This is a genomic window from Apilactobacillus nanyangensis (genome assembly GCF_016861915.1).
Taxonomy (GTDB): Bacteria; Bacillota; Bacilli; order Lactobacillales; family Lactobacillaceae; genus Apilactobacillus; species Apilactobacillus nanyangensis.
Genome location: NZ_BOLX01000011.1, coordinates 1 through 57,671, shown reverse-complemented (window position 1 = coordinate 57,671; position 57,671 = coordinate 1). Strand labels below are relative to the sequence as shown.

Here is a 57,671-nt window from a genome sequence, read left to right as displayed (position 1 = left end):
CCAGTTGATCCATGTATTTTTCGTTATAAATAACAAAATTATGGACGCTTTGATAATCATCAAAATCGACTTTAACATTCTCAAATATCTGATTTTTAACTAACTCCTTAGCTAAATTAACGTCATTAACTGACATCTTTGCCACAAATGGTGAGTCTTCATAAATCTCATCCCAAGAATTAGATAGCAATGCCTTTGCTCTTTTAACATTAATGCTATTATTAATCGCCATTTTTAATATATCCGGTTTTAACATTTTATCACATCCTAATTTGATCTAAATATAATACGTTAGCTTTTTGATTGTGTACTGATAGCTTATTTTCGTAATCCAATAATACCCAAGCTATATGCAAGTTTGGGTGGTTCAGATATTCTTCTCCCTTACCATCAGTGAAGACTATACATCCCTGCTTAGATAATTTATGCTCATTAACATAGTCAACAATGCTTTGGTACTTAGTACCACCCTGTAATAATCGCTGATTGGATAAAAAAATATTGCTAATCGGATGAACATCAGCATCAAACGTATAGCAATTAACTTCGATATTTGGCATTGATTGAATTGATTCAACAACACTAACCATGTTGGCATATTGATTATCGCTGATTGAACCCGAACTATCTATAAAAACATTCACATGTTCGCTTTGATGTCTGATTCTTCCAGCAATATCCATGCGATATGGCTGTCTGCGATTAAACCGATTATAGGTCTTCGTTGGTCGATTACTCTTATTTCCAGTTATCCTTCTAACAATTTGCTGTAAATTGATTCTAGGCATAACAACGGACTTGATCTGCTTATCAACTGACATTGAAAGCTCACCACGATATTGGCTATAAGCATCCCTTAACAGCTTATCGATTGATTTTTTTCTTTGTTCGTAGTCTTGATTACTGATATTACCCTCGTCGTCAAAGTATCGATGATCATCGACAATTCGTAGGTTATCGTTATCTAATTTACCAACGCTGTCTTGTTTATCATGACTAAACAAATCATAAAGCTGCTTAGCGTATTGACTCGAATCCAGATTTGGTTTCATATCAAGATTATACTGGTAGTTAATCTTGTCTAGAGTCCATCCTTTGGAATAAACATCAGAAACGTATTGGTTAACCGCCACATCGGAAGCCACATAGTTCAATAGACTGCGATTGACGTATCTGAGGGGATGCAACCACACGATATGCATTGATAGATGCTCTAGAATCGCAATCAGATCATTAGCATCTGCCACATCGTCTTTTAAATGACTGGGATTATATACCAGTTCCAATTGATTATTCGACCACTTCAATGCTAAAAAAGAATCAATCGTGTTATCTGTATTTCTGTTTAAATGGAGCAAAATTTCGCCATATAAGCTCTTATTACGAATTAAGAATAAAATACCTTTGGCAATAATTCCATCTACTTCAGTTGGATTATTTTGATTTGAATCCTTATGAATTAGATCGTAAACATCACTATTGAGTGTCATATTAATCACCTGTATGCATTAAAACTAATTTCGGTTAACTTATCATATAAATTTTTAGCAGATAAACTTGTTTCTGCCATGTTGTAGATGTCGTCAATTAAGCCACTATCGTTAATCAATGTTCGAGCAATCGCGTATTGACCATCTGAACTTAATAAATCGATAAACGTTGTTAAACGGTGGCAAACGTCATCGCTTAATGTTGATACAGATTTTACATATTCACTTACCAATGATTGCTTAGTAATCTCATCTTTAGATGCTACTTTATCAATGACATCTTGTAAATCACCATTTAAATCAATCTTGTCATTGCCAGATAGATTCATGAATTTAATAAAAGATTCTGCAATGGATGGACCTACATTTCCTGAGATAGCCTCTCTTAAAATATCTTCATCATAATCATCGTTGTATTGATTGACGATATTTGAAACACGGTGCCAAGATCTAGGCGTTGGTTTAATCTCATCGTTTCCATGGTCTAAAAACTCTGAATTGTCGCTAATAAAATTAATGACTTGTTGGTTGACTTGGTTATCTTTTGCCCACTTTAGCCAATCATTTACATCTGTTTGCATGTTCACGCGCACCGTTCTGTCAGTAATGGCATCATCACTAGCATAAACATCATAATTAGCATTCATATCATCTGGATTTTCAGCAATGATAATGTGAACCTGTTTTGGTAATACCACCGAATTAATGCGGCGTTGTAACACTAAATTCATTAGCTCACTTTGCACATCAGAGGTTCCACGGTTAAATTCATCTAGGAACCAATAGATTGGTGTATCCGGATTGGCTTCAGCATATTTGATAATTTCAATAATGGTATGTGAGTAACCGAATTTAACATCGGCCAGTGTTCCATACTCATCAGTCTCAATAAATGACTTGTCTGTTAGAGGTGGCACCGGAATCGACAAGTCGCCTTTCTCAGATAGACTGACGACTGTGGTAAATAATTTGGCGTGATTTTGTTCGGCTAATCGATTTACTAATGCCGACTTACCAATTCCAGCAAGACCAACAATATTTGCAACTGCGCCACTTTTTTCAATTAAGTCTACTGCTTGCATTGTTTTGTTAAAACCTAATGCCATTCAAATCCCTCCTAAAAAAGACACAACTACCCAGGGTAATTATGCCTTTTTCCATTATTTACGCTTCTTGTTACGTTTGCGTTTGTTTTTATTCATTTTCTTGCTAATTTTTCTGCTCATGCGTTTCATTGCCATTTGTGAGATCTTGCCACCTAGGCCGCCACCCATTCCTGGCATTGAAGGCATTCCGTCCATGCCCATATTACCCATCATTTGTTCCATACCAGACATGTTACCGTTAGACATCTTATTCATCATGTCCTTCATTTGATTAAATTGCTTAATCATACGGTTAACTTCTTGAATTGGACGTCCACATCCACGTGAGATACGACGTCTTCTTGATGGATTTAATAAATCAGGGTTATTACGTTCTTCATAGGTCATAGAATAGATAATTGCCTTAATGTGTTCTAAATCCTTAGGATCCATATTAACGTTCTTCAAGGCAGGATTATTAGCCATCCCTGGAATCATCTTCATGATTTCATCCAAAGGACCCATCTTTTGAATTTGTTCTAGTTGGTCTAGGAAGTCTTCAAATCCAAAAGTGTTATTTTGCATCTTTTCGGCTAATTCTTTGGCTTGTTTTTCATCATAATCATTTTGAGTCTTTTCGATTAATGATAGAATGTCACCCATTCCAAGAATACGAGAAGCCATACGGTCTGGATGGAAGACATCAAGCGCTTCCATCTTTTCACCTTGTCCCACAAACTTAATTGGTTTTTGGGTTACTTCACGAATTGAAAGGGCAGCTCCGCCACGAGTGTCACCATCTAACTTAGTTAAAACAACACCGGTAATATCTAGCGCATCGTTAAAACCTTCTGCGGTATTAACGGCATTTTGACCGGTCATTGCATCAACAACCAATAGAATTTCGTCGGGATGAGTCAATTCCTTAATGTTCTTTAATTCATCCATTAAGGCCTCATCGATTTGAAGACGACCAGCAGTATCGATTAATACGTAGTCATTATGGTCTTCTTTGGCCTTAGCCATCCCATTTCTAACAATTTCAACTGGATCAACGTCAGTTCCTTGTTGGAAAACAGGAACATCAATTTGTTTACCAACTGTTTCCAATTGGTCGATGGCAGCTGGACGGTAAACGTCAGCTGCTATTAGTAATGGACGAGCATTTTCTTCTTTTTTAAGTTTTAAAGCTAATTTACCAACAGTGGTAGTTTTACCTGCCCCTTGTAAACCAGCCATCATAATAACAGTTGGAATCTTTTCAGATTTGTTCAATGGGACTGCTTCTTCACCCATTGTCTTTGTTAATTCTTCATTAACAATCTTTACGATTTGTTGAGCTGGATTCAATCCTTCCAATACTTCCGCTCCACGAGAACGTTCTTGGACACGCTTAACAAAATTTCTTACAACTGTGAAGTTAACATCGGCTTCAAGTAAAGCAAGTCTAATTTCACGCATTGTTTCTCTTAAGTCAGCTTCAGAAACTTTACCTTTACCACGTAAATTACGCATTGCTTTTTGAAGACGTTCTGTTAATCCTTCAAATGCCATTTATTTCACCACTTTCATTTTTCTTCAGTTATTTCTAAATCATCAACTAATTGATTTAGTTTATCGTCATTTGGATAGTTATCCTTAACGTAATTTCTAATTGCATCAGTTTGATCATTTCGTTTCACAAAATCTGCATACAAGTGAAGTTGTTCTTCATATTTTTCCAGAATTACTTCTGTTCTTCTTATGTTATCATACACAGCCTGTCTACTGACATTAAACTCTTCAGAAATTTCTCCCAATGAGTAATCATCAGCATAATAAAGTTGAATATAACTATCTTGTTTATTTGTTAATAATGGACGATAAAATTCGAATAAAGAATTAATTCGATAATTTTTTTCCATTTCCAATTAAATCAAGTCCTTTCAGTTGAGACTATTTAATTAGACCCTTAAATAATCCATATACAAAATCATTTGCGTTAAATTCTCTTAAATCTTCTACCTTTTCACCTAAACCAACGTACTTAACTGGAACGTGAAGTTCATTTCTAATTGCTAAAACAATTCCACCCTTGGCAGTACCGTCTAGCTTAGTTAATACGATACCAGAAACATTAGTAGTTTCCTTGAATAGCTTAGCTTGGTTTAAGGCGTTTTGACCTGTAGTTGAATCTAGAACTAATAAAACTTCATGAGGAGCGTCTGGAATTTCTCTAGTTAAGACCTTCTTCATCTTAGCAAGTTCGTTCATCAAGTTAACCTTGTTTTGAAGTCTACCAGCAGTATCTACAAATAAAATATCATAGTTTTCATCCTTAGCCTTATGAACTGCTTCATAAACAACTGCAGATGGGTCACTTTGTTCAGGCTTCTTGACGATGTCAACACCATCACGTTTTGCCCATTCGTCTAATTGTTGAATAGCACCGGCTCTAAATGTATCTGCGGCAGCTAATAATACTTTCTTGCCTTGTTGCTTGTACATATTAGCCATCTTACCGATGGTAGTAGTCTTACCAACACCATTAACCCCAACAAATAAAATAACAGTTGGTCCTTGGTCAGCAAAATGAATTTCGGTGTTTTCATCATTACCATTTTGATCGTAGATATCAATCATCTTTTGAATGATAACGTTTTGCACATCGTCTTTACTCTTGGCATTTTGCAACTTAACTTCATCCCTTAATTGGTCTGTTAAGTTAACGGCCATATCAAAACCAACGTCTGATTCAATTAGAGTATCTTCTAGGTCTTCGAAGAATTCCTCATCAACACTTCTGAAGTTAGCAAACAAACGGTTTAGTCGTTCACCAAAGGTACTTCTTGATTTTTCTAGTCCTTCAGTAAACTTAGTTTGATCATCCTCAACTGGCTTTTCAGCAGCGGATTGTTCATCATCAGTTTGTTCTTCAACTTTTTCTTCGTCAGCTTTGTCATTAACGTCTGATTCTTTTACATCTTCTTGGTCAGATGGTTGTTGTTCTTCTTCACTAGTTACAGTTTCTTGTTCACTATCTTGTTCTACCTTATCATCTGTTTTTTGTTCATCATCAACAGCAGCATCAGTTTCATCGTTTTTTACTTCTTCAACTTTACTATTGTTGTTTTCTTCTTCGTTATTACGCTTTTTAAAAATATCAAATAATCCCATAGCTTATTCCTCCGCGGCATTAAATTTGTTTAGGTTAGCTGTAACCACTTTAGAAACTCCGGAATTTTGCATGGTAACTCCATACAGTGTATCGGCATAAACCATTGTTTCTTTTCTATGCGTGATAACGATGAATTGAGTTCCATCGTCTAGTTTGGTCATGTATCGAGCATATCTATCGACGTTTTCTGCATCCAATGCGGATTCAGCTTCATCCAAGATACTAAACGGTACCGGCTTAACTTTTAACACGGCGAAAAGTAATGCAATGGCTGTTAATGCTTTTTCTCCCCCTGATAATAGCGACATATGACGGTACTTCTTACCAGGTGGTTGTGCCATAATTTCAATTCCAGTAGTTAACAAATCATTTGGATCTGTAAGTAATAACTTCGCTTTTCCACCACCAAAAATTTCGTTATAAACTTTTGAGAATTGAGTAGCGATTGCATCGAAAGTATCCTTGAATTTCTTTTCAACAGTAACATCAATCTTGTTCATAGTATCAGTTAGTTGTTGACTAGAATTCTTCAAATCATCTGATTGTTGTACTAGGAATTCATATCGTTTCGATACTTCCTTGTACTCATCAATTGCGGATACATTGACAACTCCTAGATGGTCGATTGAACGACGTAAGTCGTCGATATGAGCCTTAATATTATCGATGGTATCGTCAACGACGATGTCATCAATTTCATTTAGGTTAACCTCATACTTACCAATTAGTTGTTGCTTTAGACTAGCAAGTTGCTTTTCCAATTGATCAAACTTATTAGTTTGTTTATTTAGATAATTTTGTTGGTTAACAGAGTCCATTGTTTGCTTATCAATTTGGTCTTCGACTTTCTTGATTTCAGCTTGGTGTTTATCAATGGATTCTTTGCATTCTTGTAGATTACTTTGGATTGATTGGATTTGTTGGTTAACTAACTTAATTTCGTCATCTTGGTTTACTGAAATCATATTATTACTAATTGCTTCGTTTAACTCATCAATGTTGTCTTTTTCGTCATCAATGTCAGCATCTAATCGATCAAAGTCTTCAATTAGGTTTGCCTTTTGATCACGGAAATTGGATAGTTTTTCCTTCAATACAATCAACTTTTCACGAGTTGACTGTACCTTTGAAGAGTTATTATCCTTCATTGATTCCAAAGTTTCAATCTTTTCTTGAATATCTTTTGATTTAGTTTGATTATTGACCAAATCAATATTCAATTGTTCTTTTAGTTTCTTGTTTTGACGTTGTTTTTCATCAATATCATCGTCAAACAATCCACCATTAGACATTCTGATTGCCTTTAGTTCACGTTGCTTTCTAACTAGGGATTCCTTAGCAAAGGTCAATTTGTTATTGATTGAGTCAAGTTGACCATCGTATTGACGCTTATTGTCATAGAAAGAGTCTGATTTAGCATTTAACTCTTTTAGTTGATCCTGTAATTCAACCAACTTAGCCTCAGTTTGTTTGGCAACCTCTTGGCTTTCCTTAAATTGCTTTTCTAACTCTTCTAACTTATTCTTTTGGGTCAAAACACCATCATATTGACGTTTGTTAGAACCACCGGTGATTGAACCACCAGCATTAACAATTTCACCACTTAGAGTCACAATTCGGTTAGAATGTCTAATTTTGTTACTAATATCGGTAGCAGTATGTAAATCTTTAACGATTAAAACATTCCCTAACAAATGACTAGTAACTGATTTAAGTTTGTCATTAATTTGAATCAATTCATTGGCTACGCCAATAAATCCATCACTATTTTGACAAGTACTTAAAACATTATTGTTAACGCTGCGTTGTGAAATTTCATTAACGGGTAGGAAGGTTGCTCTTCCTAAACGATTATCATTTAAGAACTTAACCGCTTGTCTAGCAGAAGCATTGTTAGTGACCACAATTTGTTGTAATTGATTACCTAAGGCAGTTTCAATTGCTGTGGTATATTCGGCAGGTACTTTGATAAAGTCCGATACTGAACCCAATACGCCATTAAGGTTGTCTTTATTGTTTAATACACTTTGGGCACCACGATAGAAGTTACTGTGGTCGTTTTGCAAATTATTCAAACTATTGTATTTAATTTTTAAATTTTGCGTATCTTCTAATTGCTTGTACCAAACGGCTTGTTGATCATCTACTTGTTTCTTTAGACCGTTCACCTGAGCTTGATAGTCGTTAAAATCGCTTTGCACCTTTTGAACTTCTTCGTTCTTCTTGTTGTAGGCTTGATTTAACTCTTCAACTGATTGTTCCAATTGATTGATTTCATCGTTTACTCCAGAAATCTTTTGACGATTGGAATCATTTTGAACATCAGCTTGTTTTTGGGTCTTTTCTAGATAAGTAGATTCATTGTTAACATTAGCAATCTTTTGCATAATTGCTAGATATTCACCACGAACATCCTCATACTCTGCTTTTTTATCAGCAATCATTTTGTCAATCTTATCTTCATCGATTTCTTCAAGATATTGTTTATGCTTATCAATTTCTTGATTTAAATTGTCGATTTCAGAGTTGATTTCCTTTTCTTTTGCTTGTAAATCAGTAACTTGTGAATTTAGCTTTTCTAGGTTGGCCTTATGTTCCTTCAAACTAGTCTTTTTAAATTCAACTTCTTGCTTAGAAAGATTTTGTTGACCGGATAACTGTTCAATCTTCTTAGAGTAGTTCAAAAGATTGTCTTGTTGTTCTTCCTTCTGGGTTAGAAGCTCTTCAAGTTGTTCGTTCAATGACTTCTTTTGACCGGTAAGCTCATTTAAGTGTTTGTTAATATCCTCGGCATTTTGCTTTTCTTCAGCAATAATCGCCTTGGTATTATTCCAATCAGCCCCAACTTGATTTAGTTCAAGCGCAATTCTTGAAACATCGTATTTTTTCAATTCCTTTTTCAAATCTAAATACTTAATTGCTGTTTCACTTTGCTCTTTTAATTGATCATTTCGATCTTTAAGCTCGAAAATAATATCTTCAACTCTATCAAGATTTTCATGGGTTTGTTGAAGTTTTAAGTTGGCATCGTGTTTTTGTTGTTTGTACTTGTAAACACCGGCTGCTGTTTCAATAATAGAACGACGATCTTCAGGCTTACTGTTAAAGATATCTTCAACACTACCTTGAGAAATGATTGAAAATGAACCAATTCCCATCCCTGTGTCCATAAATAAGTTATTAATATCCTTCAATCGACATTCAGAATTATTAATTAAGTATTGGCTTTCACCGCTACGATACAAACGTCTTGTAATGATAATTTCTGAATATGAACTATTAATGTATTGGTCGGTGTTGTCCAAGGTTAACTTAACTTCGGCACGATTGACCGGTTTATGAGTACTGGAACCAGAAAAAATAACGTCGGACATTTTTGAACCACGTAAAGTCTTAGAGGATTGTTCCCCAAGTACCCATCTGATAGCTTCGATAACATTACTTTTACCGCTACCATTAGGACCAACAATCGCAGTTAAACCATCTGTAAAGTTAATGGTTGTTTTGTTTGCAAAGGATTTAAATCCAGCAATCTCTAATGATTTTAACTTCAAAGTGATTTCCCCATCCTGTTTTTATTCTGTAAGGTTTTTAATTGCCTTCTTAGCAGCACCTTGTTCTGCATTTTTCTTGGAGTGACCTAAGCCAACACCTTTTTCAACGCCATCGATGGTAACGGATACCTTAAAGCGACGATCGTTTTCCGGACCGTTTTCGTCCAATAAGTGATACTCAATATCAACTGGTCCATTTGATTGTGCTAATTCTTGTAATTCAGTTTTGTGATCAAAGAATTCGTCAAACCATCCCTCATCTAATTTAGGGAAAATTACTTGATGACAAAACTTAACTACAGGTTCCATTCCTTGGTCAAGGTATACCGCACCAATGAATGATTCAAAAATATCACATAGTAGTGAATCTCTAGTTCTAGCTTGAGCTTTTTCTTCACCCTTACCTAAACGAATGTATTTATCAAATTCACATTCTCTAGCGAAACTACTAAAGCTGTGTTCATTTACCATTGCGGCTCTTAGTCTAGTCAAACGGCCTTGTGGTAAATTTGGATAACGCTTATAAATGTATTCTGATACTACTAGTTCGTATACAGCATCACCCAAAAATTCAATTCGTTCATAAAATTTCAAATTCTTACCTGGATGTTCATTAACGTATGAAGCTTGAGTAAAGGCTTCATCTAATAATGATTCATCCTTGAACTTAATGTTAAATCGTTTTTCTAATAAATCATCAAATTCTTTTTCCAAGTCTTTCCCTCCAGTGAATAATACAACAAAAGACGATTACTATTGAGTAATCGCCTTTTTAATTATTTGTTATCAGCGTTAGACATAACGTAGTCTACAGCTTCATCAATAGTCTTAATGTTTTCTGCATCTTCATCTGAGATATCAGTACCAAAAGTACTTTCTAGAGATAATACAAACTCAACAAAATCAATTGAATCAGCGTCTAAATCGTTTTGAAAGTTTAAATCACCTTTAATGGTATCTCTATCAATACTGAATTGATCAGCAACCATATCAGCAATTTTGTTAAATACTTCTTCTTTAGTCATAATCTATCTCCTTAAAATCGTAATTGATAATTCTAATTATAACAGATTTTTAGTTATTTTTGGCGTTTTGTTTGATTTGTTGCATATCATCAGCATGCTTATCAAAATATTCAACAACGTCATCAATAGTCTTGTTATCAATCATTGTCTTAATTTGGAAAATAGTGTTCTTGATTGTAACAGCTTCACTACTACCGTGAGCCTTAACAACAGGAGCCTTAGTACCCATTAATACGGCACCACCATATTGTGAGTAATCCATTTCCTTAGCAATCTTCTTGAATGTTGGCTTAAGCATTAAAGCACCAACTTTTGACTTAACGCCACCAGACATGATTTCACCCTTGATTAGAGTAAGTAATGAAAGTGCAGTTCCTTCGATTGCCTTCAATGCAGCGTTACCAGTAAAACCATCAGTAACAACAACATCGGCAGCACCATTTAATAATTCACGTGATTCAACGTTACCAATGAAGTTTAGGTTTTCATCCTTAGATAGCATTTCGTTAGCTGCCTTATGTAATGAATCACCTTTATCTGCTTCAGTACCGTTGTTTAATAGACCGATACGTGGGTTTTCAATATGTCTAACAGTTTCAGCATAGTACTTACCCATGAATGCATATTGGTATAGGTTGAATAGTTTTGATTCAGCGTTAGCACCAACATCTAGCATAACGAAGTTATCATGATCCTCATCATTTACGATTGGTAAAGTAGTGGCAAGACCTGGACGATCAATTCCCTTAATTCTACCAATAATGAATAGACCAGCAGCTAGAATAGCACCAGTGTTACCAGCTGAGAAGAATGCATCTGCTTCCTTATCTTTAACAGCTTGAGCAGCCATGTCTAGACTTGAGTTTTTCTTCTTCATAACGGCCTTAACAGGTTCTTCACCCATTTCAATAACTTCGTCAGATTGAACTAGTTCAATTCTTTCTTCGTTTTGAATTAATGGTTTAACTTTATCGATTTGACCGAATAACTTGAATTCAATATCAGGATATTGGTCTCTTGCCATTTCTACCCCTTTAACAACTTCTAATGGGGCGTTGTCTCCACCCATGGCATCAATTGAGATTTTCATTTATAAAACTCCTTTAATCAAACATTTTCTTATTATTTTTTTGGTGAACGTAACTATATAATTTACTATACATTGGATTGTTTTTCCAATCATTTGTACTTACAATCTGAATTGCCTCTTGCTGAGCAACGCTTAGCATCGTTAAATCTGCAACCGGATCTCCTACCTTAAAATCAGGAAGACCAGATTGTGCTTTACCCATGATATCACCAGGTCCTCTTAGTTCTAGGTCCTTTTGCGATATAACGAAACCATCGTTACTTTCGACCATGACATTCATTCGTTTAACACCTGTCTCAGTTTTGGGATCAGATACTAATAAACAGTATGACTGACTACTTCCTCTTCCAACTCGACCTCGTAATTGATGTAACTGAGCCAATCCAAAATGATCAGCATTAAATACTATCATCATAGTGGCATTACTAACGTCCACACCTACTTCAATAACTGTCGTAGAGACCAAAATTTGAAACTCATTGTTTTTAAATTCTGTCATCACCAAATTTTTATCTTCATCTTTCATTCTACCATGAAGTAGACCAACTTTGAATTCTGGTTCAAACATATTCTTAAAATTCTCATAGATGTTGATGGCATTCTTCATGTCGACAGCTTCTGATTCTTCAACCAGTGGTGTTACCACGTAAATTTGTTCTCCGGCATTCAATCTTTCTTTGATAAACCCAACAGAATTCTTGAATTGCCCTTCCTTAATCCATGCGGTTTTTACCGGTTGGCGACCATTAGGTAGTTCATCAATAATTGAAACATCCATTTCCCCGTATGATGTAATGGCTAAGGTCCTAGGAATTGGGGTTGCCGTCATTGCTAAAACATTAGTTCCATCGTTTTTCTGTCTTAACTTGGCACGTTGATTTACACCAAAACGATGTTGTTCATCGATAATGGCTAAACCTAAATTCTTGTATTCAACGCTATCTTGAATCAAAGCATGGGTTCCAATAACCAAGTTAATTTCACCAGACTTAATTCTTGGTAAAAGTTCTTTTCTAGCGGCTGGTTTAGTATCACCAGTTAGCAACGCTACATTCACTTTTGTATCTTTAAAGAGTGTTGCTAGTTTATTAGCATGTTGTTCAGCCAATATTTCAGTCGGTGCCATTAACGCCGCTTGATATCCGCCATCAATACATGCCAGGATTGCTAAAGCAGCTACAATTGTTTTACCAGAACCTACATCCCCTTGAAGCAAACGATTCATCTGACGAGTCGATGATAAATCATTTTGGATTTCATTTACCACACGCTGTTGTGCATTTGTTAATGAAAATGGAAGTTGGTTGATAAAGGCATCCATATCATCTTGATTAAACTTAATGGCTAAACCAGCATCCTTTTGTTCTTCGCTCTTTAATGCTTGCAAACGCATTTGAAATAAGAAGAACTCATTAAATTTCGCAGTTCTTCTGGCTAGGTACGCATCCTTAGTGTCATTGGGAAAATGCATATCCTGAATGACTTGTCTTTGTGATTCCAACTTATATTTTTCAATAATATCTTCTGGAATGACATCATCAATTACATCCTTGTATTCATTAAACGCCAACTTCACCAAGTCACTGATTGTTTTTTGACGAATATGCTTGTTAGCGGGATAAATTGGATTCATTTCATTACCATCAACCGAAGATAAAATCTTGATTCCTGATAATGATGCCTTAGATTTATCAAAACGACCATATATAAGAACTTCCTTTCCAACCGGAAGCTGTTTCTTTAACCATGGCTGATTAAAAAATGTCACTTTTACGACGTCGTTATCAACCAATAGTCTTATGTTTAATAGATTTCTTTTCCGACCGAAGTGTGCAACCACTGGATCAGCTGCAATCTTACCCTTAATCGTAACCTTTTCTTGGTCTTCAATTTGCGATAAGTCTTTGACTTGAAAATCATCGTATCTAAATGGGTAATATGTCAATAAATCATATATAGTATCAATACCCAATTCATCCAAAGCTTCGACCTTTTTAGGACCAACACCCTTTAAAACGGACACACTATCGTTTAAATCCTTCAACATATCACCTCATTTTACTTATGTAATAAAAAAATCGGAGAAACCTCCGACATTTTATTCAACAGAAATTAAGTATGGGTAGACTGGTTGTCCTCCCGGATGAACTTCAACTTCTAAGTCATCATCAATTGATTCAACCTGTTCAGCTAATTCATCAGCTTGATCTTGTGTCATGCCTTCACCATAAATAATGGTTACGACTTCACTATCTTCATCAAGCATTTCCTTAATCATATCGATAGTAGTTTCATTTAAGTCGTCTTTAACAACCTTAATCTTACCATCGATAATTCCCATGTAATCGTCTTTCTTGATTTTCACACCATCAATTTCGGTGTCTCTAACAGCGTTAGTAACATCTCCACTAACTACTGTGTCTAACATATCTTCCATTTCAGATACGTTATCATCTAGACTAGCATCAGGATTGAAAGAAAGCATTGTTGTTAAACCTTGTTGAATTGTCTTAGCATGAACAATTTCAACAGGAATTTCGGCAACATCAGCAGCTTGTTGAGCAGCCATGAAGATATTACCGTTGTTTGGAAGAATAATTGCTTTCTTAGCATTACTATTGTTAATAGCATCTAGAATGTCTTGAGTACTTGGGTTCATGGTTTGACCACCCTTGATAACATCAGTAACACCTAGACTGGTAAATAGTTCACCAATTCCGTCACCAGAAGCAACTGCAATAATTGCTGTTTCTTTTGGTTCAGACTTGGTTTCTTTCTTAGTTTCATCGTCTTTTTCAATAATTGTTTCTTGTTGTAGACGCATATTATCAATCTTAACGTTGGCTAAGTCACCGAACTTTTGTCCCCATGAAATAACTTCACCAGGTTGTTCAGTATGAACGTGGACCTTAACAATTTCATCATCATTAACAACTAATAATGAATCACCTAAACCGGCTAAATAATCATAGAACTTATCGTAGTCAAAGTCGTATTCAACTTCCTTACCGCGACCAATTCTAACCATGATTTGGGTACAGTATCCAAACTTAATGTCGTCTGGGTTTAACTTACCTTGTGCACTTTCATGACTTTGTTCATGACTTGCATCAATCATTTGATCCATTTCACCAGTATTTGGTTGATGACTCGCTTCAATTTCTCGTCCATTTAAAACATCACTAAATGCTTTAACAACGAAAACTAAACCTTGTCCACCTGAATCAACAACACCAACTTGTTTCAATACTGGTAACAAATCAGGTGTTGATTGAAGAGCTTGTTCAGCAGCATCAGCTAAAATATCAAATAATTCAGCTAGGTCGTTTGTGGTTGCACTTTGACCTGCTTCAGAAATCCCTCTAATAACTGTTAGAATTGTTCCTTCAGTTGGTTTCATAACTGAACCATACGCTGTTTTTTCACTGCTTTTAAAAGCCTCTACAATGTCTTGAGCAGAAAGGTTATCCTTTTCAGCAACAGACTTTGAGAAACCTCTAAAGATTTGTGACAAGATAACTCCAGAGTTACCTCTTGCTCCCATCAATAGTCCTTTAGCTAATGATTGAGATAATTCTCCAACAGATTCGCTAGTATCACGACTAACGTAATCAGCCCCACTTTGGAAAGACATACTCATATTAGTACCAGTATCACCATCTGGAACTGGGAAAACATTAAGTGAGTTTATAAATTCTGCATTATTATTAAGGGTAGTAGCAGCGGCTTGCACCATTTGATCAAATTTTGATCTATCTATATTTGAAATAGACACAAAAATGAACCTCCTTTTAGTCTAGAACTCTTACACCTTGAACAACGACATTAACAGAACTTGCACTAATGCCAAGCATAGATTCCAAATTGTACTTAACCTTGCTTTGAACATTTTTACATACTTCTGAAATTTTAGTACCGTAGCTAACGATGATATTTACTTCAATAGCAACATCATTATCTTGTTGTGTTACCACAACTCCACGGGAATAGTTATCTTTTTTCAAAATATCGTTTACATTGTCTCGAATTTGATTTTTACTTGCCATACCAACAACTCCGTAGTTATCGGTAGCAGCTCCACCAACTACGGTGGCAATTACATTGTTATCAATATCAATTAATCCATAATCAGTTCTCATTTTTACGGCCATCACAATAGCCTCCTTAAAAGATAGATTTCTTAATATATTCGTAATATAATATTACCACATGTTTAAAAAAAGCTAAAGTATTGATATAATGAATAGCGAAGGCTGTCAAGTATATTCACTTGAAAGAAAAGCATTGCAAAACAGGCTTCAATATGCTAAATTATTAGAGTGAGATGTAATAAAAGCAACGCTTTTGACTAGAAATCAATTAAAGGAGGAATTTACCAATGGCTAAAGATTTTATTAATGGTAAAAGAACTCATTATGGTAACAAACGTTCCCATGCTTTGAATTCTTCACGTCGTAGCTGGAAGCCAAATCTACAAAAGGTTCGTATCCTTGTAGATGGAAAGCCTAAGAAAGTTTGGGTTAGTGCCCGTACTCTAAAATCAGGTAAAGTTACTCGTGCCTAACAATATTTAAGTCTGACTCTTAATGTCAGACTTTTTTTATACCCTAAATAACAAAAAAGAGAACTGATACAATCAGTTCTCTTTTTTCTATGCATCTTTACTTTGGATCACACATAATACCCCATCATCAAAATCGAAGTGACATTTATCACCATCGAATTGATTACTAGAATAAGCAAACGGTCTTTCAACATAGTAGTTATCGAGTTTATATACCGCATCATGAATTGATAAGTGCATCGCATTCATTGGAATAAACGCTAAGTAATGCATCATATCAATCTTTGTAATTTCATGTTGTCCCGGAGTAAAGTATTGAATTACATTTTGTTTATCAATAATTCTAATTTTTCCAACGATATCCCTAAATTTAGGTTCAGTCGCCAATAAGTAGTTAGAAATAAAGTGATCAATTCTACCACCAGTGGCACCAAAGATATTTATGACATCCGCCTTTAATTCATCGGATGCAATCTTTAATGCTAGTTGGGTATCAGTATAGTCTTTATCAGGATTATAGGTTCGAATGTCAGAAACGTTGTTTGAAATAATTTCAAATTCAGATTGATCCATTGAATCAAAATCACCAATTGAAATTAATGGTTTAATTCCCATTTGAACTAACCACACATTCCCTCGATCGACTCCAATCCAATCGCCATCGATTTTGCCTTGTCTTAAACTATCAGGCCATAAATCAGTTGGCCCACCGACTAATAAATTGATCGTTTTCATAATTATTTAGTAGCGTCCTTAATTGCTTGAATTCTTTCAGCAGGATTTTTAGCACCGAATACGTATGAACCAGCAACTGCAACAGTTGCACCAGCTTTGGCAGCAGCTTGAACAGTTTCGTTGTTAACTCCACCATCAATTTCGATGTCAAAGTCGTATCCTTCTGCCTTCTTGATGTCGTCTAATTGCTTGATCTTCTTAACAGTTTCGTCTAAGAACTTTTGACCACCAAAGCCAGGGTTAACAGTCATTACTAGAACTTGGTCAACCATGTATAGTACTGGTTTGATAGCTTCTACAGGGGTACCTGGGTTGATTACTACTTCAGCCTTAACGCCCTTGTTCTTAATCATTTGTAAAGCACGGTGGATATGTGGAGTTGCTTCAACATGAACACCAATGATGTCGGCACCCTTGTCTGCAAATTCATCAACGAATCTTTCAGGGTTAACTACCATCAAATGAACATCTAATACTAAGTTAGAAATCTTTCTGATTTGTGGAACCCAGTTTGGACCGTATGAAATTGCAGGAACAAATGAACCGTCCATTACATCAATATGTAATAGTTCTGCGTCCTTTTCAACTTTTTCAATATCTCTTTGTAGGTTTAAGTAATCTGCACTTAAGATTGATGGTGCTACTTTGATCATTATTAATTCCTCATTTCTTTTTATTGTAAATTGGTTTTTTATTCTTTAATAAATCATATAACTGAACATAATCATGATAGCGTTCATGTGATAGTTCATCTTCATCTAACATTGCCTTGATTGCACAACCAGGTTCATTGATGTGAACACATCCCCTGAATTTACATCTATCAGCATTTGCTCTGAATTCAGGGAAGTAATCCCTTAGTTCTTCAGGTCTGATATCAAAAGCTTCGTAAGATGAAAAACCAGGTGTATCAGCTACTAATCCATTATTAATTTGGATAAAGCTGACTTTTCTAGTTGTATGTTTACCACGGTTTAATGCCATGGAAATTTCACCAGTTGCTAAGTTTAAATCTGGAGAGATTTGATTCAACAATGTTGATTTACCTGCCCCAGTTTGACCCATAAAGACAGTTTCTTTATTTTCAAACAATGATTTAATTTCATTAACTGATTCAGCTTTATCATCACTATTGCTAGGAAGGATAACCTTATATCCAGCTTGTTCATAAACCTTCTTAACACCTTTAAAGTACTCAAACTGTTTATCATCTAATAAATCAGTCTTAGTAAAGTAAATGATTGGTGTAATTTTGTTAATTTCAACAGCAACTAATTGACGGTCTAACAAGTTATATGAAAAATCTGGCTGAACAGCGGAAGTAACAACTACGGCTTGATCAATGTTCGCAATTGGAGGTCTCACCAATGAATTTTTACGATCAAAAATCTTTAGTAAGTATCCTTCTTTTTGTGAACTGGATTCAAACTCGACGTCATCACCAACTAAAGGAGTTATTTTTCTTTTTCTAAAGTTACCTCTAGCTCTTGTTCGGTATATCTTTCCGTCACTAATAATATCATAGAATCCACTTAGGGATTGGAAAATTTTTCCTTCAGCCAATGTATCACCTCGTTAATTTATTTACTACTTTTATTATACCTTGCATTACTTCATTATCAAATCACCATTTCGATAAATTCGATATTGCGGTTTTTGATTTTTCTTCAAACTGTAAGGAATGCTAATGGTTGTATCTTTATTTATATAGATGGTTCGATAGAATTTTTCATTGCCGCCATCTTTATTGGAATAAATCGTAATCTTATTTAAACCACTATTATCAACCTTTTTATAAGGTAATTTTACAGAGACGTTAACGCTTCTTCTCAAATTTTTGTTATCAGAATTTCCCTTAGATACCCAAAGTTCCACTTCGTCACCGTAGCTCAACAACAAACCAGTTGATGGACTTTGTTGGTATACTTTTCCAGCAGGTTGGCTTTTAGAATTTTCGTAGAATACTTTAACGTTTAAATGATTTTCCTTCGCATAGTTTCTTGCCTGTTCTTCAGTCTTACCAATTAAATTAAGCATCTTAAAATTCCTAGTGTTAACAGCAACTACCAAGTTAATTGTTGTGTTATGTGGTTCAACCAAGGTTCCCGGACGAATACTTTGACTGAGGATGGTATCCGACTTAAATGAAGTGTCATAACTGTATGACTTCTTAACTGTGAATCCCATTGTTGTCAATGAATGCTCAGCCGAATCAACTGAATCACCAAGGTAATTATCCATCTTGACCTTCTTATAACCACCGGAAACTTTCAAAACAATTCCAGAATGATTAATCATTTTAGTTCCCTTAGCTGGATTAGTACCAATTACCTTATTAACTGCAACATCAGTGTTATAAGTGTATTTAATCTTGCTGACAATTAAATGGGATTTCTTTAAAACTTTCGTAGCTTTACTAATCGACATGTTGGAAACATTTGGTACCGTTACTCGTGTGAAGAAAGTAAAGTTAAAGAATAAAAATATTCCCGAAATAAAGGCAAATAGTATCACAATTAACGTGAGTAATTTAAAGATTCGGTATTTATCCTTATATTCATGATCTTCTTCTACATGATTATCATGGTATTTGTTTAGATCCTTTAGGTCCAAAACCTTTGTTTCTCCATCATCGATTTCAGTTTTAGGAATCATGAAATGTAATTTAGCTTCATCCATTCTTTCTTTACTCATTGAAGTAAGAAGGTCTTCCTTCATGTCCAACACAGAACTGTATCGATCGGTCAACTTTTTAGCAGTTGCCTTGATCACAACATTTTCTAGTGCTTGAGTAACTAAACTATTTTGTTCAATTATAGAAGGTAAGTTTTCCTTGGTATGCTTCATTGCAATATTTACTGGGGAATCGCCATCAAAAGGAACCTTACCTGTAAGTAATTCGTATAAGATAATTCCCAATGAATAAACATCTGATTGGGTAGTAACCTTCTTGCCCAATGCTTGTTCGGGTGAAATATAGTGAATTGAACCAACAACCGCATTGGTTTGAGTTAATGCATTTTGACTTTCAATCAATGCAATCCCAAAGTCTGTGACTTTAACGACACCCTTCTTATCAATTAACACGTTTTGAGGTTTTAAATCACGATGAATAATTCCGTGACTATGAGCTTCATAAACCGCATCAATTAGTTGTGCCATAATCGCAATAACTTTATCAATACTGATTGGATAGTGCTTTTGAATGTAATTCTTTAAGTCCTGTCCATCAACGTATTCGGTTACTAAATATTGTAAGTCTCCTGATTGATTCAAGTCGTAAACTTGGGCAATGTGTTTGCTCTTTAGCTTATTAATAGCTAGCTTTTCATATTTAAAATGACGTTTAGCCTTTTGACTACCTTGAAAATCAATTCGAATAATCTTAATTGTGACAAGACGATTTTCTTTCATATCATATGAAAGATAAACATTAACCATCCCACCTTCACCAATCTTATCGATGATTTTGTAGCGGTCATTTAAAACGTATCCTTTTTCCATAAACGATCACTCCTAACCTAAATCATCGATTAAGATAGCAGAAATATTATCTTTTCCACCATTATCATTGGCAGTATCGATTAGACGATTAATCTTTTCCTGTCCACTTAATCGCATATTTAAAATTTTTGAGATTGTCTCATCACTAACCATCTTAGTCAAACCATCACTACACAATAGTAGTTGATCACCTGGTCTAAACTGAATGTTTGAGATGTCGACATCTGCATCTGAAGAAACACCTAGACCCTTTACAATTACATTTTGTAAATTTGAATCGACGTTTTCTCCATCTTTAACCTCGCCTTTTTCAATTAAAAAATTGATGTATGAATGATCGACGGTAAGTTGCTTAAGCTGACTACTTCTTAATAAATAACAACGACTATCTCCCAGATGGGTTAGTAGATATTGATTTCCAAAGAACAATGCAACAACAACAGTGGTTGCCATTTTACTTAAGCTTTCATCTTTAATTCCCATTTCAACAATCTTATTATTTACATCGCTAATTGTTTTAGATAGCCATGCTTTAGTATCGATAATTGAACTAATATGATGATTTTGAAAAGCTTGTCCAATAAAATCAACAGCTGTTGAAGCAGCAATTTCACCACCATTGCTTCCCCCAACTCCATCGGCCAGGATTGCAATTAGCGCGCCTTGTTGATTTTTAAAATAGCCAACATAATCTTCATTACTAATTCTTTGTTTACCAATAACAGAATTAGCAGCAACTTCCATTTCTATTCACCACCGTTTTTTATTAAATTACAAACGAAGAATCCATCAGAATCATAATCGTCTGGATAGATTCGAATGTAACCATCATTTAGCGGGATACCCATTTTTGAAACTGGATCAACACGTTTAAAATCAGGATTTTGTTTTAAGAATTCATCAATTACGTCTGAATTTTCTTGATTCAAAATGGTACAAGTACTATAAACAAGCTTACCACCTTTTTTAAGTTTTTTGGCAGCAGAAGTTAGAATGTCCAATTGAATAGATGCTAATTTTTTAACATCTTCCATCTTCTTTTCGTATCTAATTTCTGGTTTTCTTCTAATCAAACCAATTCCTGAACATGGTGCATCAATTAAAATTTGGTTGAATGTTTCATCATCATATAAATCATCAAGCTTTCTTGCATCACAAGCTTGAGTAGATAACACGTCACTAACACCTAGTCGTTCAGCATTCTTTTGCACTTGCTTCAAACGATTATTGTGCAAATCCAACGCTTCAACATGACCACCAGCTTCTTTGGATAGGTGTTCTGCAATTTGAGTGGTTTTTCCACCAGGTGCTGAACAAGCATCTAGGATTACATCGGACTCTTTAATGTCCATGGATTCAACTGGTAACATTGCACTTTCGTCTTGAATTGTCATTTGACCATTCTTAAAAGTATCACTGTAACTAGCAGACTTCTTGGTTAAGATTAGTCCAGATTCAACCAGCTTACTGTTTTGCACGCCATACCCATCAGCTTTTAATTTATCTGACAATGATTGCTTACTAATTAACTTAGAATTAAAACGCACTGATTGCTTTGATGGTTGATTAATACTCTTTAGGATGGAAAGTGTCTTTTCTTCACCCACTTGTTTGTTCAACTCTTCAATCATCCATTCAGAAATACTGTATTCAATTGAAAGTTTCTTAATTGGGTCGTCAATATCAGAAAAGTCAGGTAATCCTTTTCTTTGAATTTGATGAAGAACACCAGTAACTAATCTCCTAATTCCGTCATGACCCATTTTCTTCGCAATCTTGATGGTTTCATTAAAGACGGCTCTGGTAGGAATTTTATCCAAGTATTCCATTTGATAAATCGCAGAATACAACAATTCCTTAACCCAGTCATCCACCTTATTGGCATTTTTTAGGAAGTGATTTAATTGGTACTCCAATGTTAAACGATGTTGAATAACACCGTAAACAATGTTGGTAAGCAATGCAATATCACGACTGCTTAAGTCACTATTTTCAATGACTTGGTTTAGTTGTAGGTTGGAGTAAGCTCCGTTTGAAATTTTACTAAGCGTCTTTACAGCCAGTAATCTAGGGTTACTTGACATCTTCTATCACCATATCTCCTTGTTGAATTGATTGACCTGCACCATTTAAGAATGCGTTGATTGGTTGTTTTGGTTTACCTGAAGGTTGGATTTCCAAAAGTTGTAGAACCGTTCCATCTCCACAGGCAATCTTCAAAGCTTTCTTTGTCTTTTCGACAACTTGACCAGGCTTTAAGTCAGTGGTTTCATCTAAAGGTTTAGCACTCCAAAACTTAGTACGTTTTCCTAACATTATGGCAAATGCATTTGGTGATGGACGTAGTGCTCTAATCTTGCGATTGACTAGAAAAGCAGACTTACTAAAGTCTAATTCTTCTTGTTCTCTTGTAATGTTTGGTGAAAATACGACCTTGTCTTCATCTTGTGGAGTTGGGTTAACATACCCAGAAGCCACCTTTGGTAATGTTTCAAGAAGTAAATCTCGACCAATGATGCTTAACTTATCAAATAATGATTGGGTATCATCATCTGGTTGAATATCCAATGCCTGTTGAGATAAGACATCCCCAGCATCCATCTTCTTAACCATGTACATGATTGAAATTCCCGTTTGCTTGTCACCATTAATCAATGAATATTGAACAGGTGCACCACCACGGTATTTTGGTAACAATGAACCGTGAACGTTAACCGCAGCAATCTTGGCAGCATTCAATAGTTTTTCCGGTAAGAATTGACCGAAAGCAGCGGTGATAATGAAATCAGGATTAATTTCTATAATTTTTTCCATTTCATCACTACCACTAATTTTTTCAGGCTGAAGCACTGGAATTGATAATTCTTGTGCCGCTTCCTTTACTGGTGATGGTTTTAATACTCTTTTTCTTCCAAAAGGTCGATCTGGTTGGGTCACGACTGCTTGTACATCATAGTCGTCACTTTCCACTAACCCTTTTAATACAGGAACTGCAAATGATGGAGTTCCCATAAATACAACTTTTTTCATTTTATCTACATCCTTACATAAAGTTCAAAGGATCAGGGTCTATGTTTACGTATAGTCCCTTTTGAGCGTCCTTTTGATAATGATTCAATATATATTCCAAACATGGTTTCATATTTGGTTCATTTTTATACTTAATAATAATTTGATAGTAGTACTTATTCTTTAATTTTAAGATTGAACTAGGTGATGGCCCTAACATAATTGCTTGGTCACTTAGCTTCGCCTTTAAAATCTTAGCAATTTCGTACATCTTAGCAGCTGCCTTAGCTTCGTTGACATCAGATGCTGATATCTTAACAGTGAAATAATAAGGTGGATAGTTAGTTTGATGTCTAACATTCATTTCCTTACGATAGAACAATTCATAGTCCTGTCTTTGCGCTAGTCTAATCGCATAGTGATCAGGATTAAAGGTTTGAATGTAAACCAATCCTTTTTTCTCTGCTCGACCAGCACGTCCACTAACCTGAGTTAATAGGTTAAATGTTCTTTCACTAGAACGGAAATCAGGTAAATCAAGGGAGGTATCAGCATTCAAAACACCAACAAGTGTAACGTTAGGAAAGTCCAATCCCTTCGCAATCATTTGAGTTCCAAGTAAGATATCGGCTTCACCGTTACCAAACTTTTGTAAAATTCGTTCGTGTGAACCTTTTCTTCTCGTGGTATCAACGTCCATTCTTAAGATGCGAGCGTTTGGTACCAATGACTGAAGCTTTTCTTGGACCTTTTGAGTTCCAGTACCGTAATATCTGATTTTTTTACTACCACAATTTTTACACTTGTTAGGAATTGGTTCTTCGTGACCACAGTAGTGACACTTCATCGTTCTAGAATCCATGTGCAAAGTAAGTGAGATATCACAGTTTGGACAGTGCAATACGAAACCACAACTACGACACATGACAAACGAGGAATATCCTCTGCGGTTTAACATCAACACAATCTGTTCGTGTTTTTGTAAACGATTGTTAATTGCAGATAGTAATTCAGATGAAAAATCTTCCTGACCACTATTCTTAACTTCTTCCTTCATATCGATAACCCTAACCTCTGGTAAGGCTTGGTTATTGATTCTGTGTGGAAGTTTGATGAGTTGGTAAACACCCTTAGTAGCTCTTGCTCTTGATTCCAACGAAGGAGTAGCACTACCTAAAACTAACGGACAGTTGTGAAAACTTGCTCGCCACTTCGCAACATCTCTTGTATGGTAGCGAGGAGAATCATCTTGCTTATAACTAGCTTCGTGTTCTTCATCCATGATGATGATACCGATATTATCTAATGGAGCAAAGATAGCAGAACGCGCTCCAACGACCACATCAGCTTCACCATTATTAACTCTGCGCCATTCATCATATTTTTCACCATTCGATAAACCACTATGTAACATTGCTACTCGATTACCAAATCGACCCTTAACCCTTTTTACCATCTGTGGGGTTAACGATATTTCAGGGACTAGCATTAAAGCGGTCTTGCCTAATTCAAGCGCTTTTTGGATTGATTGAAGGTATACTTCAGTCTTTCCAGAACCGGTAACACCCTCTAGTAAGAAGACAGTATCCTGGTCACGCTTAGTTGCCGTACTAATTCTATCAACGGCACTTTTTTGATTGTCGTTTAACTGTAATGGTTTGTTTGTGCCAACTTGACCTTGGTATGGATTACGGTATTCCTCTTGTAAGAACCTAGTAAACCATCCCTTGTCCACCGCACTTTTAATAGCAGCTTCAGGAATATCAAAATCATGAACTAATTTGCGTTGCGCAATCTCTTTATCATTATGATTAACGATAAAATCTAGAATTTTAATTAGGTTCTTTGAGTTTTTACGGACCTTAGTTAATTCTTCTTTTGCTTGCTCATTTGTTAAGTTCGGTTTGATCGCATATATCTTTTTAGCCTTGGCACCATCAGAAACCTTGTATTCAACAGAAAGTTTATTTTCTTTACGATATTGAATAATCTTCTTTAAGACACTAGCTGGGTATTCATCCACGTCAAAATCAACGACATTATCATCACCAAAAATGGCTAAAATATCGTCGTCGATTTCACTTGAATCATTTAATACTAATTGTTTTTGATACTTCGCTCTCATTACACTTGGAAGCATTGTTAAAATACAACTAATTTGAAAGGAATAGGTCTTTTCTGCCATCCATTTGGACATGTCTAGTAATTCATTATTCAAAACAGGATCCAAATCCAATAGTCCTGAAATTTCCTTTAATTCACCGTCAAAGGTTCCATTATCATCGATATCCCAAACGATTCCCTGAATTTTACGGCCACCATTTCCAAACGGAACAATGACACGCATCCCTTTTTGAAGTTTATCTGTTAACTCATATGGTACTAAGTAAGTATATGGTTCGTTAGTTTGCATTGTTGGCACATCAACAATTACTTTTGCTAAATTCAATCTAACTCCCCCTTTAATTTAATCGATTCTTTCGCTAATGATATCAATTAATTCATTAGCAATTTTATCCTTACTTTCTACATCGCTTTTCTTAAATACTCCGGTCTCATCAATAAATGAAACTTGGTTATTATCGCTGTTAAATCCAATTGCCTTGTCACTAACGTCATTAGCTAACAATAAATCTAACTTTTTCTTGGTTAATTTTTGCTTAGCGTTATCCAATAGGTTTTGGGTTTCTGCAGCAAAACCGACGACAAATTGATCATCCTTTATCTTTGATAATTCCTTTAAAATATCAGGTGTTTTTACCAAATGGATGTCTAATTCATCACCATTTTTCTTGATTTTTTGCTCTGAATATTTTGCCGGTGTGTAGTCAGAAACAGCAGCAGCCATTACTAAAACATCAGCATCCTCAAAGTTGTCTTCAATCGCACTCTTCATTTCACTAGCTGAACTAACATTAATAACATTAACGTTGCCGTTGATATGTTGAGTTTCTGAAGATGAAATTAAAGTCACGGCAGCTCCGGCATTCATGGCAGCTCTAGCAATTGCATATCCCATCTTACCTGATGAATTATTACTAATGTATCTAACCGGATCAATGGCTTCTCTAGTTCCACCAGCTGTGACAATCATCTTCTTGCCCGCTAATCGAGTATTTTGTTCAACCATCAATTCTAATCTTTCAATAATCTCTTCAGGTTCAATCATTCTACCCTTAGCTTCGTATCCTTCGGCTAAGAATCCTGAAGTTGGATAGATGATTTTACAACCATCCGCCTCGATTTGTTGAATATTTCTTTGTGTTGCAGGATTATCCCACATGTTGTTGTTCATGGCTGGAACAATCACTTTTGTAGAAGGTGTTGCAAGCAGTGTCGTAGTAACTGCTTCGTCACCAATCCCATTAGCCAACTTGGCAATTGTGTTTGCTGTAGCTGGTGCAACGATTGAAATATCAGCCCATGTTGCAATATCTATATGGGTGATTTCATTAGCATCCTTTTCGTCAAAAGTATCAGTGAAAACAAAGTTTTTAGTCAATGTTTGAAAAGCTAATGGTGTAACGAATTGTTGTGCACCACCGCTCATAACGACTCTGACATCGTTTCCATTTTTAACTAATAATCGCGCTAAGGTTAATGACTTATATGCGGCAATACTACCGGTAACATATAGTGCTATTTTTTTATTATTCACTAATCAAACCTCCCATATCTTAAGAACTTATTACCTATATTGTATCAAAAAATCAAAATAAAAACCCTTGCATTGCTGCAAAGGGTTAATTTATTTATTATTTGTTATCTCTAGTTAGTTCAACCTTGCCGGCAACGATTTCTTCGAAAGCCTTACCAACAGATTTTCTAGATTTGTATGAGTCTAATAATAATGGTGATCCAGCATCAATATCATGAGCTCTCTTACTTGCTAGCATGATTAATGAGTATCTTGAATCAACTCTTTCAAGTAGTTTGTCAACAGATGGATATAATAGCATTAGTCTTCTTCTCCTAACATTGATAGATAATCCGGCATTACGCGGTTAACTTTTAGTCTTTCGCTGTTAACGATAGTCTTAATTCTATCTACAGCATTTTCAACTTTGTCGTTTAATACAGCATAGTCATAGTTTCTCATCATCTTGATTTCAGAAACGGCTGTCTTGATACGCTTATCGATAACGTCCATGTCATCAGTTCCACGACCAATTAAACGATTCTTTAGTACAACTAAATCAGGTGGGGTTAGAAATACAAATACTGCTTCTGGGCAATTAGCTCTAACCTGCATTGCACCATTAACTTCGATTTCTAAGAATACGTCATGACCTTCATCCAAAGTCTTATTAACATAGTTCAATGGAGTTCCATAGTAATTGTCAACGTACTTTGCATATTCTAGCATTTCACCATTTTTGATATGGTCTTCGAATTCTTCTTTACTAACAAAGAAATAGTCTTTACCGTTTACTTCACCTTCACGAGGACTTCTAGTAGTCATTGAAATTGAGTACTTGAAATCAACGTCTGGTTCGTTAAACAATGCTTTTCTAACAGTACCTTTACCAACACCAGAAGGTCCTGAAAGAACAATTAGCATTCCTCTTTTTGCCATTTTAAAACCCCTCAAAATTTTATAATACTACCATTATGGCCTATTTTACTGATTTTTTCAAATTTATTTTTTGGTTTCATCAGCTAACTTTAATAATTCGTTAGCGTGTTGAAGTGTTAAATCAGTGACCGTTGTACCAGATAACATTCTAGCAAGTTCATCAACACGTTTTTGAACTGATAACTTGATGATACTTGTCTTGGTACGATTCTTATCAATCTTCTTTTCAATAAAGTAATGATGATCAGACATTGCAGCAACCTGTGGTAAATGCGTAATACATAGAACCTGAGATTTTTGCGCAATCTTACTGATTTTTTCGGCGATTGCTTGAGCAACTCTACCGGAAACACCAGTATCTACTTCATCGAAGATGATTGAAGTAACACCCTGCATATTAGTGAATAATGTCTTTAGCGCCAACATAATTCTAGATAGTTCCCCACCGGAAGCAATCTTTGATAATGGCAACATTGCTTCACCTGGGTTGGTTCTCATATAGAATTCAACACGTTCTGTTCCGTATCTATGAAATTCACCGATTGGTAACTTTTCGAAGTTAACCTTGAACTCGGTCTTAGCCATGTATAAATCAGATAGTTGATCATGCACTGCTTCCTCAAGCTTGGTTGCGACAGCGTGACGCTCTGTGTTCAATTCATCAGCTAAATCACTCAACTTGTTTACGGTTGATTCATATTGTTCGTTTAAATCTTCACCAGTAGTTTGGTCAGCTTGCATGGTTGAAAGTTCCTTCACAACATTATCGTAATGCTTTAGGATTTGTTCAATTGAATCACCATACTTACGTTTTAAACCGTAGATGACATTCAGTCTTTCTTCGATTTCTTCTAAACGACCTTGGTCAAATTCTTGTAAGTCCATTTGATCAGAAATGTTGTCAGAAGCATCTTGTAGTAAGTAAAAAGCATTTTTGATGTTATCAGAAATTTCTCTAAATTGAGGGTCAACTTCTTCAATTGATTCCATTGAATTCTTGGCTTCACCAATTACATCTAAAGGATTAAACGTTTCATCACCATTAATAGCACTAAAACTCATATTTAAGGCGTCAACAATTTTTTGATAGTTAAGCAAGTGGTCTCTTTGACTGACTAGTTCTTCTTCTTCGCCAACTTCTAGATGCGCATTACTAATTTCATTCTCCTGAAATTCCAGCATATCAAGTCGTTGTGACCATTCTTTTTCATTACCACGTTTTTCTTTAATTGATGCTTTTAATTGTTGGTAATGATCAAAAGTTTTTTGATACTTAGCTAAAGTATCCCCAATTTGTTTGTGACCAAATTCATCAAGTAAATGAACGTGTCTTTCTGGTTGCATTAATTCTTGATGTTCATTTTGACCATGAATATCAACGATTGTCTCACCAATTTTCTTTAGCATTGTGGTATTAACAAGCATCCCATTGACACGACAAATATTGCGGCCATTTCTATAGATTTCTCTTTGTAAAATGACGCTGTTATCACTATGATCGATTCCCATGTCATCCAACACTTTGTATGTTAGACCATCTTCTGGGAACACAAATAAACCTTGAATTAATAACTTATTACTACCAGTTCTGATAAAGTTTTGTGAACCTCTACCACCGGCTAATAGTCCAACGGCATCGATAATAATTGACTTACCAGCACCAGTTTCACCGGTTAGAACAGTCATTCCATTGGAAAAATCAATTTCTAAATGGTCGATAATCGCAAAATCGCTAATTGATAGGTTTTCAAGCAATCAAAAGACTCCCTTTCATTACTTTAGTTCGTCAGCTCGTTTGATAGTATCTTCAATCGAAATATCTGGATTAATTGAAGGATTATCAACAGACTTTAAGTCTACTAAGAATTCAATATTTCCTTCGCCACCCTTGATTGGTGAGAAGTCTAATCCTTCAACTGAGTAACCAGCGCTAACGGCAAATTTTATAATGTCTTCTAAAACTTCGGCATGAACGGCGTGGTCTCTGACAATACCATGCTTACCGATCTTATCTCTTCCGGCTTCAAATTGTGGCTTAATTAACGCCGCAACATGGCCATTTTTTACAAGAATATCTTTTAGTGGTGGCAAAATCAAGTGAAGTGAAATGAAAGAAACGTCAATTGAAGCAAATTCTGGTTGACCTTCTGTAAAATCATCTAGCTTTGAGTATCTAAAGTTAGTGTGTTCCATCACAACAACTCTTGGATCTTCACGCAACTTCCATACTAGTTGGTTACTACCAACATCCAAAGCGTAACTTTTTTTAGCACCATTTTGTAACATCACATCAGTAAATCCACCAGTGGATGAACCGATATCTAAAACAGTCTTATCTTTAACATCAAGATTAAATACCTTCAAGGCTTTTTCAAGCTTTAGACCGCCTCGACTAACGTATGGCATTGGTTTTCCTTTTAAATGCAACTTTGTGTCTTCAGGAATCTTAACACCTGGTTTATCCAAACGTTCTTCGTTTTTACCTAAAACTTCGCCGGCCATTACGGCTCTCTTGGCTTTTTCTCTTGTATCAAAAATACCCTGTTGAACAAGTAGCACGTCTACTCTTTCTTTTTTCATGCGAACTACTCCTATTTTTCTATTTTAAAATAATCTAAAAATGATGATAACAATTCTGTATCGACATCATTTTCGTCTTTTAATTCGTCTAAAATTTGGCGGCTATGACTAATTGTGTCTTCTAAGTAAGAATATGCCTTATCTAATCCCAAATGATTAGTATAAGTGTTTTTAACGCCATCTTGGTGTACTGGTTTTCCTAGTTCTTCTTGACTGGAAACAACATCTAAAATGTCGTCATAAATTTGAAAGGCCAAACCATAGTCGGCACCAAATTGATCTAACTTATCAATCACGTCACGACTAGCATTGGACAAGATACCACCAGCAATCATTGCATATCTAATTAATGCACCAGTTTTTCCTTCGTGTAACTTCTTAATTTCATCCAAAGAAAGCTGTTTATTTTCATTCAAAATATCCATGGATTGACCGGCAACCATCCCTGATGGGCCAGCAAATTTAGATAGATAATAAACTAATTGAGACTTCTTATGATCATCTAGGTCATTATCGGTTAACCATTGAAAGGCCAAGGTTAATAATCCGTCACCTGCTAATGTGGCTAAACCGGCACCATAAATAACATGATTAGTCTTCTTACCACGTCTTAAATCGTCATCATCCATAGCTGGTAAATCATCATGGATTAATGAATAAGTGTGTAGTAATTCAAGTGCACTAATCGCCTTTAAATCATCGTCTGTCACTTCATGATTTAACGTCTTTAAGGTTGCGATGCTCATTAGTGGTCTTAATCTTTTTCCACCAGCCATCAATGAATAGCTCATTGATTCAGCAAGTTGATCATTACTGACATCTTTTTTAACTTGATTAGCTAGTTGGCTTTCAATTTGTGGTTTGTATTCATCAATAAAATCAGATAAAACTACAGATTGACTCATTACTTATCTTCACTTTCTTTTTCGAATGCAACTTCAGAATCATCATCTGTCATTTCTTTAGCCAATGTTTTTTCAGCATTCTTCAAAGTACTTTGTAGTTCACCACTTAGCTTAACACCTTTTTGGAATTCACTTAGTGCCTTTTCCAAAGGAATGTCACCTTGTTCTAATTCGGAAACGATTTGTTCTAGTTTGTTCATGTTATCTTCAAAACTTGCTTTTTCAGCCATTATTTACTCTCCTTTTTGACTTCATTAACAGTTGCTTTCGCATATCCATCAATTAATTTTAGTTCAATATCATCGTTTTTCTTAATGTCATCAATTTTCTTTACGACCTTGCCCTCACTGTTAGTTGTAAAACTAAATCCACGAGACATAACCTTTAACGGGCTTAGATGATCTAAAGCGTCAACTCTTTGTGTTAGTTGATTTTGCTTATTTTGAATCAACAACATAATGTTTCTCTTTAATTGATTATCTTGTACTTGTAAAACTTGTTGTTGTTCTTTAATTAAGTTCTTTGGTGAATTGATTTTTAGATTATATACTAAATCATTTAACTTTCTATCGGAATGGTTAATTGTTTCCTTTAGAGCGTTCATCAATCTTTCGTTTAGCATATCAATCTTTTGGACGTATGAATCATACAAACGTTCAGGTTGATTGAAAATGTATGATTGTTGAATTTTTGCTAAACGTTGTTGTAATTGATTTAACTTGTTTCTAAAAGCATTAAAAATTCGTACTTGGTCATTTTTAATATCAGTCATGACATCAGTCAATACTGGTACCGCTAGTTCGGCAGCGGCAGTTGGTGTAGCTGCTCTTATATCCGCAACTAAATCAGCAATTGTTGTGTCGGTTTCGTGTCCAACTGAAGAGATCACTGGAATCTTACTATCAAAGATGGCTCTGGCAACGATTTCTTCGTTAAATGGCCAAAGGTCTTCAATCGAACCTCCACCACGTCCGATAATTAATGTGTCAAAATCACCGCGTTCATTAACACGGTTAATTTGACGAACAATGTCAGCAGCAGCTGCATCGCCTTGCACTACGGCAGGATATAAAACGATTTGAGCAATTGGATATCTTCTTCTAGTGGTTGTAATAATATCTCTAATAACAGCTCCACTAGGTGAAGTAACTACAGCAATTCTCTTTGGATACTTTTCCAAAGTTTTTTTAGGAGCATTGAATAATCCTTCAGCAGATAGTTTTTTCTTTAATTGTTCATAAGCTTGATACAAGGCACCAACACCATCTGGTTCCATGTGATCAATATAAATTTGGTAGTTACCGGTTGCTTCATAGACTGAAATTCTACCAGTAACTAATACTTTCATTCCTTCTTCGGGTTTAAACTTAACCTTATCGAAAGCGGATTTAAACATAATAGCGCTAATCTTGGCGTTATCATCCTTCAAGCTAAAGTATTGATGTGCCGGTCTCAATCTAAAGTTAGAAATTTCACCAGTTAAATAAACCTTATCTAGATAGGGATCGCGATCAAATTTTTTCTTAATATAGCTTGTTAAATCGCTAACACTTAGGTAATCATTACCCATTAATATCACTCCACTTTGATAGTTCTACGGTTTGTCTCATCAATGTAGCGATGGTCATTGGACCAACACCACCTGGTACAGGAGTTATGTATGAGGCTTTCTTAGCAATACCATCATAATCAACGTCTCCAACTAATTTACCTTCATCATTCACGTTTTGACCAACGTCAATTACAACTACGCCATCTTTTACATCACTTTCTGTTACTGTATTAACCTTACCAGTAGCAGATACGATAATATCGGCGTCTAATGTGTATTCTTTAATATTTGCATAATGATTTAACACTGTTACTTCTGCACCAGCATTGATTAATAAAGCTGCCATTGGTCTACCGACGATGGTACTTCTACCAATTACAACTGCTTTTTTACCTTTTAAATCAATACCATATTCTTCAAACATAGTCATAACACCCTTTGGTGTACATGCCACAGGATAATTACTTTGTTCGTTTAAGAATAACTTACCAGAATTAATCACTTGGAATCCATCCACGTCTTTATCTGAGTTAATTTGACTCATAACGTATTTTTCGTTGATGTGTTTTGGTAGTGGTGATTGAATCAAAATTGCATCAATGTCATCGTCATGATTATAGTCGTTCAATATGTTCAATAATTCGTCTTCAGTGGTTTCTGCAGGAAGAGCCTTAACGATTGACTTAATTCCTAATTGTTGAGCTTTCTTATGCTTGCTTCTCACATAGCGGTGGCTAGCTTGATCATCCCCGACGATAATCACAGCTAGACAAGGGTTCTTACCTTGTTCGTTTAATTCTGAGACCATATCTGCAGTCTCTTGATTAACTTTCTTTGCTAAAGATCTTCCATCAATAATATTGCTCATCGTAAAACCTCCAAAGGATTATTTAATTCTCTTTTATTTTAGCATATAAAAAAATGTTTATGTAATAAAAAAAGACTCGCTTTTACGCGAATCATTTTTCTTAAGCAATTGTGTTTGATAAAACTCCATTAACAAATTTTCTTGAGTGATCATCACTGTATTTCTTTGTTAATTCCAACGCTTCATTGATTGCTACCTTTGTAGGCACATCGTCAACGTATTTAATTTCAAAAAACGCAAGTCTTAGAATTGCAAGATCAGTCTTAGCAATTCTGTTAATGGACCAACCGGAAACAAGATATGAGATTATACTATCGTCTAAGCTATCCTTATTTTCGATAACTCCATCTACTAAAGTGTTGTAGTATGATGGAATTTCTGTTTCTTCATCGGTTCTTGAGATAGCATGAAAAAATAGTTCTTTATCGGTTGTATCATTTGCATTGATAGCAAACAATGTTTGAAATGCATACTCTCTTATTTTATGTCTAGTAAATTCCACTATTTTTCACCCTTATCGCTACTATTGCCGTTTAATAAACTTTTTGAATTAGCTCTTTTATCTTGTTTTTCATGAACGACACCTTCTACATGAACATTAACTTCACCTAAATCAAGTTCAGTCATAAATAGAAGTTGTTGTTTTACTTGTTCTTGAATTTCTAGAGCAACTTTAGGAACAGAAACCCCGTAATTTAGATATACGTAAACATCAACGATTAATTTTTCATCTTTAAAATTAAGTCTAATGCCCTTACCCATTTCTTTACGACCGAATAGTTCATTAACACTTGTTGCCAATGATCCACGCATGCGCTTTACGCCCTTTACTTGGACAGAGGCAATACTTGCGATTACTTCCAATACGTTTGGTGAGATTTGAATATCCCCAAACTTTGAACTAGCCTTTGGTAAGGAAATATTTGTTTGTTCTGCCATAAAAATTACCCTCCAATCAAAATAAAAGCATCAATTATTTATTAATTAAGCTCTTGAGATGTATGTTGCATCATTGGTGTTAATAACTAGCTTGTCACCAGCGTTAACAAAGAATGGTACTTGTACAATTAAACCAGTAGTCATAGTAGCTGGCTTGCTTCCACCTGAAGCAGTGTTACCTTTGATACTTGGTTCAGTTTCTGCAACTTCTAGAGTAACAGTGTTTGGTACTTCGATACCGATAACTTCGTTTTCGTATTGAACGATACTTACGTCCATGTTTTCTTGTAAGTAATTTAAAGCATCCTTGATCTTGTCACCAGGTACAGTAATTTGTTCGTATGAATCCATATCCATGAATACGTAACCTGCACCATCTTCGTATAGGTATTGCATGTTTCTAGTGTCAATTTGTGCTTGTTCCATCTTAGCACCGGCACGGAAAGTCTTGTCTTGAACAGCACCTGTTCTTAGGTTCTTAAGTTTAGTACGTACGAACGCACCACCCTTACCTGGCTTTACGTGTTGGAAGTTGATGATACGCCAAATTGCGTTATCTACTTCAATAGTTAATCCTGTTTTAAATTGGGCAGTTGAAATTGTTGCCATGATTAAAACTCCTCCTAGTATTACTAATATGTTTTATATGATAGCAATGTTAGTGCATCGATTGCAATCGTAATCGTTACTACCATTGTATCATGTTAGCTTTATTTAAATAAGTCTTTGGTAATAAAAAAAGCCTGAAAATAAATCAGGCTTTTTCTACATTATTCACTAATTACTTAGCAACTGCTTCAGATACTGGGTATACTGAAACTTGGCGCTTGCTGCGGCCCATACGTTCGAAACGTACAACACCATCAACTAAAGCAAATAAAGTATCATCACCGGCACGCTTAACGTTTTTACCTGGGTAAATGTGAGTACCACGTTGACGGTAAATGATTGAACCAGTAGTAACTTTTGATCCATCAGCAGCCTTTGTACCTAGACGACGACCTGCAGAGTCACGACCGTTGGCTGTTGAACCTCCCCCTTTATGGTGAGAGAAGAATTGTAAATTCATTTCTAACATTGGATTACACCTCCGTACAATTTAATCTATTGTAATATCTAATTTAATATAATCAGCATAACTTTGAGAAATATCCCGCATTCCGTTTTGGAATGTTGATAAAATTGCTTGAGCGGCAATTTCATCTTCGGAAGAATTAGCTTTAGGAACTGTAACTTCCATAAAACCACCTTCGATGTCATCACTGACAACTTTAGGTTCTAGGTTAGCAACTTCGGTCAACCCATTTACAGTAGAAATGGATAAAACAGAAACCGCAGCACATACAATGTCCTTACCATACTCACCTGAATCAGCATGACCGGATAAACTAAAACTAGTAATTCGATCACTTTGCTTATCATGAATAATATTTGCTAATATCATTTTTAATCCTCTAATTAAGCCTTGATTGAGTCAATCATAACCTTAGTGTATGGTTGTCTATGACCCTTCTTAGAACGAGAACCCTTCTTAGGCTTGTAACGAAGAATAGTAATCTTCTTACCACGGCCTTGCTTTTCAACAGTACCTTCAACTGAAGCACCGTCTACAAGTGGAGTACCAACCTTAGCTGAGTCACCACCAACGAAAACTACTTGATCAAAAGTAACCTTTTCACCTTCGTTTGCGTTTAGCTTTTCAACGTAGATTGCTTCACCTTCAGCAACTTTGTATTGCTTTCCGCCTGTTACGATAATTGCGTACATAATGTGCACCTCCTTGAATAATATGCTTAGACTCGCCGAACATAAGCGCTTCAATAAGAAGACTTAATACTCAGTCCGTGCGGTTGTAGCTGTGAAAGTCCACAAATACAACAAAGTAAGTATACATATTTTGAATAATTTAGTCAAGAAAAAAAGCATATCATAAGTGATATGCTTCAACAATTTATTCAAATGTCGCGAGAGAGATTCGAACTCTCGACCTACGGTTTAGAAGACCGTTGCTCTATCCAGCTGAGCTATCGCGACATCAAAACTCAACAAAAAACATTATATCGAATAATCGACATGGTGTCAATATCATTTTTAAATCAATTAAAAATTTTATAATGAATTAATTTCACTAAATTGAGCTGACAATGATTTATCATCAACGCCAAGGTCTACTATACCAAATTTTAGGAACATTTTCCAGGAAAATTGGAAATCTTTTTTAGAATGATTATAAAAACCGTTAAACATCATTCGTTTAATTGATAAATATACTTGATTAAAGTCACGATCGGCATCAATGCTTGTGATTTTGTTATAATCTTCTTCATCAATAACGATTACATCTAACCAGTTATGAACGCTAGCAAACAACAAGTAATGCTTCATTACGTTGGCAACGTCTTTAGTAATCATTTCCTTATAGTTTTTTACATCAATATTTTCTTGATCTTTTTTGTATACAGAGAAACGCTTTGAATCCTCTGCTAATTTAGCCAAAGATAAATCCAATTGGATAAATAGCTTTTGTTGCTTATTATTGCCGTTTAAGAGCAATTGTTGCTTTTGCCCCATGTTATTGAACTTGGCAACAGCTTGTTGAATCATTTCGTCAAATTTTAGCAATCTAAACACCTCACAATCTATTTTATCATTATGACAAACGTTTGAAAAATAAAAAAGAGCCGGCAATAAGCCGACTCTTCTTCTAAGGTTTATTAGTATTTTTCCATGTATTGGTTACGTTCCCAATCAGAAACTTGAGCACGATAAGCATCGTATTCTAAATGCTTAGCGGCTAAGTAACTGTTGAAGATCTTTGAACCTAATGCATGTTTCATTGTTTCATCAGCAGATAATTCTTCTAGAGCATCTAGTAAGTCATCTGGTAAGTTAACAATTTCGTTTTCTTTTCTTTCTTGAGCATCCATTCTGTAGATGTTACGGTCAACACTCTTAGGAGGTACGATACCGTTTTTCAAACCATCTAGACCAGCTTCTAGAACAGAAGCAATTGCTAGGTATGGGTTTGCTGAAGCATCAGCACTTCTTAATTCAAGACGTGTAGCTTGTCCACGAGCATTTGGTACTCGGATAAGTGGAGATCTGTTTGAACCAGACCAAGCAACGTAAACCGGTGCTTCATATCCAGGAACAAGACGTTTGTATGAATTTACTAATGGGTTACAAATTGCAGTGTAACTCTTAGCATGTTTGATTAAACCACCTAAGAAATGGTAAGCAGTTTCTGATAACTTCAATTCACCATTTTCGTCGTAGAATACATCACCTGTTTCGTCAAATAATGACATGTTTAAATGCATTCCTGAACCATTAATACCACTTAGTGGTTTTGGCATAAATGTAGCGTATAGTCCGTATTTTCTTGCGATTGTTTTAACAACTAATTTAAATGTTTGAATATTGTCTGCAGCGTTTAGAGCATCTGCATATTCGAAATCAATTTCATGTTGGCCAGGAGCAACTTCATGGTGAGCTGCTTCAACGTCAAAGCCCATTTCTTCCAAAGTTAGAACGATTTCACGACGACAGTTACCACCTAAATCAAGTGGTGCCATATCAAAGTAGCTACCTTCGTCATTTAATTTAACAGTTGGTTTACCATCTTCGTCCATCTTGAATAGGAAGAATTCAGGTTCAGGTCCAATGTTAAATGATGTAAATCCAGCATCCTTCATGTCCTTTAGAACACGGATTAAGTTATTTCTTGGGTCACCTTCAAATGATGTTCCATCAGTCTTGTAAACTTCACAAATAACTCGAGCAATCTTACCGCGTTCTGAACTCCATGGAAAAATCATCCAAGTTGATAAATCAGGATGTAAATACATGTCACTTTCTTCGATTCTTACGAATCCTTCGATTGATGATCCATCAAACATAATCTTGTCATTTAATAAATCATCTAATTGACTGATAGGAACTTCAACATTCTTTAAAGTTCCTAAAACATCAGTAAACATTAAACGTAAGAATTTTACGTCCTCTTCTTTAACAATACGACGAATGTCGTCTTTTGAATAATCATGCTTTGTAGCCATATACACCTACTCCTAACGTATTCAACATTAAATTAGTTAAAAAGAATTATTTGCAGCATCATGTGAATTTAATCCACCGATGTTCAAAAGTTCATCAGATAAAATTTTACGTGCTTCTTGATCAGTTAATTCCTTCGTATCGTTATTCTTGTTATCTTCTTTACGCTTCTTGTAGATTTCTTGAATCTTAGCAATATTTAAACCTTCGTCTAAATAATCTTTGATTTCTAAAATCACATCGATATCATTCAAAGAATACATACGGCGGTTACCATCATTTCTTTCAGGTGAGACCAAACCCTGTTCTTCGTAATATCTAATTTGTCTTGCGGTCAAGCTAGTTAACTTCATAACAGTTCCGATTGGAAGTACTGAAAGCGAACGTCTTAAATCCTTTTCTTTCATATCTAACTCCTTCTAACAACATTATAATAACATTATATTTTAATATGTCAACATTTAATGTAATAACTTCTAACATATTATGGCACTTTTTTGTCATTTAGCCAATTAAATACATCTTTTTCGATGTTTTTCACAACTTCCATGTTAGATATTATGTCATACCAGTTAACTTTCATCTTATTTCTAAACCAAGTTAGCTGTCTTTTAGCATAATGTCTAGAATCCTTTTTAATTAATTCAGAAACATCATCTAGGTCTAAATCGCCATGGAAATAGTTGATGAATTCTCGGTAACCAATCCCCTTATATGCAGGTAAGGAAATGTCACCTTTTTGATCCAACCATTTAGCTTCCTCGATTAAACCATCTTTAAACATAATATCAACACGCTTATTGATGCGATCATACAATACCTTCCTATCGGTATTAAGTGCAATAATATATGGATCAATTGAGACGGAATTATTGGTTTGTTCTGAGAATTTAACACCTGTGTTGTGATAAACCTCTAAAGCTCTAATTACCCTGCGTTCATTTTCTTCACCAATCTTTTTGGCAGATACTTCATCAACACTCTGTAATTTGAGCCATAATGCATGCTTACCGTTTTCTTCAGCAAACATATGCATTTCTTTTCTATATTCTTCATTATCATAATGATCACCACCGAGGTTTAATCCATCGACAAGTGATTGGATATAAAAACCAGTACCTCCAACAATAATAGGAAGCTTTCCCCTTTTATGAATGTCATCAATTAGTTTATTAGCCGACTCAACAAAATCAGCCGCTGAATATCTTTTGTCTACATCAATAATATCAATTAAATGATGAACAATTCCTTCTGATTCTTCTTTTGTCACTTTGGCCGTTCCAATGTCTAAGTGTTTGTAAACCTGCATTGAATCACCAGAAATAACCTCACCATTTAATTTCTTAGCCAACTTAATTGATAAACTTGTTTTTCCGACCGCTGTTGGTCCAACAATTATTAGCACTTTTTGCATATTATCCCACCATTTCTGCCCATATAAGTTTAGCATATAAAATATTGAATTAAAATATACTTAAGACTGGATAAATAAATAAAAAAACATCATAATGGTAAGTGTAAAGCAAATTATTATATAGGAGGACTTAAAATGAAAAAATTCGCTAAAGGATTCTTTGTTGGTGCATTAGCAACATCAAGCGCAGTTGCTGGAGCATTATTCTCTTTCAAGAAAAAAGTTGTAGACCCTGTTGAAGGTCAAGCTGATAAACTAGAAGAAAACAGAAAAAGAGTTGTTCGTAAACAACGTTCCGCTCACTTAAACTAATACGAAACAATAAAAAAAACACTTTACAAATTGTAAAGTGCTTTTTTTATTTACTTCTTAGTCTTTCCATTCCAGTTTCTAAAACCTGACTTTAGGATATAAATATCTTTGTATCCGTTCTTGCCAAGCAAGATTGCAGTCTTAATACTTAAAGTTTTACCTTGATCGTATAAGTACACTGGCATGTCTTTTCGAATATTCTTATAGAACATCTTGATTGTTGAGTAAGGAATACTTCTAGCCCCTAAAATGTGACCAGATTCAAAATCTCTGTTTTCTCTTAAATCAACAATTTGTCCTCTGTGACTACCTTGCTTAAATGCTTCTTCATCAACGAAGGTAGCTACACGGTTTGCTCTCATTCTAGTAATGGTGTTATAAATTAGAATTGCTAATAAAATAACAACAATTAAAAGCATGGATGGAATCATGTGTTATTACACCCCTAATTTTATTTGTTAATGTTTCTTAAAGCTAATGAACCTGCACCAATTACCCCTGCATCATTACCTAGTTGAGCTAAACGAATCTTGGTTGAGTCTCTAACAGGTCTAAATGCATTTTCTTGGAAGTACTTAGTTGTTGGTTGTAATAGTGTATTTCCGGCGTTTGAAACACCACCACCAATAACGATGTTATCTGGGTTCAATGTGTTACCAACGTTAGCTAATGCAAGACCTAGGTAGTAACATACGTGATCTACAACTTGGTTTGCAAAAATATCACCATTATCAGCTAGGAAGAAGACTACCTTAGAAGTAACTTCTTCACCTGAGTTAATCATTTCTTTTAGTCTTGATTGACCAGTAAATTCACTTGAAAGGCTCTTTGCTACCTTAACAACACCAGTAGCAGATGCGTATTGTTCTAGACAACCGCGTTTACCACAAGTACATTCGAATCCACCTGGTTCAACAGTAATGTGACCAATTTCACCAGCACCACCATTAACACCGTGTGCTAGTTCACCGTTAACGATGACACCTCCACCAACACCAGTTCCTAGTGTTACGAATACAACATCTGAGTCCTTACTTCCGGCACCCTTCCAGTATTCACCTAATGAAGCAACGTTAGCATCGTTATCTAAAGCAAATGGTAGGCCTAATGCTTTTTCGATTTGGTCTTTAATATGTTGGGTAGTCTTCCAGTTTAAATTGTAAGCCCCAATTACAGTACCTTCCTCACGGTTTACTGAACCTGGAGTTCCCATTCCAATTCCAATAAAGTCGTCAATTTTATGATCAGAGTCCTCCATCTTCTTTGAGATAGAGTTAATGATATTTGGAACAATCTTTTCTCCGTTAGCGCTTACATCGGTGGTAATAGCCCACTTATCTAAGATTTCACCGCTATCAGTTAGGAATGCCAACTTAGTTGTTGTACCTCCTAAATCGATTCCAATTAACTTACGTACCATTTTAGTTTCCTCCTAAAAATTGTATTATTTCTTTTCTTCGATTCCATGTTCATGTTTTAATACAAGTTTTGCCTGTATGAACTCTTCTTTTGTTACCAGTCCGGCATCATGTAGATGATCAAGCTCTAAGGCCATAACCTCTATATCCCACAATCTTTTGCCAACGTAAACATAGATTCCAAATTTTTTTAAAAGTTGTTGAACATCGTACAACGTCTTCATTTTCCCACATCCTAACGAAAAATGCACTAATTAATTTGCAAAATAACCAGTTTTTAAGCAAAAAAACGCAAATATGATTAATACAATCATTGCCAATATTTTCTTAGCCATTGGTATTTTAAATTCTGATGGTAATCCAACCACGTAAGGTAACAAGAAACCTGCAATTAAACCACCGATATGACCTAGGATATCAATATCTGGTGACATCAAGTCAAAACCAATGTTTAGAATAATTAGTAATAGAAAACTTTGTGACATTCTTCTGACATACATATTATCATGAAAAGTCTCGCCTAACATCAAAAACACTCCGAACAATCCGAAGATGGCAGTACTTGCACCTGCACTAGCACCATTTGAAAATGCGAAACTAGCGATGTTCCCAAATATTCCTGACAACATAAAAATCACAAGAAATCTAACGTGTCCAAAAATCTTTTCAAGCTGAATCCCTACATAGTACAAACTAATTCCGTTCATTAAAATATGTAGAAATGATAGATGAATAAAGATAGGTGTTATAAATCTCCACCATTGACCGTATTCAACCAATGGTCGATACATTGCACCATAATTAATAATATTATCCGTTGAATTAGTAATAATTCCGAAAACATATACGAATACGATTATCGCAAGAATTCCCTCTGTCATGAAGGGAGTATCATCTAATTTTCGATATAATCGGTTATTTGAAATTCGAGTGAATAATTGTTTCAACTTGTTGATCAAAATCATCTACTTTCCATATCGATTTTTCATACATTCTAATTCTATCAGCAAGTGCAATAGTATTTCCAGGATAATCAACTAAAACTCTATCGTAGTATCCTCCACCATAACCAAGTCGATTATTATTAGACATGTCAAAAGCCATCCCGGGAACAATTAATAAATCAATCTGATTGATGTCGATTCCATCCCCATTAATTGGTTCAGCTATCCCCATTTTATTAACCAACAGCTTAGTTTCATTGTTATATTCAATAAATTCCATGTCGCTTTTATTAATCACCTTAGGAACATATACCTTCTTGTTATGGTTAAGTGCCATATCAATGATTGGCTTGGTATCAATCTCAATATCTGTACTTAAGGTTACTCCAATCGAAGACGCATTCATCCACTCCTCAGTTTCAAATAACTGATTATATAGATATTGTACATCTTCTTGATTGTCTAAGTTTTTAAGTTTGTTTAAAATTTCTTTTCTAGCTACTGATTTATCCATCTATTCACTTCCCAGAGTATAAAAAAAGGATTTGGGCCTTTAAACCCGAATCCTTATTTTGTTTCACGATGTAATGTAACTTTTCTTTCACGTGGACAGTATTTCTTTAATTCCAAACGATCAGGGTTGTTACGACGACTCTTAGTTGATAAGTAATTACGTTCGTGACATTCTGTACATTCTAAAGTAATGTGTACTCTCATCTTAGTTACACCTCCAAGTTAGTTGTATTTTTAATTTTTATATAAACAACTTTCAACTCTTAATATATTATCATTTTTTATTCGATTTGACCAGAGTTTATATAAATATTGTTAAGGAAAATTACTTAACAGCAATTATTTCAAGCCACTATCGGATTGAACATACTTCCAGTATGCTTCATAAATCTTTTGAGCAAGTTGCACATTGTTACTTTCAGCATCACTTGGTAAGTTTGGAATAGCAACTACAACAACCACTTGTGGGTTATCTGAAGGTGCAAATGACCCTAAACTCAAAGTAACAGTTTCAACTGGCTTAGAACCTTTCTTTCCACTTGAGTAGAATGTTTGGGCAGTACCAGTCTTAGCTGAAATTGAAGGTTTAACAGTATTTAAAGTAATCCCGGTTCTGTATTCGTTCGTACCATGAACCACTTTGTAGAAACCATCAGTAACAACTTTTCTTTGTGCAGCTGTCATATCAATCTTATTTAGTACAGTTGGTGTAACAGTGTATTTAACTCGACCTAATTTACCATTCTTACTTGAAGCACGAATACTTTGAACGATGTGTGGTTCAATTCTGTATCCACCATTAGCAATGGTTGAAATGTATTGAGCAATTTGCATTGGAGTATAGGCATCATAGTTACCGTATGATAAATCGAGTGCTTTACCAATGTTTGCTGAACCACTAGGACCTTGAATACCCTTTGTTTCACCAGGTAAATCAATTCCAGTGTATACACCTAAACCGAATTGGTTGAAGTAACCTCTCATGATGTTAAATACATTTGGGTTCATTGTTAAAGCTCCACCTTCAACATAGTTGAACTTAGCTTCTTTCATCGCTAATTGCATCATGTATGAGTTAGATGAAACTTCTAGCGCAGTTGATGCATCAAGAGCGATATCATGGTTACCGCTTTGGTTAAACCATGATGCTTTTCTGGTTCCACCAGTTAAGATTGGCTTATCAGTTAAAGTAGAGTTAGTTGGTGTAATCACCTTATCCATTAATGCACCAGAAACCATGGCACCTTTAACAACAGAACCCATAACGATTGAACTATTAATTGTTCCAAGTGCGTTTGGTGTTTCTTTTCCTGTTTGAGGATCACGGCTAACTCCAGCTAAACCGATAATTCCACCTGTATTAGGATTCATAACAACTGCATAAGCACCTGTTGAATTACCGGTTCCTTGATCAGCTTCTTCAACTAATGATTGAATCTTCTTTTCAAATTCTGAGTTAATAGTTAATTGAAGATTGTCACCCTTTTGACCACCATATTGTTTAACAGCCTTATCTAAGCTACCACCCTTAATAAGGGTTTGTGACTTAGAACCACGCAAAGTAGCTTCATACTTTTCTTCTAGGTAACTTTGGCCGACACTATCATTTCTGGAGTATCCTTCAGCTAATAGTGTATTAATTCTATCGCTTGGCAAACCAACCTTTTCTGAAGAAACAGTACCAACAATACTTTGAATAGCGTTTCCGTTTGGATATTCTCTAGTCCAACTATCACCAATTTGTACACCTGGCATTTCATCTAAATGTTCACCAATTTCGGCAATTTCCTTATTAGTAACATTAGTTGTCTTAATGTATGTAGTTGATAATTGATAAGAGCCACTCATCTTTTGGAAAATTTCAGCAGCATTCTTAGTTTCTTTATCTGAACTATAAAGTTTATCATTCATAACTTTTTGAAGTTCTAAAGTGTATTGTTCACTAGTACTTGAACCCTTAGGGAAACTAATACTGGAGCTTACCTTCTTAAGGTTATCAGCATTAGCTAAGTAAAAGTCAGCTTCTTGTCTAGGAGTTAATGTTGAAGTATCAACAGTTAGGTACTTGCCTAGTGTGTTGGCAATCTTATATAAGTCAGCACTAGTTACAGATAATCCTTTAGTGTATTGAATAGCTTGATGGGCTTTATTCCCAACAAGGACACGACCGGTAGAATCGTAAATCATCCCTCTTTGCACGTTTCCATACTTAACAGAATTATCGGATCTATTAACTTCAGCCTTATATTGGTTTCCATTAACAATCTGCAAATAACCCAATTGAATTATTAAGATAGCAAATAAAATCCCAACAACCGTCAGAATAATATTTAATCTAAATGGTACCTTTGAATTTTCTCCACGATCACTGTGGTGAAATATTTTTTGCAAAAAACTATTCAAGACAATCTAACTCCTTAATTATTATATGTTAATAAGTCATTTACTCTGGTTTATTGTATACTAATATTAGGTTACTTTATAAGTAATAATCAAAATACATAGGAAGTATTCACTATGATTAATTCAATTACAAAAATCATAAAAAAACACAGCTTATACTTATTAAGCTTTTTCATTCCATTTATTATTATGGCATGTTACTTTGCTTACCGCAATATGTTTCCATTTGGAAATAGTAGTATTTTAACTGTCGACTTAGGCCAACAGTACGTTGATTTGTTCGCATATTTCCGTCGAACAATCCTATCTTTAGACCTACATAGCATATTATACTCATTTTCAAACGGATATGGTGGAGAAATGATTGGAATTTGGGGATATTATCTACTAAGTCCATTTAATGTGATTCTTTTACTTATCCCTGCAAAATTTATCAATTTCTCTATCCTATTAATAACATTGCTTAAGTACGGTACATCTGGATTAACATTCAGTGTTTTTCTAAAGCATAAAGGAATCAAGAAAAATGCCATCATCCTATCATTGTCTGTCGCATACGCACTAAATGGTTGGATGATTGCCAACCAATTAAACGTCATGTGGTTAGATGGAGTTATCCTTCTACCAATCATAATTATCGGTATTGATAAAATATTGGACAGCAATAAGTATCGCGTCTTTATCATCAGTTACACTGCCATGTTAGTTATTAATTACTACATTGCATACATGATTACCTTATTTTCAATTATCTATGTAATTAGTAAATTATTGATTGATAACGGCACTTTAAAGAACCGAGTAACCAAGTTATTCAAAGTTGGAATAGGCCACGTAATATCTCTATTATTATCGTCATTTATATTCTTGCCCAACCTGCTTGAACTTAAAAATGGTAAGGCTGCATATACCCTATCAACCTTTAAATGGAAAGTTGAATACAATCCTTTAAAGATGGTTTCAAAGCTTTTTGATGGTAGCTTTAACTTTTCACAAATGCCCAATGGATATCCCAACATATTCATTGGATCAATCGCACTAATCGGTTTCATACTATTCTTCTGTAATAAACAAATTGGATTAAAACATAAAATTGCGACTTTTGTAATTACAGCGATTATCATCGTTTCAATGTTCTTCGAACCACTTAACTTACTTTGGCACGCAATGCAATTCCCAATTTGGTATCCATATCGTTTTTCATTTATTTTTTGTTTCTGGATTATTTATATTGCAGCCGTTGGACTAGATAATCAAAACAGCCATATCAGTCTAAAAGAAATTATTGTTTCAGGATTAATTCTAATCGCTGGTCTCATCTACACAGCAGTCAACATCAATAGTTTCAATTACATGTCACTAACAAAGTATCTAATCTCATTAGCATTTATTGCAATTAGTTTTCTAGTAATTCATATCTCCAATAAAGACAATAAATACTATCTACTTAGTTTGATAATTATCGCTATCGGTGACTCGGGATTAAACGCCTTTAATTCACTAAACTCTATTAGCTATGTATCAAACGATGACTACATGAAATACACTGCAACCTTAAATAAGCATGTCGATGATATTAAACAAAAAGATACTAGCTTTTATCGTATTAGTAAGGACTTTTATCGAACTAGAGATGATCCTATTGAATCTAATTTCTTCGGTGGTTCAACATTTTCATCAACGCTTAGGAAATCAACTCCTGATTTCAATTCTAAGATTGGTAATGCTTATACTACCGGATCAATTGACTATTCAAACGGTACACTCGTAACTGACTCAATGCTGTCATTTAAATACTTTATTAATACAATCAACTACAATAAAGCATATCCAATGATTCAAAAGAGCAGCAATCGTTATGATATTGTGAATAACCATATTCAAAAGATTGATATCTTCCAAATTTTTAAATCAAACAATGCATTCCCTCTTATTTACACGGCATCAAACAATATCTTTTCAAGAATAATTGCATCGGATCCAATTAAGTATCAAAACTCAATGGTAAAACAAGTTACTGGAGACAATAGCGATGTATTCAACGAAAATATGAACTACACCATCCTTTGCACAAATACGAATGCATTAACCGGATTAAACAATCAAATCATTTCCAAGAATAATTTATTAAAGAATGGTCTAGTCACAATCAAGTACCATCACAAAAATGGAATGGTTCCATACTTAATTCTTCCTGCATCAATGAATCAGCAAAAATGTAGTATTAAGGTTAACGGTGAACAGTTAAATCTACCAAACGATTTCCAAAGCACCTTCGTTGTAAGTCTTCCAAACAATAAGGATAATAAAATCACCATTAAGTTACTAAACGGCAAGTTGTACACCAATGAGTTTAATATAGCATCCTTAAATCTACCTAAATTTTTAAGTGAAACTAAATCCATTAGAACACAAAATAATAGAATTAACATTAATGGAAATACTGTTTCAGCTGACGTAAACATTTCATCAAATCATCGAGCTGTCTCAACTTCAATCCCATATTCAAATGGTTGGACATTAACGGTAGATGGTAAGAAACATCCGATCAAGGTCGTAAATGATGAATTTATCGGTTTTGATAACCTTTCAAAGGGTAACCATAAAATTAAGTTATCATTCTATCCATCAGGATTAAATGCAGGAATATTAATATCATTATTGGCATTAATATTTACGATCATTTATTACCTATATAAGAAAAAAAGATAATAAAAAAGGACTCGTATAAAACGAGCCCTTTTTTATTTGTTAAATTATTCAACACTGATAATTTTAACTTTCATGTCACCGGCAGGGATTTCAATAACTACTTCATCGTCAACCTTGTGGCCTAATAGACCCTTAGCAATTGGTGAGTCGTTTGAAATTTTACCTTCCAATGGATCAGCTTCAGCAGCACCAACGATTTGGTAAGTTTCAGGATCTTCATCTGGTAGCTCCTTAAAAGTAACCTTCTTACCAACGTTTACCATGTCACTTTCAACATCGTCGTTATCAACGACATCAGCATATTGTAGCATATGTTCTACAGTAGTAATGCGGCTTTCTAACATACTTTGTTCGTTCTTAGCTGATTCATATTCAGAGTTTTCTGATAAATCACCATAACTTCTGGCAATCTTGATTCTTTCAATGATTTGTGGACGTTGATTTAATCTTAAATCTTCCAATTCAGCTTCTAGTTTTTGTTTACCTTCGACTGTCATTGGGTAGATTTCATCTTTAGCCATTTTAAACTCTCCTTTTAATTAATTAGATTGTTGTATCAATATTATTGAATACCTTGTTGTTACCATGTTTTACCAAGATTGATTGAATCTTAGTTGTTAATAAATCAATCGCAACTTGGTTCTTACCACCTTCTGGAACGATGATATCAGCATAACGCTTACTTGGTTCAACAAATTGGTTATACATTGGACGAACAGTTTCCAAGTATTGTTGGATAACTTCATCTAATGTTCTGCCACGTTCTTTAGTATCTCTTTGAATTCTTCTTAAAATACGAATGTCATCGTCTGTATCAACGAATACTTTGATATCCATTAAGTCTCTTAGACGCTTGTCATCTAGGATTAAGATTCCTTCTAGGATGATAACATCACGTGGTTCTTGAGTAACTGTTTCAGTACTACGATTTAATTTAGTGTAGTCATAAACCGGTTTTTCAATTGCTTCATAGTTTAGAAGCTTATTTAAATGTTCTAATAATAAGTCACTATCAAAAGCTAATGGATGATCGTAGTTAGTTTCTTCTCTTTCAGCCATTGTCTTATGTGATTGATCCTTGTAGTAAGAATCTTGTTGCAAAATCATAATTGAATGACCCAATAGTTGGTTAAAGATGGCACGACTAACAGTAGTTTTACCACTACCTGAACCACCAGTAACACCAATAACAACGGGACGCTTTTTCTTTTCTACCATAATAATCTCTCCATAACCGATTTATCTCATAACACTATCATTGCCGATTAAGTCATCGACATCTTTATCTGAATTATAATACTTAACCTTCTTATTGTTTATATTAACACTATATGCCAAGTAAAAAGTAGTCATATCCTTAGGATTTAGAACTGAATCTAGTGACTTAACCGTTGGGTTATTAATGGCACTAGGTGGAAATCCTGTGTTTTTATATAAATTATAAGGGGTTGAAGAATCATAGTCTTTCTTTGAAAGTTTTTGTCCAGAAACTTTACCATTAGCATACCTAATAGAAGATTGCACTTCAAGAGGTAAATTACTATTTAGACGATTATATAATATTCCCGCAATTTTTTCTTGATCTTTTTTAGCGACATGATTGTGTTCAATAAATGAAGCTAAAGTAATTGCTTCGTCGACTGTTAGGTTTTGTTTCTTTATTTCCTTGAAATATGGACTAAATTCATAATTAGTTTTGGCAACCATTTGATTAACAATTTGTTTCAAGGTCACATTTTTTTGTGAGTTATAGGTTGCTGGATATAGATATCCTTCCAACACATATTTTCTATTCTTAGCCTTAAATGCTGAAGATAAAAGCTTAGGATATTTCTTCTTCAATTGGTTCAAGAAATCTTTATCCTTCATCAAGTCTTTAAAATCAGTACTTGAGTAGCTGCTACTTTGTTCTACTGATTGGGCAATTTCATCGATGTTATCACCCTCACGAACAAGTAATCGACCATATTTACCTTGTAGAGGTTGAGCAGTTCCACCTTTTTTCAACTTATTAGCAATCTTTTGCAAACTCATTGAAGGTGAAAGTTCATAATAACCAGCCTTTAAGCCAGAATAATTATGACTATTTACGAAGTAATCAAATACTAGACCACTTTTAACAATTTTCTTTTCTTGTAAGATTGATCCAATTTTCTTATCAGAAGCACCCATTGGGATTTGAACTTGTATCAATTCTTTATCCTTAGGATTCAATGGTTTTAGTGATTCCTTAACGTATTGATGCCCAAGAACAAATATGAAAATCCCCAAAACTATTAAGATGGCGATAATACTTAGTGAAATCTTCTTGCCTAGATTAGTGTGCTTCTTTTCTAAATCATTGGAGTTCTTTTCTTCATTCAAATCCATTTCCTCCATTTAAAAACTAACGTATTTCTACATTGAATTCTTTTTCAAGATTTCTTTGCACTTTATCCATTGCATTATTCACGTCGTCATCGACTAAAGTATCATGCTTGTTTTGGAAAGTTAATGAGTATGCTAGTGACTTCTTATCTTCAGGTACATGTTCACCTTCGTATAAGTCAAACAACTTAACATCAACTAAGTATGCTCCACCACGTTTTTCAATTACCTTAACAATTGAGTCATTTTCAATGTTCTTATCGATTAACATTGCGATATCACGTTTAATTGAAGGGTATTTTGAAACTAATTCATAGCTTTGTTCCTTCTTAGGTAGGTCAATAATTGTTTGTAGGTTTAAATCAAATACATAAGTTTCATTAATCTTGAATTGCTTTGCAATCTTTGGATGAACTTGGCCAACAAAACCAACATAGTGGCCATGAACGAAGATATCAGCAGTTCTACCTGGGTGCATTTCTGGGTATGATGCATTAGCTACGTAACTAATTTCACCATTTAAACCGATTGTTTCCAGGTATTCGTTAACAATTCCCTTAATTTGGAAGAAATCAACGTTCTTAGCAGGTTGATTCCATGAATTATCTACTAATGAACCAGTCATTGCACCAGCTAAATGTTCAATTTCATCTGGTTTTACAACATCTTCATTGTCCTTATGGAAAACGCGACCTTGTTCGTATAAAGCCACGTTATCAACTTTTCTAGCCTTGTTATATGCAATATCATCTAGTAATCCAGAAACTAAATTCATTCGTAAAGTAGTATGATCACTACTCATTGGGTAGCTTAAATCAATTTGTGCTGATTCACCCATCATGAACATTTTAGCTTTTTCTTCAGTTGTTAATGCATATGAAATTGCATGAGTTAAGCCTAGTCCTTCTAGAATATGACGACTGTCTCTAATTAATTGTTGTTCTTCATTCAATCCACCAGTAGTCATTGTAGTTGTTGGTAGTGTACTTGGTAGGTTGTCGTATCCATAAATTCTAGCAACTTCTTCAATTAAGTCAGCTTGAATATGAATGTCACCACGTCTAGTTGGAATTGTTACAACTAAATCATCACCTGTGGCCTTAACTTCGAAACCAAGTCTTTCAAAAATATCAATTACTTCTTGAGCGCTTAATTCCATACCTAGAACATGGTTAATACGAGCAATTGAAATTTCGATAACGGCTTTCTTAGCTTCGTACTTGCTACCAACTAAAACATCGTTAGTAACTGAACCATTAGCAATTTCTCTAGCCATTTCACTAGCTGAAGACAATACATCTTCAACTGCCATTGGATCTACACCACGTTCGAAACGTTGTGAAGCTTCAGTATGGATAACGTGTTTTCTAGCCATCTTTCTAACTTTAATTGGGTCAAAGATAGCACATTCGAACAATACGTTCTTGGTGTCAGCAGTAATAGAACTGTCCATACCACCAATTACACCGGCCATTGCGATTGGACCATTGTCATCAGCAACTACTAAATCGTTTGAATCTAATTCCACTTCGTTTTCATCCAAAGTAGTAATCTTTTCACCATCATTAGCATATCTTACTGATACTTTTCCTGAAAGTTTATCTAAATCGTATGCATGCATTGGTTGACCAAACTTAAGCATTGAGTAGTTTGTAATATCAACAATGTTGTTTACTGGTTTGATTCCTGCATTCCAAAGTCTAACTTGCATCCATAGTGGACTTGGTTTTACTTCGACATCATTAACAACACGGTTTAGGTATGTCCAAGCAATTTCATCATTAACATCACTTTGAATTTGATCTGAAGTTAATTTATCGGAAGTTTCACTAACCTTATCTAAATCAAACTTAGCTGGTTTGTTGTAAATAGCAGCTAAATCATGAACTGTACCATAAATGCTTAGCATGTCACCACGGTTAGGAGTTACATCCAAATCAATTAGTGCATCATCCATGCCAAGGTACTTGTATACGTCGTCACCCAAAGTAGCATCTTCAGGTAAGAAGTAGATTCCATCGGCCCATTCCTTTGGAACAACGTCCTTAGGATAACCAATTTCATCTAATGCGCAAAGCATCCCATTAGATTGAATTCCACGCATCTTTGATTTTTTAATTTTCATGTTATCAGCAACTCTGGCACCAGATAATGCTGTAATAACGTTTTTGCCTACTTGAGCATTAGGAGCCCCACAGACAATTTGCACTGGTTCATCTTCACCAACGTCCACTTGGCAAATGTGTAAGTGATCTGAATCTGGATGGTTTTCCATTTCCACAATCTTACCTACAACGATTTTTTTAAGTCCATCGCTAGGTTTGATAACAGAGTCAACTTCGACTGATGAACGTTCAATTTTTTCGGCTAATTCGTCAGCAGGAATATCTAAGTCGATGTATTCCTTTAGCCAGTTGTATGAAATTTTCATTAGTATCTCTCCTTAATTAAATTGCGATAAAAATCTAACATCGTTTAGGTAGAAATCACGAATATCTTCTACACCGTATTTCAACATTGCAAAACGATCTGGTCCAAGACCAAATGCGAAACCACCGTATACGTCAGCATCTACACCGGCCATCTTTAATACGTTTGGATGTACCATTCCGGCACCTAGAACTTCAATCCATCCTGAGTGCTTACATACGTCACAACCCTTACCATCACACTTGAAACAAGTAACATCAGCTTCTACTGAAGGTTCAGTGAATGGGAAGTAACTTGGTCTCAAACGAATATCATACTTGTTACCGAATAATTGGTGTAATAGGTATTCAAGAGTTCCCTTTAGGTCACCCATTGTAATGTTCTTATCAATCACGATTCCTTCTACTTGGTGGAATTGGTGTGAGTGAGTTGGGTCATCAGTATCACGTCTGTATACAACACCCGGTGAAATCATTTTTAGCGGACCTTTACTGAAATCATGTTTTTCAAGAGTTCTTGCTTGCATAGGAGAGGTTTGAGTTCTCATCAAGATTTCTTTAGTGATGTAGAAAGTATCTTGCATATCTCTGGCTGGATGATCCTTTGGTAGGTTCATCATTTCAAAGTTATACTTATCTTCTTCTACTTCTGGACCACTCTTAACTTCGTAGCCCATTCCCATGAACATGTCACAAATTTCATCAATGATAGATTGAATAACGTGTGGATGTCCCTTAGCAACAGGAGTACTTGGAAGAGTAACATCAATTTTTTCAGCAACTAGTTGTTCTTCTAGTGCCTTATCTTCTAATTCTTTTAGTTTTGCATCTAGTGCATTTTGAATTTCATCCCTGATTTCATTGGCATAACTACCAACTTCAGGTCTTTTTTCAACTGGTAAGTCCTTAATACCTCTTAAGGCCTGGGTAATTGGACCTTTTTTACCAAGTAAATTAACTTTAATTTCTTTAGTAATTTCGTTAACATCAGTCGCTTGATTGATTTGTGCGATTCCATCATCACGCAACTTTGTTAAATCATCTTTTAATGACATAGTATTCTCCTCTCATTTCAACAAAAAAAGCCCCATCCCAAAAGGGACGAAGCTTCGCGGTACCACCCTAGTTTATAAGCTAATGTTCATAGCTCATACACTCTAAATCCATAACGGTGGAATACCGGATTATTTTTCGTTAATTGTAACTCCCAATATCAGTTCAGAAAATGAATTCAGCTGACTTAATGACTACTCTCATCAAATATAGTCTTTCTGTACTATCTGTCGCCTACTAATTTTTCTTCAACACATTTAATTAAATAATATCTTAAAAATACTAACCGGTCAAGGTTAATCGTTAATATCACACCATTGGTCTGACCAGTCATGAATTTGTTCCATGATTGGGCCTAGTGCTTCGCCTTTTTCAGTTAATTCATATTGAATTAATGAAGAATCACAAAAGGTTCTACGGGTGATGATACCATCTTCTTCAAGTTCTTTTAGTCTTTCAACCAATACACGATCGCTGCACTTAGAAACTACGTTAGCAATACACTTGAATCTTTGTGGTCCATTTACCAATAATGTTTCAATAATCAAACCATTCCATTTCTTGCCTAGCATTTGAAAAGTTTGTTCGAATTTTGGACACAAATGAAAATCAATGGTTGTACTCATTTGACTGTCTTTTGCCATGAATTAACCTCCTTTATAATGTTTTACTTTTAATTTTATTTTTGATAAATCGATATTTTGGTGCGAAATATTCTCGAATAGCATCATAGTCATCGATAAGTGAAACAACCACGCTTTCTGCATACTTAGGCTTCGTTAAAGTTAACCCCCACATATGCTTAGTAATGATGTCTCTTTCTTTATCATTTAACTTTGTAATCTTTTCAGCGTTTCTAAGAGCTACTCTAGGGTGCATATAAGCATGCGAACCCAATCTAAACTTGCTTACTCGCCAATCGTAGAAGAATAGGTCATGAAGCAATCCACCACGTGCAGTGGCCTTAGCATCTAGTCCAAATTTCTTTGCAACCAGGTAGCTTTCGTATGAAACGTTAATACAATGCTGTAAACGAGTTGATGAATGATGTTGGATATAGTTATCTAGTCTCAATACTTCTGGACTTTTTAGTAAATCAGAAACATAGCTAACATATTCTATATCATTTCGCCATGCATCTTCTTTCAATATACTATCTCCTAACTCAATAATTTATTTTTTAAGATGGAACATTGCGATACCAGCAGCAATCGCTACATTTAGAGATTCTGCCTTCCCTTTGATAGGAATATATAAATTTTTAGTGGTTTGGTCAAGTATTTTATCTTGCATCCCATTACCTTCATTTCCCATAACTAAGGCAAATGCATCTTGTTTTTCAATCTGATCGTAACTCACTGCTTCGGGGTTTAATTCAGTTCCATAAACCGGAACATCGTTTTCCTTAAACTTGTGAATCCAATCAAGTAAGTCGCCTTCCAGTAGTTTTAAGTGGAATTGGCTGCCCTGCATAGAACGTAATACCTTAGGATTGAATTGGCTTGATGTCCCTTCACCAAAGATAACTCCATCAAATCCGGCTGCATCTGCGGTTCTAACCATTGTTCCGATATTTCCAGGATCTTGAATTTGGTCCAATAGAAGCCATGATCCATTCATATCCAATGAATCAAAATGATCTTCTTTTGGTAATTCAACAATCCCAAAGATTCCTTGAGGTGTTGAGGTTGATCCTAGCACTTTCGAAACGTCATCGGTAATTTCGATGATTTCGCCATCAAAAGAATCAACTTCAGTTTGATGTAATTCGTATTGTTTACTAGTTGTTAGAATTACTTCAACATTTTGATTAGCATTAATTGCTTCAGAAACCAAATGCCAGCTTTCTAATATATATTGATTACTATTTACACGGCCCTTTTTTGTTTTTAACTTAGACCATTTCTTTACTCGTTCATTTTTTGCAGAAACAATTTTTTCCATTACTGGATATGACCCCTTTAAATTAATTATCTTTCCTATTATTTTATCATAATAATCGGATAAAACATATATGTTACTATTGTTTAGTAAGGAGGAATAAATATGATCAGAAAAAACGTTGAAATTATTGTTTTCGGTAAAGTCCAAGGTGTTGGTTTTAGATACAGCACTAAAAATGTAGCAGACCGCCTAAATTTAAATGGTTCTGTTCAAAACTTAAGAGATAGAACGGTATTAATTCACGTCAATGGTGACAAACCAACGGTCGATGAATTCATTTCTGAAATAAAAGATTCTCCTACCCCCTACGGAAGAGTCGATAATATCCAAATAACTGATATTAAAGAAACTCAAAATAAAGGGTTTATAGTAAAATAATTCGTGTTTTTATCTGATATAATTCCATTTTTCTGGTATTATTGTAAATGAAATTTACAGGAAAGGTTTTTTGTAATGAAAAAATTAAAAAGATTTAGTGCCCTATCTTTGATTGGAGCAATGGCGTTAGTCCTATCAGGATGTGTACGTGTCGATTCAAACGGTAAACCATATGGGCTTACATATGAGTACCTTGCTGTACCTGGTCAACACATTTTAGACTTTATCGCTAAGATCTTCGGTGGATATGGTTGGGCGATTATCATTCTAACAATCATCGTTAGAATGGTGCTACTTCCCGCTATGATTAGTCAAACTAAGAAATCAACTATCATGCAGGAAAAAATGAGCTTCATTAAGCCTAAGATGCAAGAAATTCAACAAAGACAAAAAAATGCTTCTTCAAAAGAAGAACAAATGAAGATTCAACAAGAAATGATGCAACTATACAAGGATAACAATATCAACATGGCCGGTGGAATTGGTTGTCTACCATTGATTATCCAAATGCCTGTCTACATTGCTTTGTATAACGCAATTCGTTTCTCACAAGAAGTTTCACACACAATGTTCTTAGGTGTAAAACTTGGTGATAAGAGTCTAATCTTAGTTGCATTATCATTCTTAGCGTATGTTCTTCAAGGATACCTAATGACTTTAGGTCTTCCAGAAGATCAAAAGAAGCAAATGAAGATGATGTCATACTTTACACCTATCATGATTGTATTAGTAACATTCAGCGCCCCAGCTGGACTAGGCATCTACTTCTTCATTAGTGGATTGTTTGCTTGTCTACAAACAGCAATCATTAACATGTATCGTCCAAAGATTAGAGCTGAAGTTGCCGCACAAGCAGCAGAACAAGCTCAAAGTGATGAAAAAGTAATTCTACATGACGTCGAGGAAGAAGATTCAACCGATGAACCTGAACAAATTGAATCTGTAGAAGAACATGACACACACGAAGATTTAAGAAAACGTAACTCAGGTAAACAAAATAGATAGATAAATAAAAAACACCTTGACCTGAACCCCTAAAATTGGAAGATGGTTATGCTATTTTCTGGGAGGAATTGATCCGGTATTCAACCGGTG

At 35.0% G+C, this 57,671-nt stretch carries 60 protein-coding genes, 1 tRNA gene and 2 other annotated features (1 of these 63 running past the window's edge); of the genes, 5 read left to right on the top strand and 56 right to left on the bottom strand.

Annotation, left to right across the window (positions count from 1 at the left end; all coding sequences use genetic code 11):
* The 13 genes from JUD45_RS04930 to JUD45_RS04870 all read right to left on the bottom strand — a co-directional run.
* Positions 1–256: the 5' portion of a hypothetical protein gene (locus JUD45_RS04930; protein WP_203619788.1), read on the bottom strand. It extends 32 nt beyond the left edge of the window; 256 of the gene's 288 nt are visible here — the first part of the coding sequence; the start codon lies at positions 254–256; its stop codon lies off the left edge, out of view.
* A gap of 4 nt (positions 257–260) precedes the next feature.
* On the bottom strand, positions 261–1,490 hold the full coding sequence (locus tag JUD45_RS04925; protein ID WP_203619787.1) for a VWA-like domain-containing protein: 1,230 nt from the start codon (positions 1,488–1,490) through the stop codon (positions 261–263).
* Between the two features lie 5 nt (positions 1,491–1,495).
* Positions 1,496–2,596: an ATP-binding protein gene (locus JUD45_RS04920; RefSeq protein ID WP_203619786.1), complete on the bottom strand. Its 1,101-nt coding sequence runs from the start codon at positions 2,594–2,596 to the stop codon at positions 1,496–1,498.
* Between the two features lie 54 nt (positions 2,597–2,650).
* Positions 2,651–4,129 (bottom strand): signal recognition particle protein, encoded by a 1,479-nt coding sequence (gene ffh / locus JUD45_RS04915; RefSeq protein WP_057197831.1) that lies wholly within the window; start codon positions 4,127–4,129, stop codon positions 2,651–2,653.
* Between the two features lie 14 nt (positions 4,130–4,143).
* Positions 4,144–4,485, bottom strand: a complete 342-nt coding sequence (locus JUD45_RS04910) for a putative DNA-binding protein (RefSeq protein ID WP_034531089.1) — start codon at positions 4,483–4,485, stop codon at positions 4,144–4,146.
* A gap of 25 nt (positions 4,486–4,510) precedes the next feature.
* Entirely contained in the window at positions 4,511–5,731 is a 1,221-nt protein-coding gene (gene ftsY, locus JUD45_RS04905; protein WP_203619785.1) for a signal recognition particle-docking protein FtsY, read from the bottom strand.
* Between the two features lie 3 nt (positions 5,732–5,734).
* On the bottom strand, positions 5,735–9,286 hold the full coding sequence (gene smc, locus JUD45_RS04900; protein ID WP_203619784.1) for a chromosome segregation protein SMC: 3,552 nt from the start codon (positions 9,284–9,286) through the stop codon (positions 5,735–5,737).
* 21 nt (positions 9,287–9,307) lie between these two features.
* Positions 9,308–10,000 carry a ribonuclease III gene (rnc, locus tag JUD45_RS04895; protein WP_034531086.1) on the bottom strand — a complete coding sequence of 231 codons (693 nt, stop codon included), beginning with the start codon at positions 9,998–10,000 and terminating at the stop codon, positions 9,308–9,310.
* Between the two features lie 62 nt (positions 10,001–10,062).
* Positions 10,063–10,311: an acyl carrier protein gene (gene acpP, locus JUD45_RS04890; protein WP_034531085.1), complete on the bottom strand. Its 249-nt coding sequence runs from the start codon at positions 10,309–10,311 to the stop codon at positions 10,063–10,065.
* Positions 10,312–10,360: 49 nt separating this feature from the next.
* Positions 10,361–11,401, bottom strand: coding sequence for a phosphate acyltransferase PlsX (plsX, locus tag JUD45_RS04885; RefSeq protein ID WP_187155385.1), 1,041 nt, complete (start codon positions 11,399–11,401; stop codon positions 10,361–10,363).
* Positions 11,402–11,414: 13 nt separating this feature from the next.
* Positions 11,415–13,448 (bottom strand): ATP-dependent DNA helicase RecG, encoded by a 2,034-nt coding sequence (recG, locus tag JUD45_RS04880; RefSeq protein ID WP_203619783.1) that lies wholly within the window; start codon positions 13,446–13,448, stop codon positions 11,415–11,417.
* 51 nt (positions 13,449–13,499) lie between these two features.
* Positions 13,500–15,176, bottom strand: coding sequence for a DAK2 domain-containing protein (locus JUD45_RS04875; protein WP_373301485.1), 1,677 nt, complete (start codon positions 15,174–15,176; stop codon positions 13,500–13,502).
* A 16-nt stretch (positions 15,177–15,192) separates the two neighbouring features.
* Complete coding sequence (locus tag JUD45_RS04870) at positions 15,193–15,552, bottom strand: Asp23/Gls24 family envelope stress response protein (RefSeq protein WP_034531081.1); 360 nt, start codon at positions 15,550–15,552, stop codon at positions 15,193–15,195.
* A gap of 227 nt (positions 15,553–15,779) precedes the next feature.
* On the opposite strand from JUD45_RS04870, the gene rpmB reads away from it, so the two are divergent.
* Positions 15,780–15,965: a 50S ribosomal protein L28 gene (gene rpmB, locus JUD45_RS04865; protein WP_034531080.1), complete on the top strand. Its 186-nt coding sequence runs from the start codon at positions 15,780–15,782 to the stop codon at positions 15,963–15,965.
* Between the two features lie 87 nt (positions 15,966–16,052).
* Here the strand turns inward: rpmB and JUD45_RS04860 are convergent, their stop codons facing one another.
* From JUD45_RS04860 to miaA, 28 genes are all read right to left on the bottom strand, one after another.
* Complete coding sequence (locus tag JUD45_RS04860) at positions 16,053–16,700, bottom strand: thiamine diphosphokinase (RefSeq protein WP_187155383.1); 648 nt, start codon at positions 16,698–16,700, stop codon at positions 16,053–16,055.
* A gap of 2 nt (positions 16,701–16,702) precedes the next feature.
* Positions 16,703–17,353 carry a ribulose-phosphate 3-epimerase gene (gene rpe, locus JUD45_RS04855; protein WP_138726883.1) on the bottom strand — a complete coding sequence of 217 codons (651 nt, stop codon included), beginning with the start codon at positions 17,351–17,353 and terminating at the stop codon, positions 16,703–16,705.
* Between the two features lie 10 nt (positions 17,354–17,363).
* Positions 17,364–18,263, bottom strand: coding sequence for a ribosome small subunit-dependent GTPase A (gene rsgA, locus JUD45_RS04850; RefSeq protein WP_138726884.1), 900 nt, complete (start codon positions 18,261–18,263; stop codon positions 17,364–17,366).
* Between the two features lie 45 nt (positions 18,264–18,308).
* Positions 18,309–20,204 (bottom strand): Stk1 family PASTA domain-containing Ser/Thr kinase, encoded by a 1,896-nt coding sequence (pknB, locus tag JUD45_RS04845; protein ID WP_203619782.1) that lies wholly within the window; start codon positions 20,202–20,204, stop codon positions 18,309–18,311.
* Positions 20,205–20,216: 12 nt separating this feature from the next.
* Complete coding sequence (locus JUD45_RS04840; protein ID WP_187155381.1) at positions 20,217–20,948, bottom strand: Stp1/IreP family PP2C-type Ser/Thr phosphatase; 732 nt, start codon at positions 20,946–20,948, stop codon at positions 20,217–20,219.
* A gap of 2 nt (positions 20,949–20,950) precedes the next feature.
* Positions 20,951–22,288, bottom strand: a complete 1,338-nt coding sequence (gene rsmB, locus JUD45_RS04835) for a 16S rRNA (cytosine(967)-C(5))-methyltransferase RsmB (RefSeq protein ID WP_138726887.1) — start codon at positions 22,286–22,288, stop codon at positions 20,951–20,953.
* Positions 22,278–23,234: a methionyl-tRNA formyltransferase gene (gene fmt, locus JUD45_RS04830; protein WP_203619781.1), complete on the bottom strand. Its 957-nt coding sequence runs from the start codon at positions 23,232–23,234 to the stop codon at positions 22,278–22,280. Before fmt ends, rsmB begins: the two co-directional genes overlap by 11 nt.
* Before the next feature lie 13 nt (positions 23,235–23,247).
* Positions 23,248–25,662: a primosomal protein N' gene (priA, locus tag JUD45_RS04825; protein WP_203619780.1), complete on the bottom strand. Its 2,415-nt coding sequence runs from the start codon at positions 25,660–25,662 to the stop codon at positions 23,248–23,250.
* A gap of 18 nt (positions 25,663–25,680) precedes the next feature.
* On the bottom strand, positions 25,681–26,871 hold the full coding sequence (gene coaBC, locus JUD45_RS04820; RefSeq protein WP_138726890.1) for a bifunctional phosphopantothenoylcysteine decarboxylase/phosphopantothenate--cysteine ligase CoaBC: 1,191 nt from the start codon (positions 26,869–26,871) through the stop codon (positions 25,681–25,683).
* Positions 26,872–26,968: 97 nt separating this feature from the next.
* The gene (gene rpoZ, locus JUD45_RS04815) at positions 26,969–27,172 is read right to left on the bottom strand and encodes a DNA-directed RNA polymerase subunit omega (protein WP_041152297.1); all 204 of its coding nucleotides are present in this window, start codon (positions 27,170–27,172) and stop codon (positions 26,969–26,971) included.
* Complete coding sequence (gene gmk, locus JUD45_RS04810; RefSeq protein WP_034531069.1) at positions 27,172–27,789, bottom strand: guanylate kinase; 618 nt, start codon at positions 27,787–27,789, stop codon at positions 27,172–27,174. The genes rpoZ and gmk overlap by 1 nt, the downstream gene beginning before the upstream one ends.
* A 63-nt stretch (positions 27,790–27,852) precedes the next feature.
* Positions 27,853–29,544: a DNA repair protein RecN gene (recN, locus tag JUD45_RS04805; protein WP_138726891.1), complete on the bottom strand. Its 1,692-nt coding sequence runs from the start codon at positions 29,542–29,544 to the stop codon at positions 27,853–27,855.
* Positions 29,545–29,562: 18 nt separating this feature from the next.
* The gene (locus JUD45_RS04800; RefSeq protein WP_034531067.1) at positions 29,563–30,369 is read right to left on the bottom strand and encodes a TlyA family RNA methyltransferase; all 807 of its coding nucleotides are present in this window, start codon (positions 30,367–30,369) and stop codon (positions 29,563–29,565) included.
* 11 nt (positions 30,370–30,380) lie between these two features.
* Positions 30,381–31,274: a polyprenyl synthetase family protein gene (locus JUD45_RS04795; RefSeq protein ID WP_187155378.1), complete on the bottom strand. Its 894-nt coding sequence runs from the start codon at positions 31,272–31,274 to the stop codon at positions 30,381–30,383.
* Positions 31,274–31,504, bottom strand: a complete 231-nt coding sequence (locus JUD45_RS04790; RefSeq protein WP_034531065.1) for an exodeoxyribonuclease VII small subunit — start codon at positions 31,502–31,504, stop codon at positions 31,274–31,276. Before JUD45_RS04790 ends, JUD45_RS04795 begins: the two co-directional genes overlap by 1 nt.
* Positions 31,504–32,844 carry an exodeoxyribonuclease VII large subunit gene (xseA, locus tag JUD45_RS04785; protein ID WP_187155377.1) on the bottom strand — a complete coding sequence of 447 codons (1,341 nt, stop codon included), beginning with the start codon at positions 32,842–32,844 and terminating at the stop codon, positions 31,504–31,506. Before xseA ends, JUD45_RS04790 begins: the two co-directional genes overlap by 1 nt.
* Positions 32,837–33,694, bottom strand: coding sequence for a bifunctional 5,10-methylenetetrahydrofolate dehydrogenase/5,10-methenyltetrahydrofolate cyclohydrolase (locus JUD45_RS04780; RefSeq protein WP_203619779.1), 858 nt, complete (start codon positions 33,692–33,694; stop codon positions 32,837–32,839). The genes xseA and JUD45_RS04780 overlap by 8 nt, the downstream gene beginning before the upstream one ends.
* A gap of 100 nt (positions 33,695–33,794) precedes the next feature.
* Positions 33,795–34,196 carry a transcription antitermination factor NusB gene (nusB, locus tag JUD45_RS04775; RefSeq protein WP_034531062.1) on the bottom strand — a complete coding sequence of 134 codons (402 nt, stop codon included), beginning with the start codon at positions 34,194–34,196 and terminating at the stop codon, positions 33,795–33,797.
* Positions 34,196–34,633, bottom strand: coding sequence for an Asp23/Gls24 family envelope stress response protein (locus JUD45_RS04770; protein WP_034531061.1), 438 nt, complete (start codon positions 34,631–34,633; stop codon positions 34,196–34,198). Before JUD45_RS04770 ends, nusB begins: the two co-directional genes overlap by 1 nt.
* Positions 34,634–34,678: 45 nt before the next feature.
* The gene (gene efp / locus JUD45_RS04765; protein ID WP_034531060.1) at positions 34,679–35,242 is read right to left on the bottom strand and encodes an elongation factor P; all 564 of its coding nucleotides are present in this window, start codon (positions 35,240–35,242) and stop codon (positions 34,679–34,681) included.
* Positions 35,243–35,414: 172 nt separating this feature from the next.
* Positions 35,415–35,711: a 50S ribosomal protein L27 gene (gene rpmA, locus JUD45_RS04760; RefSeq protein WP_034531059.1), complete on the bottom strand. Its 297-nt coding sequence runs from the start codon at positions 35,709–35,711 to the stop codon at positions 35,415–35,417.
* Between the two features lie 21 nt (positions 35,712–35,732).
* Complete coding sequence (locus tag JUD45_RS04755; protein ID WP_203619778.1) at positions 35,733–36,077, bottom strand: ribosomal-processing cysteine protease Prp; 345 nt, start codon at positions 36,075–36,077, stop codon at positions 35,733–35,735.
* 14 nt (positions 36,078–36,091) lie between these two features.
* Positions 36,092–36,400: a 50S ribosomal protein L21 gene (gene rplU, locus JUD45_RS04750; RefSeq protein ID WP_034531057.1), complete on the bottom strand. Its 309-nt coding sequence runs from the start codon at positions 36,398–36,400 to the stop codon at positions 36,092–36,094.
* An 18-nt stretch (positions 36,401–36,418) separates the two neighbouring features.
* Positions 36,419–36,495, bottom strand: a sequence feature (ribosomal protein L21 leader region).
* A 98-nt stretch (positions 36,496–36,593) separates the two neighbouring features.
* Positions 36,594–36,667, bottom strand: a tRNA-Arg gene (locus JUD45_RS04745).
* Positions 36,668–36,742: 75 nt separating this feature from the next.
* Positions 36,743–37,255: a hypothetical protein gene (locus JUD45_RS04740; protein WP_187155374.1), complete on the bottom strand. Its 513-nt coding sequence runs from the start codon at positions 37,253–37,255 to the stop codon at positions 36,743–36,745.
* A gap of 92 nt (positions 37,256–37,347) precedes the next feature.
* Positions 37,348–38,691 (bottom strand): type I glutamate--ammonia ligase, encoded by a 1,344-nt coding sequence (glnA, locus tag JUD45_RS04735; protein WP_203619777.1) that lies wholly within the window; start codon positions 38,689–38,691, stop codon positions 37,348–37,350.
* A gap of 36 nt (positions 38,692–38,727) precedes the next feature.
* Positions 38,728–39,096, bottom strand: a complete 369-nt coding sequence (locus tag JUD45_RS04730) for a MerR family transcriptional regulator (RefSeq protein ID WP_053791775.1) — start codon at positions 39,094–39,096, stop codon at positions 38,728–38,730.
* A gap of 77 nt (positions 39,097–39,173) precedes the next feature.
* The gene (gene miaA, locus JUD45_RS04725) at positions 39,174–40,103 is read right to left on the bottom strand and encodes a tRNA (adenosine(37)-N6)-dimethylallyltransferase MiaA (protein WP_187155373.1); all 930 of its coding nucleotides are present in this window, start codon (positions 40,101–40,103) and stop codon (positions 39,174–39,176) included.
* Positions 40,104–40,238: 135 nt separating this feature from the next.
* On the opposite strand from miaA, the gene JUD45_RS04720 reads away from it, so the two are divergent.
* Entirely contained in the window at positions 40,239–40,415 is a 177-nt protein-coding gene (locus tag JUD45_RS04720; protein ID WP_034531052.1) for a DUF3042 family protein, read from the top strand.
* A 50-nt stretch (positions 40,416–40,465) separates the two neighbouring features.
* On the opposite strand, the gene JUD45_RS04715 is transcribed toward JUD45_RS04720, so the two are convergent.
* The 7 genes from JUD45_RS04715 to JUD45_RS04685 all read right to left on the bottom strand — a co-directional run bounded on the left by JUD45_RS04715 (position 40,466) and on the right by JUD45_RS04685 (position 45,693).
* On the bottom strand, positions 40,466–40,846 hold the full coding sequence (locus JUD45_RS04715; RefSeq protein ID WP_203619776.1) for a rhodanese-like domain-containing protein: 381 nt from the start codon (positions 40,844–40,846) through the stop codon (positions 40,466–40,468).
* A gap of 20 nt (positions 40,847–40,866) precedes the next feature.
* A complete protein-coding gene (locus tag JUD45_RS04710) occupies positions 40,867–41,835 on the bottom strand; it encodes an ROK family glucokinase (RefSeq protein ID WP_138726902.1) in 969 nt (322 codons plus the stop codon).
* Positions 41,836–41,859: 24 nt separating this feature from the next.
* Complete coding sequence (locus tag JUD45_RS04705; RefSeq protein ID WP_034530853.1) at positions 41,860–42,057, bottom strand: YqgQ family protein; 198 nt, start codon at positions 42,055–42,057, stop codon at positions 41,860–41,862.
* A gap of 30 nt (positions 42,058–42,087) precedes the next feature.
* The gene (locus JUD45_RS04700; protein ID WP_203619775.1) at positions 42,088–42,714 is read right to left on the bottom strand and encodes a rhomboid family intramembrane serine protease; all 627 of its coding nucleotides are present in this window, start codon (positions 42,712–42,714) and stop codon (positions 42,088–42,090) included.
* Between the two features lie 34 nt (positions 42,715–42,748).
* The gene (locus JUD45_RS04695) at positions 42,749–43,291 is read right to left on the bottom strand and encodes a 5-formyltetrahydrofolate cyclo-ligase (RefSeq protein ID WP_138726904.1); all 543 of its coding nucleotides are present in this window, start codon (positions 43,289–43,291) and stop codon (positions 42,749–42,751) included.
* A 53-nt stretch (positions 43,292–43,344) separates the two neighbouring features.
* Positions 43,345–43,494 (bottom strand): 50S ribosomal protein L33, encoded by a 150-nt coding sequence (gene rpmG, locus JUD45_RS04690; RefSeq protein ID WP_034530852.1) that lies wholly within the window; start codon positions 43,492–43,494, stop codon positions 43,345–43,347.
* Positions 43,495–43,629: 135 nt separating this feature from the next.
* Positions 43,630–45,693, bottom strand: coding sequence for a peptidoglycan D,D-transpeptidase FtsI family protein (locus JUD45_RS04685; RefSeq protein ID WP_236018487.1), 2,064 nt, complete (start codon positions 45,691–45,693; stop codon positions 43,630–43,632).
* Between the two features lie 114 nt (positions 45,694–45,807).
* Between JUD45_RS04685 and JUD45_RS04680 the strand changes: the two genes are divergently transcribed.
* On the top strand, positions 45,808–48,405 hold the full coding sequence (locus tag JUD45_RS04680; RefSeq protein ID WP_138726906.1) for a YfhO family protein: 2,598 nt from the start codon (positions 45,808–45,810) through the stop codon (positions 48,403–48,405).
* A gap of 44 nt (positions 48,406–48,449) precedes the next feature.
* Here JUD45_RS04680 and greA read toward each other — a convergent pair whose 3' ends face one another.
* The 8 genes from greA to JUD45_RS04640 all read right to left on the bottom strand — a co-directional run bounded on the left by greA (position 48,450) and on the right by JUD45_RS04640 (position 56,198).
* On the bottom strand, positions 48,450–48,926 hold the full coding sequence (gene greA, locus JUD45_RS04675; RefSeq protein ID WP_138726357.1) for a transcription elongation factor GreA: 477 nt from the start codon (positions 48,924–48,926) through the stop codon (positions 48,450–48,452).
* Between the two features lie 22 nt (positions 48,927–48,948).
* Entirely contained in the window at positions 48,949–49,623 is a 675-nt protein-coding gene (gene udk / locus JUD45_RS04670) for a uridine kinase (protein WP_034530846.1), read from the bottom strand.
* Between the two features lie 21 nt (positions 49,624–49,644).
* Positions 49,645–50,769, bottom strand: coding sequence for an endolytic transglycosylase MltG (gene mltG, locus JUD45_RS04665; protein WP_203619774.1), 1,125 nt, complete (start codon positions 50,767–50,769; stop codon positions 49,645–49,647).
* Positions 50,770–50,791: 22 nt separating this feature from the next.
* The gene (pheT, locus tag JUD45_RS04660) at positions 50,792–53,203 is read right to left on the bottom strand and encodes a phenylalanine--tRNA ligase subunit beta (RefSeq protein WP_203619773.1); all 2,412 of its coding nucleotides are present in this window, start codon (positions 53,201–53,203) and stop codon (positions 50,792–50,794) included.
* A 12-nt stretch (positions 53,204–53,215) separates the two neighbouring features.
* The gene (gene pheS / locus JUD45_RS04655; protein ID WP_203619772.1) at positions 53,216–54,256 is read right to left on the bottom strand and encodes a phenylalanine--tRNA ligase subunit alpha; all 1,041 of its coding nucleotides are present in this window, start codon (positions 54,254–54,256) and stop codon (positions 53,216–53,218) included.
* Positions 54,257–54,295: 39 nt separating this feature from the next.
* Positions 54,296–54,515 (bottom strand) — a binding site (T-box leader).
* A gap of 35 nt (positions 54,516–54,550) precedes the next feature.
* Positions 54,551–54,898 (bottom strand): winged helix-turn-helix transcriptional regulator, encoded by a 348-nt coding sequence (locus tag JUD45_RS04650; protein ID WP_203619771.1) that lies wholly within the window; start codon positions 54,896–54,898, stop codon positions 54,551–54,553.
* Positions 54,899–54,911: 13 nt separating this feature from the next.
* Complete coding sequence (locus JUD45_RS04645; RefSeq protein ID WP_138726361.1) at positions 54,912–55,403, bottom strand: HD domain-containing protein; 492 nt, start codon at positions 55,401–55,403, stop codon at positions 54,912–54,914.
* Between the two features lie 24 nt (positions 55,404–55,427).
* Positions 55,428–56,198: a TrmH family RNA methyltransferase gene (locus tag JUD45_RS04640; protein ID WP_138726362.1), complete on the bottom strand. Its 771-nt coding sequence runs from the start codon at positions 56,196–56,198 to the stop codon at positions 55,428–55,430.
* 102 nt (positions 56,199–56,300) lie between these two features.
* Here JUD45_RS04640 and JUD45_RS04635 point away from each other — a divergent pair, with 102 nt between their 5' ends.
* Together JUD45_RS04635 and yidC are read left to right on the top strand one after the other, a co-directional pair.
* Positions 56,301–56,576, top strand: coding sequence for an acylphosphatase (locus JUD45_RS04635; protein ID WP_138726363.1), 276 nt, complete (start codon positions 56,301–56,303; stop codon positions 56,574–56,576).
* A gap of 75 nt (positions 56,577–56,651) precedes the next feature.
* On the top strand, positions 56,652–57,581 hold the full coding sequence (gene yidC / locus JUD45_RS04630; protein ID WP_138726364.1) for a membrane protein insertase YidC: 930 nt from the start codon (positions 56,652–56,654) through the stop codon (positions 57,579–57,581).
* The last annotated feature ends 90 nt before the right edge of the window (positions 57,582–57,671 follow it).

Bases quoted from the DNA above. Each gene is read 5' to 3' on its own strand.
- JUD45_RS04925 (WP_203619787.1), bottom strand. From the start codon at position 1,490: ATGACACTCAATAGTGATGTTTACGATCTAATTCATAAGGATTCAAAT.
- JUD45_RS04920 (WP_203619786.1), bottom strand. From the start codon at position 2,596: ATGGCATTAGGTTTTAACAAAACAATGCAAGCAGTAGACTTAATTGAA.
- ffh (WP_057197831.1), bottom strand. From the start codon at position 4,129: ATGGCATTTGAAGGATTAACAGAACGTCTTCAAAAAGCAATGCGTAAT.
- ftsY (WP_203619785.1), bottom strand. From the start codon at position 5,731: ATGGGATTATTTGATATTTTTAAAAAGCGTAATAACGAAGAAGAAAAC.
- acpP (WP_034531085.1), bottom strand. From the start codon at position 10,311: ATGACTAAAGAAGAAGTATTTAACAAAATTGCTGATATGGTTGCTGAT.
- plsX (WP_187155385.1), bottom strand. From the start codon at position 11,401: ATGAAAATCTCAATTGATGCCATGGGTGGAGACAACGCCCCATTAGAA.
- recG (WP_203619783.1), bottom strand. From the start codon at position 13,448: ATGTTGAAGGATTTAAACGATAGTGTGTCCGTTTTAAAGGGTGTTGGT.
- JUD45_RS04870 (WP_034531081.1), bottom strand. From the start codon at position 15,552: ATGGCCGTAAAAATGAGAACTGATTATGGATTAATTGATATTGATAAC.
- rpmB (WP_034531080.1), top strand. From the start codon at position 15,780: ATGGCTAAAGATTTTATTAATGGTAAAAGAACTCATTATGGTAACAAA.
- JUD45_RS04860 (WP_187155383.1), bottom strand. From the start codon at position 16,700: ATGAAAACGATCAATTTATTAGTCGGTGGGCCAACTGATTTATGGCCT.
- rpe (WP_138726883.1), bottom strand. From the start codon at position 17,353: ATGATCAAAGTAGCACCATCAATCTTAAGTGCAGATTACTTAAACCTA.
- pknB (WP_203619782.1), bottom strand. From the start codon at position 20,204: ATGGAAAAAGGATACGTTTTAAATGACCGCTACAAAATCATCGATAAG.
- JUD45_RS04840 (WP_187155381.1), bottom strand. From the start codon at position 20,948: ATGGAAGTTGCTGCTAATTCTGTTATTGGTAAACAAAGAATTAGTAAT.
- rsmB (WP_138726887.1), bottom strand. From the start codon at position 22,288: ATGTCAAGTAACCCTAGATTACTGGCTGTAAAGACGCTTAGTAAAATT.
- fmt (WP_203619781.1), bottom strand. From the start codon at position 23,234: ATGAAAAAAGTTGTATTTATGGGAACTCCATCATTTGCAGTTCCTGTA.
- rpoZ (WP_041152297.1), bottom strand. From the start codon at position 27,172: ATGCTATTATATCCATCTGTTGACAAACTACTTGAAAGAGTTGATTCA.
- gmk (WP_034531069.1), bottom strand. From the start codon at position 27,789: ATGGCAAAAAGAGGAATGCTAATTGTTCTTTCAGGACCTTCTGGTGTT.
- JUD45_RS04800 (WP_034531067.1), bottom strand. From the start codon at position 30,369: ATGAAAAAAGAAAGAGTAGACGTGCTACTTGTTCAACAGGGTATTTTT.
- JUD45_RS04795 (WP_187155378.1), bottom strand. From the start codon at position 31,274: ATGAGTCAATCTGTAGTTTTATCTGATTTTATTGATGAATACAAACCA.
- JUD45_RS04790 (WP_034531065.1), bottom strand. From the start codon at position 31,504: ATGGCTGAAAAAGCAAGTTTTGAAGATAACATGAACAAACTAGAACAA.
- xseA (WP_187155377.1), bottom strand. From the start codon at position 32,844: ATGGGTAATGATTACCTAAGTGTTAGCGATTTAACAAGCTATATTAAG.
- JUD45_RS04780 (WP_203619779.1), bottom strand. From the start codon at position 33,694: ATGAGCAATATTATTGATGGAAGATCTTTAGCAAAGAAAGTTAATCAA.
- JUD45_RS04770 (WP_034531061.1), bottom strand. From the start codon at position 34,633: ATGGCAGAACAAACAAATATTTCCTTACCAAAGGCTAGTTCAAAGTTT.
- efp (WP_034531060.1), bottom strand. From the start codon at position 35,242: ATGGCAACAATTTCAACTGCCCAATTTAAAACAGGATTAACTATTGAA.
- rpmA (WP_034531059.1), bottom strand. From the start codon at position 35,711: ATGTTAGAAATGAATTTACAATTCTTCTCTCACCATAAAGGGGGAGGT.
- JUD45_RS04755 (WP_203619778.1), bottom strand. From the start codon at position 36,077: ATGATATTAGCAAATATTATTCATGATAAGCAAAGTGATCGAATTACT.
- rplU (WP_034531057.1), bottom strand. From the start codon at position 36,400: ATGTACGCAATTATCGTAACAGGCGGAAAGCAATACAAAGTTGCTGAA.
- glnA (WP_203619777.1), bottom strand. From the start codon at position 38,691: ATGGCTACAAAGCATGATTATTCAAAAGACGACATTCGTCGTATTGTT.
- JUD45_RS04730 (WP_053791775.1), bottom strand. From the start codon at position 39,096: ATGAAAGAAAAGGATTTAAGACGTTCGCTTTCAGTACTTCCAATCGGA.
- miaA (WP_187155373.1), bottom strand. From the start codon at position 40,103: ATGCAAAAAGTGCTAATAATTGTTGGACCAACAGCGGTCGGAAAAACA.
- JUD45_RS04720 (WP_034531052.1), top strand. From the start codon at position 40,239: ATGAAAAAATTCGCTAAAGGATTCTTTGTTGGTGCATTAGCAACATCA.
- JUD45_RS04715 (WP_203619776.1), bottom strand. From the start codon at position 40,846: ATGATTCCATCCATGCTTTTAATTGTTGTTATTTTATTAGCAATTCTA.
- JUD45_RS04710 (WP_138726902.1), bottom strand. From the start codon at position 41,835: ATGGTACGTAAGTTAATTGGAATCGATTTAGGAGGTACAACAACTAAG.
- JUD45_RS04705 (WP_034530853.1), bottom strand. From the start codon at position 42,057: ATGAAGACGTTGTACGATGTTCAACAACTTTTAAAAAAATTTGGAATC.
- JUD45_RS04700 (WP_203619775.1), bottom strand. From the start codon at position 42,714: ATGACAGAGGGAATTCTTGCGATAATCGTATTCGTATATGTTTTCGGA.
- JUD45_RS04695 (WP_138726904.1), bottom strand. From the start codon at position 43,291: ATGGATAAATCAGTAGCTAGAAAAGAAATTTTAAACAAACTTAAAAAC.
- rpmG (WP_034530852.1), bottom strand. From the start codon at position 43,494: ATGAGAGTACACATTACTTTAGAATGTACAGAATGTCACGAACGTAAT.
- JUD45_RS04680 (WP_138726906.1), top strand. From the start codon at position 45,808: ATGATTAATTCAATTACAAAAATCATAAAAAAACACAGCTTATACTTA.
- greA (WP_138726357.1), bottom strand. From the start codon at position 48,926: ATGGCTAAAGATGAAATCTACCCAATGACAGTCGAAGGTAAACAAAAA.
- udk (WP_034530846.1), bottom strand. From the start codon at position 49,623: ATGGTAGAAAAGAAAAAGCGTCCCGTTGTTATTGGTGTTACTGGTGGT.
- pheT (WP_203619773.1), bottom strand. From the start codon at position 53,203: ATGAAAATTTCATACAACTGGCTAAAGGAATACATCGACTTAGATATT.
- pheS (WP_203619772.1), bottom strand. From the start codon at position 54,256: ATGTCATTAAAAGATGATTTAACAAAGTTGCGTGATGATGGAATCGCA.
- JUD45_RS04650 (WP_203619771.1), bottom strand. From the start codon at position 54,898: ATGGCAAAAGACAGTCAAATGAGTACAACCATTGATTTTCATTTGTGT.
- JUD45_RS04640 (WP_138726362.1), bottom strand. From the start codon at position 56,198: ATGGAAAAAATTGTTTCTGCAAAAAATGAACGAGTAAAGAAATGGTCT.
- JUD45_RS04635 (WP_138726363.1), top strand. From the start codon at position 56,301: ATGATCAGAAAAAACGTTGAAATTATTGTTTTCGGTAAAGTCCAAGGT.
- yidC (WP_138726364.1), top strand. From the start codon at position 56,652: ATGAAAAAATTAAAAAGATTTAGTGCCCTATCTTTGATTGGAGCAATG.